We start from the raw sequence: 46,864 nt of genomic DNA, 5'->3' as shown, positions 1-46,864 counted from the left end.
GTACAAACCGGCGTCGAGAGCGTTCATGCCCACGGTTAGATACTAGGCATGACACCTGAAACGCTCGTGGATTTCTCTCAGTAGCGCCAAGTCATGTTGGCAGTCAGGGCTTGAATCCAGGCGTTGTCGAACTCGCCTGAGACACGATTGCCTGACAGCGTTTTTTGCTGATCGACGGACATGTCCCCCATCCACACCGTGACCCAACTGAAATTCACGTCTGTCTCTTTATTCAGTGAATAAGTAAAGCCTGCGGCGAAGCGCCAGGCGGCGCCCATTGGCACGGTGAGCGTACGATTTGCGTCGGACACGGCGGACGTGTCATAGGCAACGCCGAAGTCCCAGAGCCAGTCCTGGTTCATCTGGTATTGAGCGCCAAGCGCCAATTGATACGTGTCCTTGTAATGCGCATCGATCGAGGTAGACCGGGAACCGGTTCTGGAAGTGTCTATGTCAATGCCGATGTCACCGAATTTCGACCAGTCCTGCCAATTGACCGAGGCCAGGACAGCCCATTGCGTGTCCAGTTGCTGGTACAGACTGAGGGTCGCCGTTTGCGGTACTTTCAGGTCGATCTTGGTGTTGACGTTGTTGAGGCGGCTCACCAGCGGAGCACTGCTCTGCACATCCAGGCGATCCTCGAAGTCGAGGTCAACCTGACTGGTGTAGGCCAGGCCAATCCGGGTGCCTGGTTTTGGTGCATAAATGACGCCTGCGTTGGCGCCGTAACCCCATGTGCTGTCCCGGTATTTGTATTGGCCGTCGCCCCGTTGTGTCAGTCCGAGCGGCGCCTGATCGATGGCGGCTTCGCTCTTCAGCGTCCCGTACATGGCTTTCAGTCCGACGCCGACGGACCATTGATCGTTGAAGCGGTAGGCGACACTGGGTACCAGTGACAGTCCCGCAATGCTCGCGTTCTGCACGAAATAACGGCCGGACCAGTCGTTGTCGTAGTTTTCAGCGAGGCCGAAATCGCCATAGGAGCCGAAACCGACGGACCACCGATCATCCAGTTGATGGCTGATGAAGAAACTGCCGCCCGGTATGGGGTCGAGCGCGTTACCGCTGCCAGTGCCCGGTGTATTGGTTTCACTGTCTTTATCAAACGATAAGTCACCAAAAAGAACCTGGGCACCAGCGGAGATCTGTGTTCCGCTGAGGTAACTCAAGCCAGCGGGGTTGCTGGCGATGGTTGAAGGGCCTTGTGCCCGAGCCGCAGCACCGGCATTGGCCAGCCCGACGTTGTCGGTGGCGATTTCGTACAACATCAGGCCACCGGCAACACTGCGGCCACTGGTAAAGAGTGTCAGCGCACCAAGGACAGTAATCGACAACACACTTTTATTTAATGGCATGAAATCCCTCTCAGCAGATGACTCAATCGATATCCTTAGATCGCCCAAAGTCCAGGGCGTCGTCTTTTACTCGTGCGGCTTTCTTGAGTGTCTGCGCGGAACTCCGACCGCAGGTGCAACTAATCGCCAGCCCCATGAACAGCACAAAAAAACCGAAGATCAGCTTTGCAGCCAGCCTGTTGTCGCGTTCACTTTACGGCAATCATCAAAAAGGCATCTTGCATTTTCGGACACCGACGCGCGGTATCACGGGTGTGTGGAAACAGTTGGATCAACCCTCAATGGAGGAGAGCTCCAGTCCATCTCTCCAATGCTGGGGTGACGTATTTGTCCACGTTTTGAACGCGCGGGAGAAGGCGTTTGGATCCTGGTATTGAAGGGCCTGAGAGATTGTGGATATCGGCAAATCGGTATCTTTCAAGAGCTGCCGCGCGAAGTTGCTTCTGGAGTCGGTGATCAGTTCTTTGAGGTGAGAACCTTCCGCATCCAGCCGGCGTCGCAGCGTTCTTTCATTCAATGAGAATTGACTGGCGATGTGCCTGGAATTCGCCTGGCCTTTCAATAATAGAGCGTATGTCTGGCTCTTTATTTTTTCTGAAATCGTCAAATGTGACGTGGCGCTCGAAATAGCCAGTTTAAGCAGATGGTGTAAGCGTGGATTCGCCGTACATTGAATTTTTCGGAGTTGCTGATTGTTTATTACAAGTCCGGAAATGCTTGCATTGAACTGAATGTTACAGCGAAATTTCCTGACGTACGGGGTAATGTCTGATGGCTTGCGATATGAAAACTGCACGCGAACGGGCGTCCAGTTAGCGCCTAATAAGGTCCGCAGTATTTGGAAGCCAACCATGACGGCAGTGTCAACAAGTAACGATTGATTGGGCAGGTCGTGGCGATAAATAACATACCCCAACAAACTGTGTTGGCCCGCCAAGGGAAGAAGGAGTGGGGTTGCGCCACGATCATAGAGGCTTGCATGCCCGACAAGGTCGTTCAATGCGTCGCCTGGTGAAGTCGCCAGACGCATGAGCTGACCCACCGGCCCCAAGTTATCCAGCATAAAGCGCTCGCCGATCAGCAGGCCAATATGGGGGCACTGAGTGTGTTCGAATGCCGTATTGAACAGACGAGCAACGTCCATGTAGGCGAGGTGAATGTCTTCATTTGTAAACTGCTCCAAGCTGATACCCGCGCCTTTGAAAACGCTTCGCGAGGAGCCCCCTATTGCATCAACTACTTCCGGAAACCTACGGAATGGGCTAGTACTAATTTCTCCAGGCCCACCCGTTCTTAAAGATGATTTTTTTAAGGGCATATTAGCTCGCTATCATTCCTGAAACTGGCGCATTGGCCACGCTGGCGAACATCTGACACATGACGAGCAATAGAGCGTAGCGCCCATGAGCAGCGCCTGGCACCTCGCGGCCGTTCTGCGCCGCCAGTCCTTGGGCCGAATCATCGAATACACGAGTCGTGCGCATTAATTGAATCTGAAAATACATAATATTGAATACATTGGTTTTAGCACGGATGCGTTTTTTTTCAAATGGTCCAAGAGACTATGCTCCACCCTAATAGCCGCTTCCATACATCGACGAAGCTAGGTTAGAGGGCATTCTTCTGGTGTTTTCGCTCCGATATACTCAGGATAAACAGGTCTTGACTAGCGGCGTGCCATTGCCGCGTGAGGTGATCGAAGCTTCATTGGATCTCATCCGCTAAAAATATGCTTGTATTCACTCATGAAAATTGTTGGTTTTAATAACGGTGTGTAAATACAGTAGCCTGGTCGGGCGACGCGAACATGCACTTGGTCAAAAATAAAAAAAAGAAGTGAAGCCAACAGGGGGAATGGGCCAGGGAAGGGGCCTAATGCCAGTCAGTTAAGCCGTAACGCGATCTGTAGCAGCTGGCGAAGCCTGCGTTCGGCTGCGCAGCAGTCGTAAAATCAGGCGGCGCGGTGTTTCAGGAAGACCTTGCGCTCAGGTTTTACGACTGCTACGCAGCCGAACGCAGGCTTCGCCAGCTGCTACCAAGAGCGTGTTTCGCCTGAGATTTTCTTAACTGACTGGCATTAGGGAATGGGCCCCCTTTTTTCTGGATTAGCAAGGCGACTGTCCGCGCGCAAGGGTTGCAGCTTGCCGGCGCTTTGGGAACGCAGATGTGTCCGATGTCGTTATATCTGCGAAGACCGCTATTGGCCGATTCCGCCGGTCATGAAGCCGAAATCAAACTGAAGAACGTGCTCGGCGATGTTTGCGCAACTATGAGGACTCAACACTAAAGACGCCGACTTAAGAAGGCGGTGAAGAGCCTGTTGCGGTATAAGCAGGAAAAGACAGCATCGACTCGGCCGGAGAATGCTCGTAGGTCGAGGACAGCACGGCACTGAGTCGATCACCCAACAGGTTCCAGGCACACTTTTTTTCTTCGGCATAATCGTGATGCAGGTAGTGGCGTCTCACCCGCGAACCGGTCAGTACATGGTTTTGGCAGCGATCAATGACGTCCAGGCTAACCCCTAAGGCCTGCATCATGGTCGCGCCCGTGCGGCGCAGATCATGTGGCGTCCAGTCACCGTTCTGGCCGTCGGCAAGGACCGGGTGCTGGCAAAAGGTCCTTGTTAAAGCGCCGTTGCAACTCGGCATTGCCATCTTTGCGCGCTACGCCATCAACAGCCAAGCCTTGGTCAGATCCTGGACGCTCAGCGCTTTCACCTTCGCCGTTTTTACTTGTTCAGCCGCTCGCGGCCAGGACCCGCAGGCGTACTCATTGTTCTGGTCGCCCCACCGATAGCGATAGAAAAAGCTGACCGACAGGCCGTCCTTACGCAGGGAAATTCGACCGCTGAAGATTGCCATCCTCCCTGAGAATTCGGCCGGCATCTTCAGCGGTCAGCGACTCGAGTTCTTTGATGGTAATTTTGGCCATGAAATGGACTCCCCCTACTTTTACCCCCACAAAAACGTCGGCTGTTGATGGACGTTACTGGACTCTCGTAGAGCAGAACACCGCTGGAGCTCAAGCAAATACTAGCTTGGAAAAATCCAGAGTAAAACTTTGGAAGCTTTCAAGAAGTATGAAAAAGGAGATGGGGTGCTAGGGGGCGAGTGTTCGAATCACTCCGTCCCGACCATATTTCGTAAGGGGATCAAGCACTTAGTGGTTTGGTCCCCTTTCTCGTTTCAGGCTTGCGCAAAACCCGCGCAAAACTAGCCAGTGATTTCGCTGATATTCATGTCCGGAAGTGCCTCTGACCAGACGGTTTCTTCGTGGGCCCGTCGGGCGTAGATGGTTTATGCCGCACGTGACGGCATAAGGAAGGGGGCAGATGATTGCTGTCAGCGTCTGATTGCCGTCGGTATGAGTATTGGTCATATCCATCACGGATCGACCGGGGTGATCTCCGCCCCGAGGCAAACACCATGACGTCGTTCGAAGAGTTCAGGGCCACATCGCGTGATCTTCTTATAGACCTGGATGCAGCTACCATGACGATGATGGCGCTCATTTCCTCTAAACGTAACTCTGGGCCTGAATGGGACGTAGCGACGAAACAGCATCAAGAGGCCTATCAGCGTTGGAATGTATTTCTCAGTATTCCGACCGCTGTCGTAAAACCATCGACTGATGATTAACCCACTACCCGGACGCGGCTGTGTCTGCATTCATTGCCGATAGGTATATCCAGATTCTATAAGACTGAGATAAAAGGTTATTAGACATAGAGATATAACCTTGCTAAATATTTTTTGCATGGCCGCTTTTTGCGTGTCAATGCACCTCCATTTGGCTAAATGGAAATACGCCCAACATTGAGCTGGGCAACGATCAATGAGTCTGATTGCCGAATCAGGGATTGATAGCTGCGACTTGGCCAACTGCTCGCACCAGTGCATTGGGCTCATTGATCCCCTTTCTTTCCTGTAGGTTTTTCCTGTCAGAGTGCTATCGGTGCTGCTTCGACGATTCGCCGCAGTTACGTGAGCTTGTGGTTTTCCTTTTTGGTGCGGTCACTGACGGGGTAGTGCCACTCTTCGCTCGTCGACTCTATTGAACAGGCGGCGCGCGTCTTCCGCATCGAGCCTGCCTTCCTCCCAGCCCGACCACCCTGTAAGCATTCCAGCTGTTGACGCTCCTATGTCAACAAGATCGAGCCGCGGCGCGCCTGTGATGACCCGCTTTGTCATTGTCGAGCGCTCAACCTTCGGTGCGGCGATCGGTTTGTTTTCGGTGGGCATGGGGGTCCAATCCGGGTCATGCCCGGGCGGTGTAGGGGGGGTGGGATCAGCTACAGTTGAGCGATAAGCTGAAAGGAGAAAATCATGACTTGTTTCATTTGCAATGAGCCTGCTGTGGCAATTGATGCTGATGATGAATATCTGGAAAGAGCCTGCCCGAAGTGCGGACGCTATAGGATCACCGGTGCGGCGCTTGTGCTGATGAAAGCCCATGGCTGGCGATTTGACGTGACGCTGACCCGCAACTGGCTTGCGGAACAGAAGGGCTCGGGAATGATTCCAATCATCGATTCGCACCAGGCAGGTCGTCTGATTGACACTTAAGCGGAGACTGCTCGGGTCAGGTGATCATTGGCCCGGTTAGGTAGATGCGCTTCATGCTGCCACCGCAACTGGCTGGCGAAAGACAGGAAGGGCACCGGGCTGCGTATAACCCCGGAACTCCTTAACCAGATCGCGACGCGTACCGCCGTGGTTCCGCGCCCCCGGCGTCCTGCCGACCGCCGGGGGCAGAAAAAGGCTTGGTCGCCTGTATGCGGTCCCCCGATTTACTTCAAATCTCCACCCAGGCTCGGCGTGCCGAAGCCCTCCAACGATGCATTGGAGTGGCTGAAGTATCCAGCCCAGAATTCATTCAGCGCATCCATGGTCTTGCCTGAGCGATAGCTTTGTTTGATGTCATCGGTGATCAGGCCGGCGCCTGTGACGTAGATGCGAGCGCCGGACAGGTCGGCGAACAGGTTGTGGGCTTGGGCTTTTTTCAGCTCGTCGGTGACCACCAGGTTCTTGATCTGATTTTTGGCGTAAAAGCTGGTGTAGTCACTGTTTTCCAGCATGTCGCTGATCAGGAACACCACGTGGTCGTGGGTGTTCTCGGCGGTCTTGATGTCGTCGCCGATTTTGCGCAAAGCGTTCATGATTTCACTTCTCGGGATGTCTTGACGGGCGTCACGCAGGCTCTTCACGAACAGTTTGCCGAAACCGGTTTCGAAGTCTTGTGGCTGGCGGGCGAGGCACTGGTCCAGAGTGCGTAGCTTGCGTGCGCTGGCGTCGTCGCGGGCGTCTTCTCCGGCGTTTTTGTCGAGCTTGCCGGCGTAGATCAAACGCAGGTATTCGCCCGGCAGGAACGCCGAGAAGCTGTAAAGCTTGACGTTGTCACCGGGTTGCACAAAGCGGGTGATCTGACCCCAGGCCTGCTTCTGGATGTCTTCTGGAATGGGCACGGTTTCATCGACCACGACAATCAGTTCACGGCCTGACGAGGCAGGCTTGAGCTCGGACAACTGCGCGGTTTCGTAGCAGCTTTGCAGGTCATTACGCTCGTTGGCCAAGGCGATGCAAGGCATCGCGAGGGTCGCGAGCATCAGTGCCTTGAGGGCCTTCATGCGCTGACTCCACCGACCTTGAAAATGCCCAACTGCTTCAGCAATTGTTGTTGTTCGCGAACACTCTTGAGTGTGGCTTCGTCGTGCTTCAGGGCCTTTGCCAGGGTTGGCAATTGCTCATCGGTAACGCTCGTGAGGTCGTGGAAGGTGTTGGCATCGATGTCTGCCAATACCGCCACGGGTGCCAAGGCCACAGGTTCGGACACCGCAGCGATGGCTGCTTGCAAGGCCGGGACGGGTTGAGCACTGGGGACCACCCGTGCCGCTTCAACCGCTGGCGCAGGCGTCGAGTTGATGCGCTCTTGGCCATGTTTCAGTGCTTTCTCCGCGGTACGGCGCACCATCACATACGCATTGAAGTCGCGCTTTTGAATGGCTGAGCCTTTCATTGCATTGAGGTGCTCGGCATTGTTGGTCACACGGGTGGATAGCTTCTGCTGCAGCATGCTCAACTTGTGGTCGGCATGGCCGGATATTTTGGTGCGCTCGCGTTCCATCCAGCGAACCATTTCGTCCGCGCTGTTGAATTTGTGTGTGTAGTTGTAGGCGCGACGCGAGTGGACACCCGCGAAACCAAAGATGCTCGCGAGCCAGCAGGTGATGCACTGGATGGCGATGTAGATGACAGAAAGGATCAGGTAAGTGGTCAGCGATGCTTCTCGGATCGCCTGCATTTTGTCGTCAATGGTCTTGTTGTCGGCGGAGTTGTTGACCGCTTTGGATTCGTCCGGCAGTTCAAACGGGCTGGCTTTGGTTGAACCGGTGCTGTGTGCGCTTTCGGCGCGCAGCGAATTGACCATCTCGTCCTGAATGCTGTCGAGGGTCTTGGCGCGAACCACGAATGCGGCGACCGACATAATCATGATGATTCCAACAAAGGCACCGATCAGCAGGTACTTGGGCGTGACCTCGACCGAGGTGGCGATGCGCGACAGGATGCGGTTGTAGTCCTTGTCGTTGCTGTCACTGAAACTGTCTTCGATGTTGATCGAGTCGATTTGCTTGAGGTGGTTCGAGCGCGAATCGGACGCGTCGCCACGCCACCAGGCACGGGCCTTCTTGATCAGGCTGTTGTGATGGATAGCATGACCGGCCGCCTCGGCAAAACCGCAGGAAATGACGGCCAGCAGAATGGCCACGCCGATCGCCTGATAGCGTTTGTCACTGGCTGACGCGTCGAGGCTCAACCACCCCGACAGCACGTAACCAAAGCCGACTGCTTCGACCACCAACAGGACGGCGGCAAGGATAAACACCCAGGCCGGACGCGGTTTGCGGCCGGCTTCGCCGATTTTTTTCAGATAATCCTGGCACTGGCGAAAGAACTCCGGGCTCTTGTCGACCTGGCCGTACGCCTCGTAGTAGTCGTTGCACAGGTCGTACTCGGAGTTGGTCCAGCCATCTGGGCGAATGGTGGGTTCTTTGCTGGCCGAGCGCGATACCGTGCCAATCAGCGGCATGCCGTGCCAGATACGCATGGTGAAGTAGCCGACTTTATCCCAGTAATACTTCAGCAGGCATAGCAGGACGAAGAGGGCGGTGATGCTGATTATTGCCATCTCGTTTGCAGCCATAAAGGCTTTGAATGCAGCCATCGCGGATTCTTGCACGTTCGATTTCTCCGTTTATCTACTACTGAGTGCTGACAGGGGCATAGGCGACGGTGTAACTCTGCTCGCCGACGGGGTAGAACAGCGCGCCGCGCTCTGCGGTTGCATTGCCCTTGCTGAAAACAACGTCCATGCAGGCCACGGGCGCCTTGGGCTCGCTGATGAATACGCGGTACAGCACTTCTTTCTCGCCTTCGTAGGTGTTGGCGACAGCGTTCATTTTCGGCAGTGGCTTGCGGTTGCCTTCGCCATAACCCTTCACCACTTGAATGAAGGGTTGTTTGCCGACTTCGGCGCCCTCGCGAAGGATGGAAACCGGGGAGATGGTGACTAGATTTCCGTTGACGGTATTGGCCCAGACCCGGTTGTTGTAGCCCGGCAGGTAATCGTGGGTTTTCACGCCATCGAGCGGTTTATCAGTGGCCAGGCTCATGACTTCGCCGCTTTCCCGCGGCATGTCGTCCTGGCAACTGCCGACGGGAATTTCGCTGGCATTTGCCGTACTGATAAAGCTGAAGCCCCCGGTTTTCGGGGTGATATTCTGGCCCAGGTTCCAATGCATGCTGGCGGTTGGCACGCCACCAAAGTCCACCGCTGGTTTCGCGCCGTTACCGTTTTTGGTGCTGGTGTTTTCCACTGGGGTGACGGGTGCGGGGGTAGGTGATGCCGAATTTGTCGCCACCGCGGGGGCGGCGGGCTTGGTCACCGGCTTGGCTGTGGACGCGCCGTGGGCCAGGTATTTGGCGTTTGATTGCTCAGCCTTGGCGCGCATCACCAACATCTCCTGGGAGGTCAGCTCCGCGATTTCAACCCGGCGGTTCTCGGTCCGACCTTCGAAGGTGCTGTTGTCGGCAAGTGGCCGCGAAGCGCCTGCGCCCTGGTAGAAAATCGAAGTCGAAGGAATACCTGCGGCCATCAAGACTTTGCCAACGGTGCGCGCACGGCGTTCAGACAGCTTCTGATTAGTGACGCTGCTGCCTGTAGCATCGGTGTGGCCCACCACCAGTAAACGCCGAGTGTTCGCCGCTTTAGGATCGACATTGGCATAGGCCGCCGCCACTTTGGTGATGCTTCGCTGGCCACTGACGGTGAGTTGGTCGGAGCCAGTGTCAAACATGCCGGAGTCTTCGATTTGCGTCACGATACCGGCATCCACTGGCGCTGCACTGGGGGTGGCCGACGCGGTCTGAAGTTGTTCTGAGCGGATCTTCAGGTTTTCCTCTTTGGCGATGCGATCCAGCTCTTGCATCCGGCTTTGCCAGACCGACCCGGCGTAGCAACCTGCTGCTGTGCCCGCCGCCGCGCCAATGAGTGCGCCTTTCTTGCCATTGATGGCGTAACCCGCTGCGCCTCCGGCAACCAGTCCGGCACCACACAGGATCGCCGTGCCATAGTTTTTGCCCAGTTCATCGAGTTGGGCAGTAGAGCACCCGGCAGCCAGGAGCAATGCACTGGCAAGCGTCGTGAAACGAAATGCGTTGGTCATCTCAAGTCCATTTCAATGCTGTTGTACAAAACGCTGTTACACCGCAATGCTGATAAAAAACTCAGCAGCCTGGCAAAACGAAATGCGTTCGGGAAGTCCGTATTGGGGAGGAGGTCACGTGGAAACCGCGGTTAAAGGTCTCCAGCGTTTATCAATGGGTGAGTGCTGCAGGGAAGGGTATAAATGAACAAGTTTTGGCGAATCTTTTTAATCCGCGTGCAGCATTTGGCGGGCCAGAGGGAAGAGTGGCCGGTACAAAGAGGGTGATCTTGTTCAAGTGAAGTCCTTTTCCACGGAATGCAGGATTGAGTCCTGATTGATGGCTAAAGGACACCATCACTTTTTTGATACTAAATGCAACAAAGAGGGATGTCACGAAAAAGTTCGGACTAGAGCGGTTTGTACATAAGAACGGCGGCTGGATTTTTTCCCCTTTCTCGTTTCAGGTCTGCGCAAAACTACCCGGTAATTTCGCTGATGCTCAGGCCCGGACTCGCCTCAGACCAGGCGATTCCCTCGTGGTCCCGCTGGTGGTTTTCGATCATGCCCTCGCTCGCATTACCCGCAATTTTTTGTCCATCCTTTCCGGCTGTTTGTACAAGTTGGCGACAACGCTCGTACCTCTCTAGCTTGCCTTATTTCACCAATGAATCATTGATCGAACTCGCGGTCATAGGCCTGACCCTTTCGATCAGGATTTTCAAATGAAGCGTGCAGTATTAATGCTCTTGGCCATTTCAAGTTCTTTCCTGCTGGGAGGCTGCATGCCTATCTGGGACGACGGAGACGGGTACGGTCGAGGCCATGATCACGGTCGTGGATACGACCGAGGGTATGACGATGATCGAGGGCATGATCGCGGATATCATCGTCGTGACTATGATCAGCGATATGATCGCAATCACGGTCGCGATCGTGACGATAGAGACGACTGATCCTTTCTTGCCTGTCCCAAAACGAAAAAGCCCGGCGCTAGGCCGCAATGCCGTTCAGTTAAGCGAATGTCGCCCACTGTAGGAGCGAGCTTGCTCGCGATGGTCGTTAACGATAACGCGTGTTTATTAGCTAAACGCGGCGCTCTTAAGTCCATCGCGAGCAAGCTCGCTCCTACAATTTCCTTAACTGAACAGCATTACGGCGCTAGGCCGGGCTTTCTGTAGACGGGGCCAAATCCTTTTGGCTGACTGCAGTATGCGTGTGGGAGGTTACAAACATGTGACTGGACAGCCTGACCATCCGCTAGAGGGGGCAGCGTAGCGGCGACAAAAAAATGGCCCGTATGCGGACGGGCCTAATGGGAATTCTTCAAGGGAGCGGGGTCAGACTGCGCTCTGCCCTGTCAGTGTTTGGTGAAAAGGATGTCGCAGAGACGAAAAAGACCGGCACTTGGCCGGGCTCTAACGGGTTCAGCTACGAGCAACGACAAGCGTCTGACTCTAGACCACCGCGCCAAACAGGTGCCCCACCAATGCAGTGATCCCCATGGCCAGAGCGCCCCAGAATGTCACTCGCCAGGCACCGGTGATGACCTTGGCCCCGCCGGCCCTGGCGGCAATGGCGCCCAGTGTCCCGAGAAACACCAACGACATGCCCGATATCCAGGGCGCCACGCTGTGCTCCGGTGCGACAAACGTCACTGCCAGAGGCAACGCGGCCCCCACCACAAAACTGGCGGCCGAGGCCAGCGCGGCCTGCAAGGGTTTGGCGCTGAGGGTGTCGCTGATACCCAGTTCGTCCCGGGCGTGAGAGCCCAGCGCGTCATGGGCCATTAATTGATCGGCCACCTGGTGGGCCAGTTCGGCTGATACGCCTCGATGCATGTAGATGTTGGCGAGTTCGAGGTGTTCGGCTTTCGGGTCGCTCGCCAGTTCTGCCCGTTCGCGGGACAGGTCTGCCTGTTCGGTATCGGCCTGGGAGTGTACGGAGATGTATTCGCCGGCGGCCATGGACATGGCGCCGGCCATCAGCCCGGCCATTCCTGTGACCAGGAGGGTCGCGTGGCTGGCGTTGGCGGCGGCGACGCCGATCAGCAGGCTGGCGGTGGAGACGATCCCGTCATTGGCCCCCAGGACGGCGGCACGCAGCCAGCCAATACGATCGTTTCGGTGGGACTCGGTGTGCCTGTGCATGAATTTCATTGTTTAACGGGACTCACTGTCATTAGGCGCTTCAACGTTTCATGTTGCCTGGCAATCGGCATCAGCGCGTTTCAATCTGCGCCTGCAATTGGCCGCCGACAATGGATATTTCATTGAACTGTTCACCGTCGCGCAGCACGAACAATGCATCCATCCCACGTTCCTGTGCCAGGCGTGGGCCTTCGGTTTCGCCCAATACCATCAGTGCCGTGGCCCAGGCATCGGCGAGCATGCACGAGGCCGCGACCACAGTGACGGCTGCCAGCGGGTTGCACAGCGGGGCAGCGGTGGCCGGGTTCATGGTGTGGGCATAGGACTGCCCCCTCACATCGACCCAGTGCCGGTAGTCGCCGGACGTGGCGATGGCGGCATCTTCGAGTTCCATCACGCCCATGACTTCACGTGCACCCCTACAGGGTTTTTCAATGGCCACGACCCAGGGTTGAGCATCCGGTTTGACGCCACGGGCGCGCATCTCGCCGTCGATGCCGACCAGGTAGCGGGTGATGCCAAAACCGTCCAGGCATCGGGCCAGCTCGTCGACGCCAAAACCCTTGGCGATACCATTCAGATTGAGGTTCAGCGGCGCGCGTTTGCGCACTTGATCGTGTTGCGGGTCCACCATCAACGCCGCGCTGGCGGACAATCGGTCTCGCGGCGGCAGGGTGCCGAGTGCCTGTTCGGTGATCGTCTGTTCGCCGGGGCCGAAACCCCAGGCGTCCACCAGGTCGCCGATGGCGATGTCGAAGGCGCCGCTGGATTGCTGACTGACCCGTAATGCGGCGGACAACACCGTGGTCAATTCCTTGGGCACTGACAGCCATTCCTGCTCCGGGGCGGCATTGAGGCGGTTGAGGTCAGAGTCGGGTTTCCATGTCGACATTTGCTGGTCCACCCGACCCACTGCGCGTGCCAGGCTGTGGCTGATTTCGTCGGTATCGATCCCGGCCCCGGCATAGAACAGGGCGGTGTAACGGGTGCCCATGGTCTCGCCATTCAAGCTGTAGCGTTGCAGGTCAGTAGACATCTTCACGGTAGCGTCCTTGTGTCTTGAGCATCAGCACACTCAGGTTGAGAGGGGCGAGTACTTCATCCAGGGCCTGCATCACGCCTTTGGCCATTTCCCGGCTGCCACACACCAGCACCTGAGCGCCTTTTTCAATCAAGCGACGCAAGGCCAGGGCATCGTGGATCAGCCGGTCCTGGACGTAGCTGCGATCCTGAACCTGGGAGAACGCGGCGCGCAACGCGGTGAGGCGCCGGTCCGCCAGGTAACGGTTGAGCTCCGGTTCATAGAGAAAATCAGAGGCCGGATGGCGCCCGCCCCAATACAGGTGCATCGGGTGCCGGGCCTTGTTGTTGCGGATAAACCCGGCCAGAGGGCCAATGCCGGTACCGGCGCCGATCAGGATCACCGGGTGTGTGCCCGACGCCGGACGAAATTGCGGGTTGGGCTGGATAAAGGCTTCGATCGGCGCGCCGATGTCCAGGCCATGCAGGAATTGTGAGCACACACCACCGTCGTGTTTACGTACACAGATCTCCAACACGCCGTCCTCCGAACGGCTGGCCAGCGAGTAGAAACGTGGGACCGTACTGCCCGGGGGCAGAATCCCGAGCAGGTCTCCGGCCTCAAATCCCGGCAGCGCGCCCGGCGCTTCGAAGCGCAGGACGCGGGTTGGCGCATTGACCTGTTCACCGTAGACGATGCATTCGGTCAACGCCACTTGATGAGTCTGTGGTCGCTGCGGAGTATGGGCCAGCATCAATTCTTGCCCCAGCACGTCGCCCAATGCATGGCCCCAGCGCGCAAATTCCTGAGAGGACTGTCGGTTGATGGTTTCCAGCCCCAGTAACGCTGTGCCACCGGCCTGCGACAGAGTGTCCTGCACCTGATGGGCGAACTGACAGAACTGCGGGAACTGCCGGTCACCGAAGCCCAGTACGGCGAACGACTGGCCGGGTTTCAGGCCTTCTTTTGTCACTCGTGCCAGGAACTGCGAAGCCGAAGCCGGTGCATCGCCGTCACCGTGAGTCGCGGTCAGGATGAGCACGCGCTCGGCGTTGCGGTAATCGCCCGACCACTCATTCATTGAAGCGCTGTGCACCTGATGGCCGGCCTGGTGCAAGGCGTCATGCAAGGTTCTCGCAAAGCCCCAAGTGCTGTTGTTTTCACTGCCCACCAGAATCACGCTGTTGGCAGATCGGGCGGGGCTGTTGTGGCGGATGTTCGGGCCGGCCTTGCGGCGGCGCCACCACAGCAGGATGCCGGTCACGCTCATCAATGGCACGCACAGGGCGCAGAGCCCGAGCGGCAGACCCAGCCACCAGAGGCCTTCACCGGTGTGCAACTGGTAGATACATTCGTAGAGGTTGCGCATCGAGTCATGGGGCTGAAAGGACAGCAAGGCGCCGCTGACCGGGTCCACGTAGCCGTCGCCTTGGGCCGTGCGCAGGGAAAACACGTCTTGCGGGTTGCCTGGGCTTGGGTAAACCAGCTCGCGCAGGTTATTGAGGTCGGTGGCCTGCAAGGCGTGCAGGTTTGCCACCGGGGAGGCCGGACCGGCGCTGACATGAGTAGGGAAGGCCGGTTCACTCTGGCTACCGTCGGCGATAAAACCGAAGGTGGTGGCGGACATATAGAGTCCGGTCAATGCCGACAGCAACAGCCCGAGCAATGCCAGTCGCCCGACTTGCGCATGCCAGCGCTGGCTGAAGGTGCCGCGCAGTGGCCGCAGCAGGTTGCGCCAGCCGCCCAGGCGCCGGGCCAGCAACAGCGCGCCGGACACCGACAGCAACAGCATAAACAGTGCGCCAACGCCCGACACGCCGTGGCCCGGTGTGCCAAGGAACAGCGAGCGGTGCAGGTCTTTCATCCAGCGCGAGAACGCGGACGGCTCGTAAGGCGCGAGGCCCTGGCCGGTCTGAGGGTCGACCTTTTCGGCACCGGCCTGACCGTTCTGGTTGTAGTAGACGATGACCGTCCCGGATGCTGTGCGCTGGATCTGCTCCACGCCCGGGAATTGATTGGCAACGCGCCCGGCCAACTGGCCGACGTTGAGTTGTCCGGCCGCGATGGGGGTGCTGTGCAAGCGTTCCAGAGCCGGACCAGTGGACAAAACCGCGCCGCTGATGGACAAGAGCATGACCAACAGGGCAGCGATCAGGCCGGGCAGTGAATGGAACTGACGAAGCATGTTCAGCCTCCAGAAAATGGCGGGTGCTACAGATCGTAAGTAAAGGATTCGACGTAAGAACTGCCGGTGGCCGGCTTGCCTGCGCCTTTGGACGTCAGGGGGACATTCACATCGGCGCGAGCGTCACGTTTGTCCTCGACGGCGCTGTCGATGCGGATCTGATACCCGGCATCGATCAGCGTGTCTGCCAGCTCGACACTGACTTTGAGTGTGCGTCCGCTACCGACACTGGCACCGCTGACCCCGTCAAACTCGCTCGGATTCATCCCGCTGCCGCGGGCCCAGTCGGCCAGGTGTTTGTAGTACTTGGCCTTCTTGCCAGCCACCCAGAGGGTTTTCTGGTATTGGCCGGAGGCGTCGGTGACGTAGATCGCCAGGTAGGCATCGTTGCCGCTGTAGTCCTTGAGCTGGGTGGTCAAGGTCACTTCACGGGCCTGGGCCAGCCCCGGCAGGGCAATGGCGCCGACGAGGCAGCTTGCTGCGATGATCTTTTTCATGTGGGGTGTCCTTTTGATCGTTAGGTCGAGAGCCTGGACCTGCTTGCTGACAGCAACCTGAAACGCAGGAAAAAACATCAACGTTGGCCGGTGTCATTCGGTGAGCGGGCTGCCGAGGTAGTCCCTGGCATCGCCATCGCCATCGCCATCGCCATCGTCCCGGAAACGGATCTGCAGTGTGTGCAGATGCAGCGATGCCGGCGAGTAACTGGCTTCGATGGCATTGCCTTTACGGTCCAATCCCTTGAGCTCGTAGCAGCCGTCATCGACCTTGATGCGTTGCACGCTCCAGCCGTATTGCTGCTCCACCCGCTGACGCAAGGTTTCGCGCGGTTGCCAGTCGCTGACCGGCTCGCTGCAGTGGTTTTCGGCCAAGGCATAACCGCTGAGTAACAGGCTCAACAGCGTGGTACTGGCAATAAAACCTGATTTCATGATCTGTCTCCTGCCGGGGCGGCATCTGTGGCATACCCTAAGGTGCATTCCTGACAACCAGCTGAATCTTCAGATTCATGTCAGGTAAGACGATTAAGGTGCTGCACGACAACCATCACAGGAGGTACCCGATGCGGGTTTTATTGGTCGAGGATGCGCCAGGTTTGGGGGAGGCGGTGCGCGAGCAGATCGCCGAGGACGGCCATGCCGTGGATTGGGTGCAGCGCCTGGATCATGCGCGCAACAGCGTACGCACCACGCCTTACGACCTGATCCTGCTTGACCTGATGCTGCCGGACGGTCGCGGGCTGGATTTTTTGCGTCAGCTGCGTGCCGCCGCAGATGTAACCCCGGTGATCATCCTGACCGCTCAGGATCAGATCTCCGATCGCATCGCCGGCCTCAATGCCGGGGCTGACGACTACCTGGTCAAACCGTTCGACCTGTTCGAGCTCTCGGCCCGTGTGGCGGCGGTGGCCCGGCGCTACAGTGGCAACCCCAACCCGCAAATCAGACTTGGCGAATTGCAGGTCGACATGAACGCTCGCACGGTGCAGCGTGCCGGCACCACCGTGGACCTGACGGCCCGCGAGTGGGCACTGTTCGAAGCATTTGTTCAGCGCCCCAGCGCGCTACTGTCGAAGTCGCAGCTTGAAGAGCGGTTATACGCCTTCGGCGCCGAAATCGAGAGCAACACCATCGAGGTCTACATCAGTCGCCTGCGTAAAAAACTGGGGCGTGACCTGATTGAAACCGTGCGCGGCATGGGCTACCGGTTGATGTCCGTATGAAGCTGTCTTTCAGCCTGCAACAACGTCTGGGCGTGGGGTTAACCCTGGGCATGACCTTACTGTGGCTGGGCGCGACCGTCGGTGCCTGGCTGGTGGTGCAACATGAGTTGAACGAGGCGTTCGACAGCGCGCTGGAAGAGACTGCGCAACGCATCCTGCCTCTGGCCGTGCTGGAAATCAGCAACCGGGAAGAACCCCGTGAGGCACAACACGTCGCTACCCTGAAAGTGCACAAGGAATACCTGACGTACCTGGTGCGCGATGCCAAGGGCAAGATCCTGATGCAGTCCCACGACGCCAACCCGAATATCTTCAATCAACAACCGACTGAAGGTTTTTCCACCTCCGAAAAATACCGTCTATATGGCGCCAGTGCGTTGCGTGAGACGCTGTTCATCGAGATCGCCGAGCCGCTTGCCCATCGCCGTGAGGCGGCGCGGGAAGCCTTGTTTGCTTTGTTGTTGCCGTTGTTGGCGCTGATTCCCATCAGCCTGGTGGGAACCTGGCTGTTCGTACGTATCAGCCTGCGCAGCGTTTTGGCTTATCGTCGTGCTGTTGAGGCGCGTGGTGTGGGTGATCTGTCGCCGATCAAGGTGACGCGCCTGCCGGCAGAAATCGATCCGTTGGCCGAGGCGGTCAACCACCTGCTGGAGCGCTTGCGCAAGGCCCTTGAGGCGGAGCGCAGCTTTACCGCCAACTGCGCACATGAACTGCGCACCCCACTGGCCGCGACCCTGGCGCAAATCCAGCGGTTGCACCACGAGGCGCCCGAAGGCCCGTTGCGAGTGCGTGCGGTGAAGATCGAAAACGCATTGCGCGAGCTGGCACGGCTTTCGGAAAAGCTCATGCAGCTGGCCAAGGCCGAGGGCGGCGGGCTGCTGTCCGAAACGCCTCAGGACCTGATTCCGTTGCTGGCCCATGGGGTCAATGAGTGGAACCAACGCAGCGGGCAGCGCATTGAGTTGCAGCTGCCACGCCAGGCCAGCGTGTACTCGACCATTGACCCGGACGCCTTCGGCATCTTGTTGCGGAACCTGATTGAGAATGCGTTGAAGTACGGCACAACGGATCAACCGATCGAAGTCAGCCTCACCGAACAGGCACAGCTGCGGGTCGTCAATGGCGGCCCGGCGGTGCCGGAGTCGGTATTGCAGCACCTGACCGAGCGCTTTGTGCGAGGTCACAGTGAAGTCAGCGGTTCAGGATTGGGGTTGGCGATTGCCAAAACCATTGTGCAGGGGGTCAACGCGAGAATGAAATTGGTTTCCCCTGCGACAGGTCGGCGGGAGGGATTTGAAGTGTGCGTCTGGTTACCGCTAGCGTCGGTTATCGAAGGCTGAGGGCTGCCTGGTAGACGCTCGCGTTATCGACGTGAATCGGCTTGCCCTTACTTTCGATTAGCCCCCTGTGGTTTCAAGAATCCGATTACAGCAGGCCGGAGTTCGAGTCACTCCGTTGGATCACTGATACTTGATCACAATACCTTTGAGTTTGCGGCCCTGAATGGTTTCGATGTCGCGATTCCATAGCGGCCCGCTGACATAAGCGGCCACCGGTTGGATATGGTCGTAGACCACCACCACGGCATCGCCGCCGAGTTTGGCTGACTCTTCCCGCAGTTTTTCTTCCACCTTGGTGATGGGCGGGGCGGGGTCGACGCTGGCGTCGATCAGCACTTCACCCAAGCGCACATGGGGGCGGGTGGGCTCGGTGCGTAGCACAACCACCTCGCTTGCCAGCGTCGGCGCGGGATGCTCGACGCCAACATAGGCGGTGGTCTGCGCATCGACAGTCGCGCAACCACTGAGTGCGAGCAAGGCGGCAGTGAGCCCCCCCGCCAGCACTGACAGTTTGAAACGGGTGGACCAAGACACGTCATGGGCAGGCATGGTGCGCTTCCTCCTGAACATCCGCTGCTCTACGGACTGGTTTGATGACGTTAGCAGACGGTCCGGGAGTTGCCAGAAAGCCCAACCTGTCGGGGTTGGGCTTTTTAATGCGTGGAAATAGTCAGTTTCACTGATCTTTCTCGCAATTGACCATCCACGACACACCAAACCGATCGACCAGCATGCCGAAGCGCGCGGCCCAAAAGGTCGCTTCCAGGGGCATTTTCACGCTGCCGTCCTCCGACAATGCCGCGAAGACTCGTTCAGCCTCGGCAATGCTGTCGACATTCAGCGAAATCGAACAGCCGCTCATCTCGTCCGTGGGACGGTCGGGTGTGGTGTCCGAGCCCATGATCGCCTGGTCGCCCACCAGCAGGCGGGTGTGGATGATCAGGTTGTGGAGGTCCGCCGGAACGTGCTCGCGAGCAGGGCTTTCGCCGAAGGTCATCATGACTTCGATCTGGCCTGGCAGGCTTTGGGCGTAGAACGTGAAGGCGGTTTTGCAGTCGCCGTTGAAGATGAGGTAGGGATTGATTTTCATGGTTGCGCTCCCGGTCATTGAGGGTACACACCGGTTTGACGTCGGGTTCGTCAGTGAATTCCGATGAGTGTTGACCCGGGTAGCAAAGCGCTAAATCGCGGTAGGTGTCGGCGTATTTTTAGATGATTTTCCTATAGGGTGGGCAAGGCTTATTGCTTCCAGCGCGCGCCGCGGCGCCAGCAAGCGCTCGATGGCGCCACTCACCAGATTTTCCAGCAGTTCATCGTGCTCGTGTTCATCCAGCGAATGTTGCGCCAACCAACCGGGAGCGCTGTTGAGCAGGGAGGCAATGGCGTGGCCAGTGGCCAACAAACGCTGCTCACTGACGCGGGGGCGCACGCCCAGTATCTGTAGCACCTTGCGTTCGTACTGCTCGCGCAACTGCTGGACCCGTTCCTGTTGCTCTTCATTCAGGCAGCCGCTGTCACGTTCCACCAGACGGAAATGCCAGGGCATTTCCTGATGCAAATTCAAATGCGCGCGGATCAGGCTGTTGAGTCTGTCGCGTTTCGCCGGAGCTTTTTGTTCGATGCGTCCGAGGGTTGCCAGCAGCTCTTCGTAGAACTCCTCGATCAGGTCGAGCAGCAAGTGCTGCTTGCTGGGGTAATGGTGATACAGCGAGCCCGGGGAGAGCCCCAGGCACGTCGCGAGCTCACGCATGCCGACCTGCCCGAAGCCCTTGCTGGCGAACAATTCCAGCACTTTGTCCCGGTATTCGGCGAAACGTGAGCAACGCTCAGGCATAGGCATGGAAGCCGCGCCCCGTTTTGCGTCCCAGGTAACCGGCGGCGACCATTTCCTTGAGCAGTGGCGCGGGGCGGTATTTGCTGTCGTTGAAGCCGTCATGGAAGGCTTCCATAATCGACAGCAAGGTGTCCAGACCGATCAGGTCTGCCAGGGCCAACGGGCCGATAGGCTGGTTGCAGCCCAGGCGCATGCCGGCGTCGATGTCTTCGGCGCTGGCCAGGCCTTCCTGAAACACAAGGATCGCTTCGTTGATCATCGGCACCAGAATCCTGTTCACCACAAAACCCGGGCGGTTGCCGGCGGTGATGGCGGTTTTGCCGAGTGTGGTTGCCATCTCCCGCGCCAGCGCGTGGGTGGCATCGCTGGTTTGCAGGCCGCGAATCACTTCGATCAGTCCCATCACCGGTACCGGGTTGAAGAAGTGCAGGCCGATGAAACGCTCAGGCTGGCTGACACTGGCAGCAAGCCGGGTGATCGACAGCGATGACGTGTTGGAGGCGATCACGCACTCAGCGCTGACCTGCGCGGCGATCTGTTGCAGCACCCGCAGTTTCAAGTCGAGGTTTTCGGTGGCGGCTTCGATCACCAGTTGCACGCTCTGCAGGCTGCTGTAGTCCGTGCTGGTGCGAATCTTGTCCAGGGCCGCGAGCTTTTGCTCTTGCGTCAGTGTTTCCTTGGCGACCTGCCGATCGAGGTTTTTGCTGACGGTCGCGACCGCTTTTTGCAAGGCGCTCTCGGAGATGTCGAGCAGGGTCACGTTGAAGCCGGCCAGGGCGCACACTTGCGCAATGCCATTACCCATGGTGCCCGCGCCGATCACGCCAATGTTTTGCAGCTTCATGTTCCCGTCCTTCCGGTCAAACCCTGCGATACCTTGGCCGCCGCAACGGTCGAAGGCGTACTATTGGCCGTGAGTCTAGAGCCGGCCGGAAGGTTGTCCTATGCCGAAACTGTTCAACGGCACTGGTGTTTTTTGCCAGTTCAGGTGATGAGGAGAGCAACGTTCACATGCGGGAAAAGGACTCGGTGGCCGCCTACTTCGTGCAGGCAATGATCCATGGGCAGGGGGGAAATCCTCAGCGTCTGCGGGCTGCGCTTGAGCAGGCAGGCATCGACCCGGCGTTGATCGCGCAGCCCACCGCGCGCATACCGGCCAGCGCATTTGCCGCGCTGTGGTTGATTCAGATCCGCGAACTGAACGACGAGTTTTTCGGGCTCGACTCCCATGGCATGCTGCCCGGCAGTTTCGCCCTGATCTGCCGGGCGTTGATTCAGGAGCCTGATCTGCACAAAGCCATGCGCCAATGCCTGGCCAACTTTGCCCTGTTCCTGCGGGATTTTCGCGGCACGCTGGCCGTGCGCGGCAAACGAGCGGTCATCAGCCTGGAAACCCACGCGCAGAACAGCGACGCCAGTCGGTTTGGCGAAGAGACGTTTCTGGTGTTGATGATCAGTTTGCTGTGCTGGCTGGGCGGGCGGCGAATCCCCATCGACCGTGCGCATTTTCGCCATGAGCGCGTGTCTCTCAGCGATGACCGTTTGCTCTGGGGACCCAACCTGACCTTTGGCGCCGAGCGCACCGAAATCGAATTCGCCAGTCATTACCTGCGCCTGCCGGTGGTTCAGGACCTGGCATCGCTGAAAGTGTTTTTGCGCACCGCCCCGCAGTGGCTGGTGATCCGCTTCCGCAACCAGCATGGCCTGGCCTCGCAAGTCCATCAGCGCCTGCGTCGCAGCCACTACAGCGAATGGCCGACCCTGCAGGCCTTCGCCCTGGAACAACATCTGAGCCCCAGCACCTTTCGCCGAAAACTGGAACGTGAGGGGTGTTCGTATCAGGAGATCAAGGACGAAGTACGGCGGGGCGTTGCATTCGAGCAACTGCGCGAGAGTCGGGCGAGCATCAGCGACATTGCCGAGCAGCTGGGTTTTCAGGAGCCCAGTGCATTTCATCGGGCGTTCAAGAAGTGGACGGGGGAGAGCCCGGGGCGGTATCGGGCGCGGTTTCAGGAGTAAACAGCGTGGGATTCTAGTCGAGTGTTTGTCCGATTATTCTCTGTCGCTTGCACGAAAAATCCCTGCGTTTAACCCTGAAATCTCTTGTGACGACAGCAACGCATCAGCGGATGACATAAGGCGTTGTGATGAGGTATTTGTTTGTTCCAGATTGAAGCGTTCAACGGATTGAAACTGCATGGATGATTTGGTTAAGGAAGTGATTCCGTTGCTTCAGTATTTGATCCCGGGGTTTTTAGCTGCCTGGATTTTTTATTCCCTTACAGCATTCAAGCGGCCAGACACATTTGGACAGATCGTTCAGGCGCTTATTTTTACTTTTGTGATTCAGTCGCTTGTAGTCGGTTTGGGGGCGTTGTTGCTTTTGACGGGAGAGCGCTTTTTTTCGGTCGGCTTGTGGGACAAGAAATCGGAGGCTTTGTGGTCTGCGGTGATTGCGGTGATTGCGGTGATTGCGGTGGTTCTGGGTTTTCTCTCCTGTCACGTCGCGAGTAATGACAAGCTTCACTCCTTGCTCAGGAGGCTGGAAATCACCAGGCAAAACTCATTCCCCTGTGAGTGGTACGGTGCTTTTTCATCGAGACGTGGATTTGTCATCTTGAATTTAATTGATGGAAAGCGACTGTTTGGTTGGCCGACCGCATGGCCATCGGAGCCTGAAAAAAAGGGCAATTTGTACTTGAATTCCCTAGTTGGATTGATAGCGAAGGTAAACTGCTACCCAGCAGGGCTGGGGTTGTTGTCATTGATGTTTCAAAAGTTCAGTTGGTCGAATTCGCAAAAACGATAGGGTGATCCCATGACATGCAAAGCTCCGAACGAAATGCCACCTGAGCTGAGGCGATTAATGGAGGACTGGGAGAATGGTGGTCCTCCACCCCCCGGGCTGGTGATTCCAATCGGTCCCCCGCCTTCAAGAAGAGAGTCTGAGAGACCGCGTCGGCGCAACAAATAAATATGCCCGCTGTCCTTACCCGCTTCTCGTCATTGCTCGATCAGGCCAGACGCGCCTTGCTGCTGGTCTGGGGAACCTCTCGCGGGCTGTTTTTGGGATTGGTGCTGGCGACGCTGATCGCCGGTGTCCTCCCTGCGTTGGCGGCGTGGTTGGGGCAACGCATCGTCGATGCGGTGGTCTTCGCCATGCAGTTGCACGCGCAGCAGGGCAGTGCGCCGTTGTGGCCGGTTGTGCGTTACGTGTTATTCGAGGCGGGCGTGTTTGCCATGCTGTCCGGGACCCAGCGTGCGTTGTCGGTTCAGCAATCGCTGTTGCGGGTGCAGTTGGGGCAGCAGGTCAACACGATGATTCTGGAGAAAGCCCAGACCTTGTCGCTGGTGCAGTTCGAGAATTCCGAGTTCTACGACAAGCTGGTCCGGGTACGGCGCGAGGCGTCGACCCGGCCGTTGGCGCTGGTGATGAAGTCGCTGGGACTGATTCAGAACCTGATTGTGTTGATCAGCTTCGGCGTGTTGCTGGTGCATTTTTCGCCTTGGGCCCTGGTGCTGTTGGTGGTTGGCGCGTTGCCGGTGTTTTTCGCCGAAGCGCATTTTTCCGGGGATGCCTTTCGTCTGTTCACCCGGCGCGCGCCGGAGAGTCGGCAGCAGAATTACATCGAGACGCTGCTGTCCCATGAGGGTTACATCAAAGAGGTCAAGCTGTTCGGCTTCGCGCCGCTGCTGTTGAGGCGCTATCGCGAGATCTTCGACCGTCTTTACGCTGAAGATCGCCGGCTGACGTTGCGTCGGGATGGCTGGGGATTTGCTCTCGGTCTGTTGGGTACGGGGGCGTTCTATCTGGCCTATGCCTGGGTCGTGGTTGATACCGTTCACGGCAACATCAGCCTGGGCCAGATGACCATGTATCTGGTGCTGTTCAAGCAGGGGCAGACGGCAGTGAGCAGCAGCCTGAGCGCAATCAGCGGTCTCTATGAGGATGGTCTCTATCTGTCCAGCCTCTATGAATACCTGGCCGAACCGGTGGTCGCCAACAGTGGGCATCTGACCGTGGGCGCGGTACCTGGCGACGGTTTGCGTTTTGAAAACGTCGGTTTCAGTTATCCGGGCGCGAGCCGCGCCGCGCTGGAGGGTATCGATCTGCACCTTGTGCCGGGCCACAGTGTGGCGTTGGTGGGGGAGAACGGCTCGGGCAAGACCACACTCATCAAGTTGCTGACTCGGCTGTATCGCCCCGATCAGGGCCGCATCCTGCTGGATGGCAGCGATTTGCAGGCGTGGCAGGAAGATGCTTTACGGCAGCGCATTGGCGTGATTTTTCAGGATTACATCCGCTACCAATTCTCGGTCGGCGAGAACATTGGCGTGGGCGACACCCTGGCGTTCAACGATGAACAGCGCTGGCAGGAAGCCGCGGTAGAGGGCATGGCCGCGCCGTTCATCGAGCGTCTGGATCGAGGTTATGCCACGCAGTTGGGACGCTGGTTCGCCGGTGGGCAGGAGCTGTCCGGCGGGCAATGGCAGAAAATCGCCTTGTCCCGCGCCTACATGCGCCGCAACGCCGATATTCTGATTCTCGATGAACCGACCTCGGCGCTCGACCCGGCGGCGGAAGCGGCGGTGTTCGAGCATTTCAGCCAGCACACTGAAGGCCGGATGACGTTACTGATTTCCCACCGGTTTTCCAGCGTGCGTAATGCCGATCACATCATCGTGCTGGATCAGGGGGCGATTCTGGAGCGCGGTGACCACGACAGTCTGGTCGCCGCGGGCGGGCGCTATGCGCAGTTGTTCAACCTGCAAGCCCGGGGTTACCGCTAGGCCCGGCCATCTGCGTTGGTTTTGCCTTCATCAAGCTTTCGATTGCCTGGCGATACTGGTTTCCACCCTGGCTCATGGTGTTGTTGTGCGTACCGCCAGGCACCAGTAACAGGCGTTTGGGTTCGCTGGCGGCATTGAACAGCTGCTGGCTGAACCGCGAGGGTATGAACGGGTCTGCCAGGCCATGGACCACCAGCAGCGGCATGTCGATGCCGACGATTTTGTCGATGGAGTCGAATTTTTGCGACAGCAGCCAGCGCAGCGGCAGCCATTTAACGGGCAGGTTGTTGTCGGCCACTTGGGCCACGGCATCACCCAGCGAAGTGAAGGTGGACTCGATCACCAAACCGCGCACCGGCACCGCGACATGGTCCTTTTTCGCCTGTGCGGCCAGGTCAGCCGCCAGATCGATGGCCACCGCACCGCCCAAGGAGTGGCCGTAAATCAGACGCTTGTTGGCGTCCGGTTGCATGGCTGTGAAGCGATCCCATGCGGCATGAGCGTCTTCGTAAACACTGGCTTCCGAAGGCAGATCTCCCTTGCTCTGGCCAAACCCGCGGTAGTCGATGGCCAGCACCGAATAACCCATGGCGCGCAATTGCTCGATGCGAAACGCCTGGCCGGTCAGGTTCCAGCGCACGCCGTGCAGGTAAAGGATCGACGGCGCATCGCGGCGCGCGGCCGGCCACCACCAGGCGTGCAGGTTTTGCCCTGCTTTGAAGCCGACGGGCTTGATGTCGAATTCCTCAACGTCCTGTGGCAAGCCCTGATACCAGCCAGCCGTACCCGGCTCGATGCGAAACAGCCACTCGCGCTCTTTTTGCTTGAGCACCCCACAACTCACGGGCAGGCCGACGATCAGCGCGGTCATGCACAGTAGCGGCAGCCAGCGTCGGCGCAGACGGGTGAGAAGGCGTGCGGGCATTGGGTGGTCCACCGGTGCAGACAGAAAGAACGGGTTTTAACAGAAGCGCGCAGGGTGCAGGAATTATTTCGACAGCCGTTCACCCGCCCTTTGTAGGAGCGAGCTTGCTCCTACAAGGGGTCAGCGTTACTTCAAATCACCTGCAACACTATCTTGCCGATGTGATCTCCTGCCTCCATCCGCGCATGAGCCTGCGCCGCGTCGGTGTACGGATAGACCTTGTCGATCATCGGCCGGCAACGCCCGGCAGCGAGTACAGGCCAGACATACTCGCGCAGCTGTTCGGCGATCGAGGCTTTTTCTTCGAGGGTGCGTGGGCGCAACAACGAGCCGGTAATAACGGCGCGTTTGCTCATGATTGCCAGCAGGTCGACGTCTTTAGCGTGAGCGCCGCCGAGAAAGCCCAGCATCACCAGTCGGCCTTCCATGCCCAACGCCGCGATATTCTGATTCAGGTACGAGCCGCCCATGATGTCGAGGATGACATTGACACCCTTGCCGGCGGTTTTTTCCTGGATGACCTGAACGAAGTCCTGATCGCGATAGTTGATCGCCTCGGCGCCCAATTTGCGGATCGCACCACACTTTTCCTCACTGCCTGCCGTGGCAAATGCCTTGACCCCGAATTCGCGGCACAACATCAATGCGGTGGTGCCGATGCCGCTGGTGCCGCCGTGGATCAGCGCACGCTGGCCTTTGCTCGCACCGCCCATGTCGAACAGATTGGCCCAGACAGTGAAGAAGGTTTCCGGGATCGCCGCCGCATGCACCCAGTCCATCCCCTCAGGAACCGACAGCGTCTGGCTGGCCGGGGCGACGCAATATTGTGCGTAACCGCCGCCGTTGGTCAGCGCACAGACGTGATCGCCAATGATGAACTCAGTGACACCGGCACCGATGGCCACTACTTCACCGGCCACTTCCAGTCCCGGAATAGGGCTCATGCCCGGTTTCATCGGGTACTTGCCGGCGCGTTGAATCACATCGGGGCGATTGACCCCGGCGGCATGCACGCGGATCAGCACTTCGCCAGCTCCAGCGCTGGGCACCGGCTCCTGGCGCGGCTTTAAAACTTCTGGGCCGCCGGGATGGGTGATTTCAATCAGGGTCATGGTTTGGGGTAGGGTCATATTGGCTACCTGTAGTGAAAGTGTTCAGTAAATGGGACCGCGTATTGATGGGGAAAATCAAAAGAATTCCAGCGACAGCACAACCACAATGGCAGCCGCCGCAATGATGAACAACACTGCTAGATGCTAGCGTTGAATAGCACCGAATACCCAAACCCCATACCGGAGCGTTGCGTTATGCCTGAATCCAACCGTTTCGAGGAAGTCGTGACCCTGGTCATCAAGCATCGGGTCAGGGCGGGTTTTGAAGTGCCCTACGAAGCCTGGTTGCGCAACATTGTCAGGATCGCAGGACAACAGGAAGGGCACTTGGGTGTGGACGTGATGCGCGGTAAAAACGCCGGGCTCGACATGTACACCTGCGTGCTGCGTTTTTGCTCGGCCGAGGCAATGCAGCGCTGGCTCGACTCACCGCAGCGGCAGGAGCTGGTCAACCAAGCCGTGCCGATGCTCGCAGACGGCGATCAGACCGAGGTCAACCCGGTCAAGGAATTCTGGTTCGCTCCACCGACCGACGCTGCCACGCCACCCCCTCGCTGGAAGCAGGCCGTGGTGACGCTCCTGGTGATTCTGCCGCACACCCTGCTGGTGCCGCTGATTTGGGGCCCGTTGCTGAAGCTCAACGCCTTCCTGTCCAGCTACGTGGTCGCCACGTTCTTGATCACGCTGACCATCGTCGTCTCGGTGGTGTACCTGTTCATGCCGATGGCGACGCGCGTGTTCGCGCCTTGGCTGTCCCGTTCCACTTCAGCCAAGGAACCGCGATGACGGACGGAATGGGGCGATGCGATCAGCGCCTGACCTGTTTTAACGTCTCAGCTATCAAAAACGCCAATTCCAGCGACTGGTCGGCATTCATCCGCGGGTCGCAATGGGTGTGATAGCGGTCAGACAACCCGTCTTCAGTAATCGGTCGCGCGCCACCAATGCACTCGGTGACATTCTGCCCGGTCATTTCGATGTGGATCCCGCCGGCGTAGCTGCCTTCCGCTTCATGAACCTGGAAGAATTGCTTCACCTCGCCAAGGATCTGTGCGAAGTCGCGGGTCTTGTAGCCGCTGCTGGCCTTGATGGTATTGCCATGCATCGGATCGGAGCTCCAGAGCACCTGCTTGCCTTCACGCTGCACCGCGCGGATCAGCGCCGGCAAATGATCGCCGACCTTGTTCGCGCCCATCCGCGCAATCAGGTTCAGACGGCCCGGATCGTTGTCCGGGTTGAGCACGTCGATCAGGCGAATCAGATCCTCGGGGTTCATGCTCGGGCCGACCTTGACGCCGATTGGATTATTCACGCCACGCAAGAATTCTACGTGAGCGCCGTCGAGCTGACGGGTGCGGTCGCCGATCCACAGCATGTGCGCTGAGCAGTCATAGTAATCGTTGGTCAGGCTGTCGCGACGTACAAAGGCTTCTTCGTAATTCAACAGCAACGCTTCGTGGGCGGTGAAGAAGCTGGTCTCGCGCAGTTGCGGCGAGGTGTCCATGCCGCAGGCGCGCATGAAAGCCAGGGTTTCATCAATGCGGTCGGCGAGGTGGCTGTACTTTTCCGCCAGTGCCGAGTTGGCGATGAAGTCCAGGTTCCACTTGTGCACCTGATGCAGGTCGGCAAAGCCGCCTTGGGCAAAAGCGCGCAACAGGTTCAGGGTGGCGGTGGACTGGTGATAGGACTGGAGTAGACGCTCCGGGTCCGGCACGCGGCTTTTTTCGTCGAAACCGATGCCATTGACGATGTCGCCACGGTAGGCCGGCAGGGTCACGCCGTCGATGGTTTCGTCATTGGCCGAACGCGGTTTGGCGAACTGCCCGGCCATGCGCCCGACCTTGACCACCGGGCACCCGGCGGCGAAGGTCATGACGATCGCCATTTGCAGCAGGACTTTAAAGGTGTCGCGGATTTTCGCGGCAGAAAATTCGGCAAAGCTTTCGGCGCAGTCGCCGCCCTGCAACAGAAATGCGCGGCCCTGGGTCACTTCGGCAAACTGACGACGCAATTCCCGTGCTTCACCGGCAAACACCAGCGGCGGATAGCTGGCCAGGGTTTGTTCAACCTGCAGCAAATGCGCCGCATCGGGGTAGTGGGGTTGCTGCTGGATCGGCAGGGCGCGCCAGCTGTCAGGACTCCAGGGTTGGCTCATCACGGTCTCGGTTGTTTTACGCTCGGACGCTCATGTTATCAGCAAATTAGTGCGTGACCTGCTCCCGTCGCTTCGCCGACAATCGCGCCTTTGCAGCGGCATCAGTTGTTTTAGTGCGCTGCCGTTTATTACGTTGTTGGCCCGGTAACGATCAGGAGATGAAATGACTGAGGAGCGCGTCGAGCATCTGCTCGCCGAGGTACAGGATGAGTTCGGCGTGATTCGCGTGCTGGAAGTGGCCGATTACCGGTTTCTCGAGTTTGGTGACGCCATCGAACAGAGCTGCGTGTTCACCGCTGACCCCAGCTGGCTCGAATACGATTACACCCGGGCGATGCTGATCGGCGCGTTGTGCCACGAGCAGCCGGAAAGCGCGCTGTTCCTCGGCCTCGGTGCCGGTACGCTGACCCAGGCGTGCCTCAAGTTCCTGCCGCTGGAGGACGTCGAGGCCATCGAATTGCGCCCCGACGTACCGCGCCTGGCCATTGAATACCTGGGGCTGGATGACGATCCGCGGCTGTATATCCGTGTCGGCGATGCGCTTGAGCTGCTTGACACCGCCGAGCCGGCCGACCTGATTTTTGTCGACCTCTATACCGACGTCGGACCGGGCGTCGGGCATTTGGCCTGGAGCTTTCTGGAAAACTGTCAGAAACGCTTGAATCCGGGTGGCTGGCTGGTGATCAATCAGTGGGCGACGGATGATGGCAAACCCTTGGGCGCGGCGCTGTTGCGCGGGCTTTATCACCGGCACTATTGGGAACTGCCGGTGAAGGAGGGCAACGTGATTCTGATCGTGCCCTCGGAGCTGGATCAGGAGCTGGACATGAACGGCCTGATCGCCCGGGCTGAAGGGTTGGCGCCGCAATTGGGGTATTCGCTGCAGTCGTTGATCAAGGCGATTCGCCCGGCGACCTGATGTGGTGTCTGGGCGGGCCCCTTCGCGGGCAAGCCTCGCTCCTACAGGGGCGGTTTCGCTCTTGTAGGAGCGAGGCTTGCCCGCGAAGACATTATTCGCCTCAACACAAACCTCAAACCCCTTTGAAGACGCCCGGCCGTTTCTCCACCATCGACCGCACACCTTCCTTGGCATCTTCACTCGCCAACACCTTCTTCACCAGCGCTGGTAACCCCCGCGCCGCCGCTGTTTCCCCTTCATACCGAGCCTGCCGCGCCGACATCAACGTCGCCTGAACCCCCAACGGTGCCTGGCGGGCGATCCGCTCGGCCAATTCTATCGCCCGGGGCAGCAAATCCTCGCTGGCCATGACTTCCTGCACCAATCCCAGATGCAACGCGTCATGGGCGTCAAACTCATCTCCGGTCAGCAGCCAGCGCATGGCATTGCCCCAACCGGCAACTTGATGAAAGCGCAACGTGGCGCCGCCAAAGGGGAAGATGCCGCGCTGCACTTCCTTCTGGGCGAATCGAGTGTTGCTGGCGCACAGGTTGATATCCGCCGCCAGCATCAATTCGATCCCGATGGTCAGGCAGTAGCCTTGCGCGGCCACAATCACCGGTTTGCTGACCCTGGGACCGGCAAATACCCCCCATGGATCACAGCCGCCGGGCGGTACCTGCCAACCTTCGGTCAGGGTCGCACTGGCGTTGACCAGATCGAGCCCGGCGGTGAAATGCTCGCCATGGCCAAAAACCACCGCGATGCGTGCCTCATTGTCCGCCTCGAACTCGCCGTAGGCCAGGCTGAGTTCGTTGAGCAGGTCGAGATCGAAGGCGTTGCGTTTGGCCACCCGATCCAGGCCGATCAACAGGACATGACCGTGCCGTTTGCGGCTGACTCGACTGGTGCAGGGCTGATTCATGGAGCAATTCCTCGGGCGGGAAGAGGCGGGGAAGGGGCAGGTGAGACTGCAAGTCTGCGTCACAAGGGTGAACCGTTTTAGCGCTATCGCCAGCAGGGCCGGGCCTTTGAAAAATAGACCGTTGCACGATTATCCGCAAAGCGTGTGACACAACGGCGTATCCGTCAGTTTTCCGACAAATAATGCTCCCTTTTTGGGCAAATTCCGGTATAGTGCGCGCCGGCCTTTAACCGGGCCGCGTTTAGGTAGCGCAATTCCCCGAAGTCAGCTTCGGCTGCACGTCCGCACAGCGGACTCTCCCTTGACGAATCTTTTTCATTCATTCGTTTTCGCAAATCCCCGCCGACAAAGCAGCCAGGGCGACTCTTGAGTCTTACACGGCATGCGCAGCTTTGGAGCATGGGTCTTTGCGGATGCACTTAGAGGCAGACCCATGACCCAGGAAACCGGCGGCTTCGCCGCTTTTAACCTTCATCCGAATATTCTTGCAGCCGTCATTGCGACTGGCTACGAAGAGCCTTCGGCTATTCAGCAGCAATCGATCCCGATCATCATGGCCGGCCACGACATGATTGGTCAGGCGCAAACCGGTACGGGTAAAACCGCCGCGTTCGCCCTGCCGATCCTGCATCGCATCGATCCTGCAAAGCGCGAGCCGCAAGCCCTGATCCTGGCGCCAACCCGTGAGTTGGCGCTGCAAGTAGCAACCGCTTTCGAAACCTACGCCAAGCAAATGCCGGGCGTTACCGTTGTGGCCGTTTACGGCGGCGCCCCTATGGGTCCACAACTGAAAGCAATCCGTAATGGCGCACAGATCGTTGTCGCCACGCCGGGCCGTCTGTGCGACCACTTGCGCCGTGACGAAAAAGTGTTGGCCACCGTGAACCATCTGGTTCTCGACGAAGCCGATGAAATGCTCAAGCTGGGTTTCATGGACGACCTCGAAGTTATCTTCAAGGCCTTGCCTCCAACCCGTCAGACCGTATTGTTCTCGGCCACCCTGCCGCAGTCGATCCGTGCTATCGCTGAGCGTCACCTGCGTGATCCGCAGCACGTGAAGATCCAGACCAAGACTCAGACCGTTACCGCGATCGAGCAGGCTCACCTGTTGGTTCACGCTGACCAGAAAACCTCGGCTGTATTGAGCCTGCTGGAAGTCGAAGATTTCGACGCCCTGATCATGTTCGTGCGCACCAAGCAAGCGACCCTGGACCTGGCCAGTGCCCTGGAAGCCAAAGGCTACAAAGCCGCTGCGCTGAACGGTGACATTGCTCAGAACCAACGCGAACGCGTCATCGAATCCCTCAAGGATGGCCGTCTGGACATCGTTGTGGCGACCGACGTTGCTGCTCGTGGTCTGGACGTTCCACGCATCACTCACGTTTTCAACGTTGACATGCCGTACGACCCAGAGTCCTACGTTCACCGTATCGGCCGTACCGGCCGTGCGGGTCGCGAAGGTCGTGCACTGTTGCTGGTGACTCCGCGTGAGCGCCGCATGCTGCAAGTGATCGAGCGTGTAACCGGTCAGAAAGTTGCCGAAGTTCGCCTGCCGGACGCTCAGGCTGTTCTCGATGCCCGCATCAAGAAACTGACCAACAGCCTGTCGCCACTGGTGGCTGATGCCGAATCGACCCACGGTGATCTGCTCGATCGCCTGACCGCCGACATCGGTTGCACTCCACGTGCACTGGCTGCTGCGCTGCTGCGCAAGGCGACCAACGCCCAGGCATTGACCCTGGCCGCAATCGAAAAAGAACGTCCACTGGTGCCGAACAATGCACCGCGTGGCGATCGTCCAGAGCGTACCGGTGATCGTCCGGACCGTGGTGATCGTGAGCGTCGTGCTCCGGTTCCATTGGCTGAAGGTCGTGCTCGTTGCCGTACCGCGCTGGGTGCGCGTGACGGTATCGCGGCTAAAAACCTGCTGGGCGCCATCCTCAACGAAGGTGGTTTGGCTCGTGAAGCTATCGGTCGCATCCAGGTGCGTGACAGCTTCAGCCTCGTCGAGCTGCCGGAAGATGGTCTGGAGCGTCTGCTGACCAAGCTGAAGGACACTCGCGTTGCCGGTAAGCAGTTGAAGCTGCGTCGCTACCGCGAAGATTAATCCGCCCCCGGGCTGATTGATCGAACATAAAAAATCCCCGACTGGTTCGGGGATTTTTTTTGCCTGTCTGTAGCAGCTGCCGAGCCTGCGAGGCTGTGTTCGGCGGCGTAGCCTGTGGGAGCGAGCTTGCTCGCGATGGACGTCAACGATTACGCTTGCGGTCTGAATAAGCGCGTCGCCTTTGCGTTTATCGCGAGCAAGCTCGCTCCCACAAATTCCAGCTTCTACAGGGTTATTCCGTTACCGGTCCGCCACCCGCCGTAACCACGTGCACGCTCATGCGCGGTGTCGCCAGGTCGAGTCCAGCTTCATCCAGATGCCGTTTGAGCGACAGGTTAAACGCCCGGGAAACCTCCCATTGCTTGATCGGCGCGGTCTTGAAGCGTGCGCGAAGAATCGCATTACCCGACTCGAAACTTTCCACACCCTGAATCTCCAGCGGCGACCAGATGTTGCGACGTTGCAGCGGGTCGGTGCGCATCTTCTGCCCGACGTCGCGCATCAGTTTGATCGCGTTGTCGATGTCCATGTTGGAGGGTACGGCTACCCGGAAGATGGCGTAGCCAAATTCGCGGGAGTAGTTCTTGATGCTTTTGATTTCACTGAACGGGATGGTGTGGACGATGCCATCGATGTCCCGCAGGCGCACGGTACGAATGGTCAGGCCTTCGACAGTGCCCAGATGACCGCCGACATCCACGTAATCGTCGATGGCCAGAGAATCTTCGATGATGATGAACAGCCCGGTAATCAGGTCGGCAACCAGTGACTGCGCGCCGAAACCGATGGCCAGGCCGATCACGCCGGCACCTGCCAGCAGTGGCGTAACGTTCATGCCCATGTTCGCCAGGGCGACGATCAGCGCAATGATGAAAATGGCCACGAACAACACGTTGCGAATCAGCGGCATCATCGTCTGTGCGCGAGCATTGGCCAGGCCTTTGCGCGAGCGGGTGAGCGCGTGGTGCACGGCGGTGTCGCTGAGAATCCAGATCAGCCAGGCAAATATCAGCGTTCCGCCAAGGCTGAACAGTTTGACGCTGACTTCATGGCCGTCGCCTTCGGTAAAGCGAATCAGCGACATGCCCCAGACCCGCAGGCCGAGTTCGATGAACGCCAGCCAGACAAGCAGATGGGCAAGGGTATAGAAGAAGCTTTTCAGGCGATCCGAATACAACGCATGGCGCTTCGCGCCGCGTTGCGGTTTGAGGGCGTGGCGGCGGACCAGGCCGTTGATGACCATGCACAACACCAGCAACACGGTGCAGATCAGCGACTGACGCAGTGCGGTGCTGGTGTCGCCGGCAGAGACGAAGGTGGCGAATAGTGAAATGCCCACCAGTACCAGCGCCGGCAAATACCAGAAGGTCCCGAGAATTTCGATAGTGTCGCTCAACGCCCGGCGAGTGAGGCGGCGCGACAACGGCTGATTGCGGATCAGGTGGGCAATGGGGCGGCGGAACCGCAGGATGAAAAACCCGGTCGAGAACGCCGCCAGCACGTTGGCGAGCGTCGACGCGGTGTGCGCCAGGTGAGAGCCAAGGCTGTCGACCAGTTTCGGATCGCTCAGGGCTTCACCGAAGGCGGCGAAGCTGCCGATCAACCACAGCGGCCGAAAAGCCTGGTGCCGCAGGATATACAGGGCGCGGTGGCGGTGTGGACCGTCGAGCAAGGAAAAGGCAATCACGCAGATCGCTGAAAAACAGGTGCCGACCACCAGTGCGTAGGCCAGTACCATGGCCAGGCTTTTGCCCAAAGATGAGGGTAGGGCGTAGCTCATATAAACCGTTATCACCAAGGCAATCAGCCATGGCCCGAGTTTGCGCAGGGCGAAGCGCAACATGTCGAGGGCCTTGGGGTGCTGCGGCAGTTCTTCGGTCAGGCCGAAGCGCATGCGCACCCGGTGGCCGAGCCAGATCAGCGCAGCGGCCAGCAGACTCCAAACCATCAAAATCACGGCGAAGGCAAATATGATCGGCAGCCATTCATTGGCAGGCAGCGCCAGTTCCTTCAGTTCATCCTGGGCCAGGTTGAGCTCTTCGGACCAGCGACTGAGCGGGCTGTCGGCCCCGGAAAACTGCTTTTCGAAACTGGCCAGGGTGCCACCGATCAAGCCCAGCACACCTTCTTCGGCGGTCGGCTGGGCCTTGTTAGTGGCGTCGCGTAACTTCTTCAGGTCCGCCAGCAACTTGGTGCGTTGCTGATCGTTCTCCAGCGACTTGATCACTTCGTCCAGCGATTGCCCCAAGGGCGCTTGTGCCTCTGGCTGGGTTTTCGCCGGGCTGTTGAGCAGGCTCGGCAAACCGATGGCCTGGGCCGGCGCCATCGGCAGCAGCGTCATGAGGCAGGCAAGGAGAAAACACGGCAGGGTAAAAAGACGAGCGAACACTAGGCGGTCAACCTTGGATGGGCAGATCGACCGAGTGTACGAGCCCGCCAAAATCAATGCGAGCCGGGGGTGAGGATTTATTCGTTGAGTTTGGCGAGAATCTTGAAAACCACAGTGGCGAGGATCGTCAGCATGCCGATCCACATCGCGAACACGCCCGCGTTTTTGTCGCGAAAATTGAAGCCGACCGCCAGCATGATCATTCCGGCAAGAATCGGGACCAGCATGGCGTGAAAAGAAGACAACGAGATCATGGCGACTACCTTGTCGAAAGAGATAATTGCAGTCTAGGTGGCTTTTGGGCCGACGGGGTGTTGTCTGTAGGAGCGAGCTTGCTCGCGAGGGGCGTGAACGATGGCGCGTGCTGCCTGGAAAAATGCGTCGTCTTCAATTTCATCGCGAGCAAGCTCGCTCCTACAGGTAATGCAGTCCCATGTGCGGATGGGGTTACGGTAATTCGCGGCAGCTGTAAAACGCGCTCAACACTTTGACCAGGTGTGCCAGGTCATGGCTGCCGCACAGCTCGCGGATCGAGTGCATGGCGAACGTCGGCAGGCCGATGTCCACGGTGCGCACGCCCAGATGGCTGGCGGTGATCGGGCCGATCGTCGAGCCACAGCCCATGTCGCTACGCACCACGAAGCTCTGCACCGGTACTTCTTCGGCCATGCACAGATGGCGGAAGAAGCCGGCGGTTTCGCTGTTGGTCGCGTAGCGCTGGTTGCTGTTGACCTTGATCACCGGGCCTGCGTTGAGTTTCGGGCCGTGGTTGGCATCGTGTTTGTCCGCGTAGTTCGGGTGCACGCCGTGGGCGTTGTCGGCCGAGACCAGCAGGGATTTCTGAATGGTCCGTACGAATTCATCACCTTCGGGCAGCAGGCGACGCAGTGTCTGCTCCAGCATCGGGCCATCGGCGCCGCAAGCGGAGCAGGAGCCGACTTCTTCGTGGTCGTTGGCGACCAGCACGCAGGTTTCGTCGGTTTCGGTGGTCAGCAAGGCTTGCAGGCCGGCGTAGCACGACAGCAGGTTGTCCAGGCGCGCGCCCGCAATGAAATCGCCATGCAGGCCGATGACTGCGGCGCTTTGGGTGTCGTAGAAGCTCAGCTCGTAGTCGAGCACGACGTCGGCGTTCAGGCCGTGTTCGCGGGCGAGTTGGTCGGTGAGGACGGCGCGGAAGTCCACGCGCTCGTCACCGGCAAATTGCGCAAGAATGGGTGGCAATTCGGTCTGGGCGTTGATCGCCCACCCCATGTTGGCTTCACGATTGAGGTGAATGGCCAGGTTCGGGATGGTGGCAATCGGTGCCTTGAAGTCGATCAGCTGGCTCTCGACCTTACCGTCTCGGCGGAAGGTTACGCGGCCAGCCAGGGACAGGTCGCGGTCGAACCACGGCGCGAGGAGTGCGCCGCCATAGACTTCGACGCCCAGCTGCCAAAAGCCCTGGCGTTGCAGTTCCGGCTGGGGTTTGACTCGCAGGCACGGGCTGTCGGTGTGGGCGCCAACCAGGCGAATACCGCCGTGCAGTGGTGAATGACGGCCCATCTTGAACGCGACAATCGACGAATCGTTACGGGTGACGTAGTAACGACCGTTGGCTTCGGTAGTCCACGGCTCGCGCTCGTCGAGCCGCTGATAGCCGGCCGCTTCCAGGCGCTGGACAAGGCTGGCAGTGGCATGGAACGGGGTAGGGGAGGCCTTGAGGAAGTCGATCAGGCCTTGGTTCAACTCTTCGCGCATAAGTAGCTCCAGACAGCAATGGCGCCAGTTTACCGTATTGAAAGCGCTAAGTGCGGCGGCACAGAACTTGTGGGAGCGAGCCTGCTCGCGAAATCGTTGTCACGGTCAACATTAATGTCGACCGTCACGCAGTCTTCGCGAGCAGGCTCGCTCCCACAGGGTTTAACAGGTGTGCGCCTAGAACGGGGCAGGGCACTCGAAGCGCAGGCGCTCACCGCTCTGGGGGTGAGTGAAGCTGAGCATGCTTGCGTGCAGGCACAGCCTTGGCCAGGCAGCCAGCGCTTGCTCATGGGCGTACAGCCCGTCACCCAGCAGTGGGTGGCCGATGGAAAGCATGTGCACGCGCAACTGATGGGAGCGGCCGGTGATCGGCGTCAGTTCGACGCGGCACCATTCGCCGCAACGCTCCAGCACGCGCCAGAACGTCAGGGCATGTTTGCCAAACTCATGGTCCACCACATGGCGCGGCTTGGTCGGCGGGTCGTAGCGCAACGGCAGATCGATGCTGCCACTGTCCAGTTCCGGTTGGCCCCAGCAGAGTGCGGTGTAGGCTTTTTCGGTTTCGCGGTCGTGAAATTGCCGAGACAACTCGCGATGAGTGTCCGGGTCACGGGCCAACAGAATGATGCCGGAAGTTTCCCAATCAAGCCGATGGACGATTCGCGCTTCCGGATAGCCATTTTCTTGCAGGCGGGTAATCAGGCAGTCCTTGTTGTCATCGGCCCGACCGGGCACAGAGAGCAACAGGGTGGGTTTGTTGACCACCAGTACAGCGGCGTCCTGATGGATGATGCGGATGTTGGACAGCGGCATTAAAACAGCCTCGTAACAAACGCCAACGGCGGCTCAGGCCCACAGCACCCCGTAGGAGCGAAGCTTGCTCGCGAAGGCGTCACCTCGGTCTATAAAATACACCGAGTTGCCTGCTTCGCGAGCAAGCTTCGCTCCTACGGAATGCGGAACCTGAACCGCCGTGGCTCCCGCCGGATCGACTCAGCGATCTGGCAGGGTGATATTGAGTTCCAGAATCGAGCAGCTGCCCTGGTTTTCCAGAGCGACGTGCACGTCATCGGACCCGATATTGACGTACTTGCGGATCACCTCGACCAGTTCCTTCTGCAAGGCTGGCAGGTAGTCCGGGGTACTGCGTTGGCCGCGTTCATGCGCCACGATAATCTGTAGACGCTCCTTCGCTACCGATGCGGTACTTGGCTTCTTGTTAGCACGAAAGAAGTCAAAAATGTTCATTACCGGCCTCCAAACAGACGCTCAAAGAATCCTTTCTTCGTTACATCGAGAAACCGATGCTCCACGGTTTTGCCCAGCAGGCGCTCGACCGCATCGCTGTACGCCTGACCGGCGTCGCTCTGATCGTCGAGAATCACCGGCACGCCGGAGTTGGAAGCCTTGAGTACCGCTTGGGACTCCGGAATCACACCCAGCAGGGTAACGGCCAGAATTTCCTTGACGTCTTCGACGCCGAGCATTTCACCGTCACTGACGCGTTGCGGGTTGTAGCGGGTCAGCAGCAGGTGTTCCTTGATCGGTTCTTCGCCGTTTTCAGCGCGACGCGACTTGCTGGCCAGCAGGCCCAGCATGCGGTCCGAGTCACGAACCGAGGACACTTCCGGGTTGGTCACGACAATCGCTTCGTCCGCGAAGTACATGGCCAGATGGGCGCCTTTCTCGATGCCCGCTGGTGAGTCGCACACCACGAATTCGAAATCTTCTTTGAGTGCCATCAGCACTTTTTCTACGCCTTCCACAGTCAGCGCGTCTTTATCGCGAGTCTGACTGGCGGCCAGTACGTAGAGGTTTTCCAGGCGTTTGTCTTTGATCAGGGCTTGCTGCAGGTTGGCTTCGCCGTTCACAACGTTGACGAAGTCATATACCACGCGACGCTCGCAACCCATGATCAGGTCGAGGTTACGCAAACCGACGTCGAAGTCGACGATAACTGTTTTGTGACCGCGCAGTGCGAGGCCGGTACCGATAGCGGCGCTGGTGGTGGTCTTACCCACACCACCCTTGCCGGATGTAACCACGAGAATCTTGGCCAAGGTGTTTCACCCCTAAGGAAAAAGGACTTTTAGCCCCTGAAAAACATCTCTTGAAAAACTACTGCAGTCGGACAGCCTTGGCTGGAATCCGGTCTCGGGCGGTGCTTACCTCCGGTAAACACTGCTTTTGGCCTTTTTCCTACTTCGTTTGAGCCGTTTTCGCTACGTTTTAGAGATGCTTGGAAAATGCGGCAGTATCCGTTAAAGCCGAATGATGTTCAACACATCGCCCGACAGACTGACTTGCACGCCGGCGCCCCATAAAGGGTCACGACGCAAATCTTCAGAAACCTTGTAGTGGCCTGCAATGGAGACCAGTTCAGCGCTCATTTGCTGACAGAAAATCCTGGCTTTCGTGTCGCCTTTGACCCCGGCCAATACGCGACCGCGCATAGGGCCGTATACATGGATGTTGCCATCGGCGAGAAGTTCCGCCCCCGGGCTGACGGACGATATTACGACCAAATCGCAACCCTGGGCATAAATCTGCTGGCCGCCACGGACGGGCGACGTGATGATTTTCGTCGGTTTGACGGTGGGCTCCGGTGGTTTTTCCGGCTTTTTCTTCACTTGGCCTTCGAGCGGGTCAAGCGGGCGTTCCCGGGCGCCGGATGGCGGTAGCACGGGCAGGTCGACTGCAATGGCGGCGGCAATGTCTTCAATGCGGCTGGCGCGGATCGCCAGGGTGCGCAAGCCATGCTGGCGACAGACGCGCATCAGGCCCGGCAGATCGATGGCGCCTTCACTGGCCGGGAGTTTGTCCAGTGCCAGCACCAGCGGTGCGTTACTGAAGAAGTTAGGCGCCTGGGCGACTTTGGCGGCCAGCTGCCGATCGAGGCTCTCGAGGTCGTTGCGGGTCAGCTCCAGCACCGTAATGGCGAGCATGCTGCCCTTCAACTGGAACACGGGATCTTGGTCTAGCGGTTCGGTTTGGCTCATGGTCGGCATACAACGGCTTGTCACTAAAAGTGTCGAGACTTATAACGATAACGCCCGCGAGCCGCAAGCCGGGTCGAACGATGTAGAATGCGCGGCCATTGTCTTGACGGAAGCTTTAATGGATCGCCCGCGTTTTCGAACAGCATTTCTTTCTCCACGTTTCTGGCCTTTGTGGTGTGGCTTGGGGCTGTTGTGGCTGATTGTTCAGTTGCCGTATCCGGCGTTGCTGTTTATCGGTCGCGGCCTCGGTGCATTAATGTATCGAGTGGCCGGCGACCGACGGCGCATTGCCAAGCGCAATCTGGAACTGTGTTTCCCGGAAAAATCCGCGGCCGAGCGCAAACACCTGCTCAAGGAAAACTTTGCGTCCACCGGCATTGCATTCTTTGAAATGGCGATGAGCTGGTGGTGGTCACGTCGGCGTCTGGCGAAGCTGGCCCATGTCGAAGGGTTGGAGCATTTGAAAAAAGCCCAGCGCGACGGCAAGGGCGTGATTCTGATGGCGGTGCACTTCACCACGCTGGAAATTGGTGCGGCGTTACTCGGCCAGCAGCACACCATCGACGGCATGTACCGCGAGCACAAGAATCCGCTGTTCGACTACATTCAGCGAAGCGGCCGCGAGCGGCATAACCTCGACTCGTTGGCCGTGGAGCGCGATGACGTGCGCGGCATGCTCAAACTGCTGCGGGCCGGCCGGGCGATCTGGTACGCACCGGATCAGGACTACGGCGCCAAGCAGAGTATTTTCGTGCCGTTGTTCGGGATTCAGGCCGCAACAGTTACCGCCACCAGCAAGTTTGCGCGACTGGGCAAGGCGCTGGTGGTGCCGTTTACCCAGGAGCGACTGGCTGATGGCAGTGGTTATCGTCTGGTGATCCATGCACCGCTCGATCATTTCCCCGGCGAGACCGAAGAAGCCGATTGCCTGCGGATCAATCAGTGGGTCGAGGGCGTCTTGCGTGAGTGTCCGGAGCAATACCTCTGGGCCCATCGTCGCTTCAAGAGCCGTCCGCCGGGCGAGCCGAAGCTGTACAAAAAACGCGGTTGAGTAGTTGATCCCCTTGAGCACCATGGAGTGTTGCGATGAGTCCTGCTGAACCGGTAACAGGGTTGATTCTTTCCGGCGGCGGGGCCCGGGCGGCCTATCAGGTGGGTGTGCTGGCGGCGATTGCCGAGCTGTTGCCGGTCGGTGCCAGTAATCCGTTTCCAGTGATCGTCGGCACGTCTGCCGGCGCGATCAACGCTGTCAGCCTTGCCAGTGGGGCGATGGACTTCCGTGGCGCTGTCGAGCGCCTGACAGCCTTTTGGCAGGGCTTTCGCAGTCATCTGGTGTTGCGCAGTGACTGGCCGGGAGTGATCCATCAGGCCAGCCGCTTTGTCGGGCACAGCCTGCTCGGTATCGGCGCGCAGGTTCCGGTGGCCTTGGTCAACAGCTCGCCGCTGCGCACGTTGCTCAATGACAAGCTGCACATGAGCGGCATCGCCGACGCCATCGCGCAAAAGCAGTTGCAGGCGGTAGCGGTCACGGCATTCGGCTATGAGTCCGGTCAGGCCGTCACGTTTTATCAGGGGGGTGGCACCATTGATGCCTGGTTGCGCCATCGGCGTGTTGGTATCCCGGCCCAATTGTCCGTCGATCACCTGCTCGCCAGTTCTGCCATTCCACTGTTATTCGCGCCGGTAAAGATCGGCGAAGAGTATTTCGGTGACGGCGCGGTGCGCCAGTCGGCACCCATCAGCCCAGCCCTGCACCTGGGCGCCAGCCGAGTGCTGGTGGTCGGTGTCAGCGGCAACCCTCGCGGGGTCGACCCACAACAGCCGCTGCAACGCGCCTACACCGGTCAACAGCCAACCCTGGCGCAGATCGGCGGGCACATGCTCAACAGTACATTCATCGACAGCCTGGAAAGTGACATCGAGCTCCTGCAACGTCTGAATCAGTTCAGTCATCTACTTCCCGACGGCACGCCGACCCGTGCGCTGGGTGTGGCGCCGGTGGACGTGCTGGTGATTTCACCGAGTCAGCCGATTGATGAGATTGCGGCGCGACATCGGCAGGAATTGCCAGCGGCACTGCGCCTGTTTTTGCGCGGGCCGGGGGCGACAAAGACGAGCGGGGCGGGGGTACTGAGTTATCTGCTGTTCGAGTCGGGGTATTGCAGCGAATTGATCGATCTTGGGCGGCGGGATGCGCTGGCCAAGAAGGATGAGCTGTGTCGGTTTCTCGGGTTGGCGGAGCCCGTAATACCTGCCTGATATTTGCGGTGCGGCCATCGCGAGCAAGCTCGCTCCCACCGTTGATCTTTGTCGTGCTGAAGATCCCTGTGGGGGCGAGCTTGCTCGCGATGGCGTCCTTCCAGACGCCCGCTAAATCAACTGATCAGAAGTGGTACTTCACCAGCAAGCTCGTGGCGCTCTGATCGGTCTTGAAGGACTGGCTGTCTTCGATGCCGTACTTGTCTTTCCAGTAGTCGTACTCCACACCGACATACAGCTGTTTCTCGCCGATGTGCAGCGCTTTGCCCAAGTCGTATTTGATCTGAGGATTGAAGTGCAGGTTGGCGTGGTAAGTGCCTTTGGAATTCTTGTCATTGTCGACCACCCAGTCCATGTAGCCATCGATCAGGATGCTCGAATTACCCACCGGAATGGTGTAGGACCAGACCGGCGTGATCTGCCAGATGTTGCTCCCCGGACGGGCGCCTTCGGTGTGACGCTGGTAGAAGTTCAGCTGGAAGTAGTCGAAGCCCGGAACCGCCAGGTCGAAACCAGGACCGATCAGGTAGGACTCGGTATCACCTTCACCGAACTCGTAAGTCATGGCCAGCAATACGTCTTTGATCGGGCCAAACTCGAGTTTCTGGTCGAAGATCTTGCCGAACGACAAACGCGGGCTGATCTCGCCATAGTAGGTGTTCGAACCGACGTAGCTGTCAGCCTTGCCGTTGTAGAAGATCTTGTCGACAAACATGAAGTTATCCCCATATTTCCAGGCGTCGGCATGTTCGAAGGTGACGGTCTGCTGAATGGTCGGATTGACCTGGAAGTCCTTGCCATAGAGGTAGCTCAGGCTGTTGTTCTGCCATTGCAGCAAGTCGCCGGCCATCGCCTGGCCGCCGGCCAGTAAAGATCCCGCGAGCATCAGGCTGGTGCACGTACGTTTCATTCGGTTGCTCCCAAAAAGTAGGTGGTTCCACGTTATTTTTCTAAGGTCGGCGCTCTGGTGTGGCGCCGTTATCTGTAGCGGTAATAAATCATCCATTCGGTCAGCGTCGGTGCGGTTGGCAAACGCTGGGCCAAGGCTTTCAAAAAGCAAAAAAACTCCCGCTCGGCTGCTCAAGAACAGTCGATTGAGAGGGGGGGTTGGAATGCCTTGATACTGTCCAGAGCCGGGATAAGTTGGCTAACTGGTCAGAAAATAAATCCGGACTTTTTTTTAAAGCGGATTCAGGCGGCCGCGGAGAATACTGACTACTTGGCCAGGTCTCAAGTGCCCCGCAACAGCACACCGACGACAGGTTTGCGGCACGGTTGGCGGCGGATGGCCGATCGTTGCAAAACGACAGGCTTGAGTCGGTAAAAGCCATCGGTTGCTCCCTCTTGTTTTTATTGTTGAGGCGCAGGTAGTCCCACTGCGGGAGTGAGCCTGCTCGCGATTGCGTCGGGTCAGTCAACACATAGGTTGAATGTCATGCCGTCATCGCGAGCAGGCTCGCTCCCACAGGTGTGTGTTTGTCTGAGTCAATGCGGGTGGGCGTGGCAGTCGTTCATGGCCGCGCGTTCGGCGCCGCCGAGGATGTTGAACAACAGGTTCAGCGACAACGCACTCAACGTCGCCATCGCAATTCCGCTGTGGGTGATCGGACTCATCCACAGTGGCAAGTGTGCGAAAAACTCCGGGCGAACCACGGGAATCAGCCCCATGCCGATGCTGACCGCCACCAGCAACTGGTTGCGCCGGTCACCGATGTCGGCTTCCTGAAGAATCTTGATGCCGGTGGCGGCCACCATGCCGAACATCGCAATCGCCGCGCCGCCCAGTACGGCGGGCGGTATCGAGGCGACCAGGAATGCCGCTTTCGGCAGCAGGCTCAGCACCACCAACAAGCCGCCGGCGACGATGGTCACCGAGCGGCAACGCACGCCGGTCATCTGCACCAGGCCGATGTTCTGCGCGAAAGAGGAGTGAGTGAACGTGTTGAAAAAACCGGCGAAGAACGAAGCGCCGGCATCACACAGCAAACCGCGACGCAGCATCCGTGGGCAGACTTCCTGACCGGTGATTTTGCCCAGCGCGAGGAACATCCCGGTGGACTCGACAAAGATGATCACCACCACCAGGCACATCGACAGAATCGGTGCGAGTTCAAACTTCGGCAGGCCGAAATGCAGCGGGGTGACGACTTGCACCCAGGGCGCCTGAGCCATGCCGCTGAGGTCGACCATGCCGATCAAGCCACAGATCACATAGCCGAGGCACATGCCGATCAACACTGAAATGTTGACCCAGAAACCGCGCATGAAGCGATGGACCAACAGAATGGTGGCCAGCACCAGCGCGGCGATGGCCAGGTAAATGGGCGAGCCGAATTGAGCAACACCCGCACCGCCACCCGCCCAGTTAACGGCCACCGGGAACAGCGACAAACCGATCGAAGTGATGACGGTGCCGGTGACCAGCGGTGGGAAGAAGCGGACGACTTTGGACATGAACGGCGCAATGAGCATGCCGAAAAAACCAGCGGCGATGGTGGCGCCGAAGATCCCTTGCAGACCGATGCCTGGCATGCCGGCCATGGCCACCATGCTGCCAACGGCGGCGAAACTGGCGCCCATCATCACCGGCATGCGGATACCCATCGGGCCGATGCCCAGCGACTGCACGACGGTAGCGATCCCGGCCACCAGCAGGTCGGCGTTGATCAGGAAGGCGATTTCTTCACGACTCAGGCCCGCGGCCTGTCCGATGATCAGCGGCACCGCGATGGCACCGCCGTACATCAGCAAAACATGTTGCAGACCGACCAGGATCAATTGCAAAAGGGGCAAACGCTGAATGGCGGGTGCGTCGGGGATGCGCGCTGCGGATAGCTCGGACATGCAACACCTCGGATCTTTTTTATTCTTGTGATTTTGTGCATCAGGTTGACCGCGGCACGGCCATTCGCGGGCAAGTCGGATCGCCGCACCGCTCGCTCCTACAGGGACACCTATCCGTAGGAGCGAGGCTTGCCCGCGAAGCTCTTCAACGATTAATTGGTCTGGGCTCCCTGAACAATCCACGCGCCGATCAGGTCACGTTCCTGCTGGGTCATCTGGGTGATGTTGCCCAGAGGCATGATCTGGCTGGTAACAGCCTGAGCCTGAATGCGCGGGGCGTTCTGGCGGATCTGCTCGGGGGTGTCAAACATCACGCCGGCCGGTGCAGCACTGAACAGCGGGCTGGTCGGTTTGGCCGAATGGCACACCGCGCAGCGTTCCTGAATCACGCTGTGCACCTTGTTGAACGCCGGGCCCTGATTCGAAGCCTGGTCCGGTGCGGCGGCCGGTGCAGCAGGTTTCGCCACTTCAGGCTTGGCACCACCACCGAGGGCCGTTTCCGGCAGTGGCTGGTACTCGATGGTGCCTGGCGCCTTGACCACTTCAGGCGCGCTGTTCATCGGCGCCGGGCCAGTCACGTAAGCCAGGCTGATCATGCCGACGGCTGCCACGGGCAGGGTCCAGGCAAACTTGTGGCTGTCGTGACGGGTGTTGAAGTAGTGACGCACCAACACCGCCAGTACCGCGATCCCGGCCAGGATCAGCCAGTTGTATTGGCTGCCATAGGTGCTCGGGAAGTGGTTGCTGATCATGATGAACAGCACGGGCAAGGTGAAGTAGTTGTTGTGACGCGAACGCAGCAAACCTTTGGCCGGCAGGGCCGGGTCCGGCGTGCGGTTCTCGGCAATCGCCGCCACCAGCGCGCGCTGTGCGGGCATGATGATGCGGAACACGTTGCCGACCATGATGGTGCCGATGATCGCGCCGACGTGCAGGTACGCACCGCGACCACTGAACACTTTGCTGAAGCCATACGCTGCGCCAATGATCAACACGAACAGGATTGCGCCTAGCAGGGCAGGGCGTTTTCCAAGGGCCGAGTCGCAGAGGAAAGAGTAGACGAACCAGCCGACGAACAGCGAGCCGATGCCCAGCAGAACGCCTTCTGGGCCGGTCAGGCTGCTGCCAGGAGCCAGCAAGTACAGCGTCGGGTTGGAGTAGAACACCACGCACAGCAGCGCGACCCCCGACATCCAGGTGAAATAGGCTTCCCATTTGAACCAGTGCAGGTTGTCCGGCATGGTCGGTGGGGCCAGTTTGTATTTTTCCAGGTGGTAGATACCGCCGCCGTGGATCGCCCACAAATCGCCCGCCAGACCATTTTTCGGGTTGACCCGATTGAGGTTGTTTTCCAGCCAGACGAAATAGAACGACGCGCCGATCCAGGCCACGCCAGTAATCATGTGAACCC

General features: G+C 58.8%; 39 protein-coding genes and 2 pseudogenes (1 of these 41 running past the window's edge). 12 read left to right on the top strand and 29 right to left on the bottom strand.

What is annotated here, in order from left to right; genetic code table 11:
- Window positions 1–77: 77 nt before the first annotated feature.
- The 3 genes and pseudogenes from ACM6IR_RS00720 to ACM6IR_RS00710 form a co-directional block, all read right to left on the bottom strand.
- On the bottom strand, window positions 78–1,355 hold the full coding sequence (locus ACM6IR_RS00720; protein WP_414905916.1) for an OmpP1/FadL family transporter: 1,278 nt from the start codon (window positions 1,353–1,355) through the stop codon (window positions 78–80).
- 271 nt (window positions 1,356–1,626) lie between these two features.
- Window positions 1,627–2,673: an AraC family transcriptional regulator gene (locus ACM6IR_RS00715; protein ID WP_414905915.1), complete on the bottom strand. Its 1,047-nt coding sequence runs from the start codon at window positions 2,671–2,673 to the stop codon at window positions 1,627–1,629.
- 979 nt (window positions 2,674–3,652) lie between these two features.
- Window positions 3,653–4,289 (bottom strand): annotated as a pseudogene (locus ACM6IR_RS00710) (hypothetical protein).
- A 1,394-nt stretch (window positions 4,290–5,683) separates the two neighbouring features.
- Here ACM6IR_RS00710 and ACM6IR_RS00705 point away from each other — a divergent pair.
- A complete protein-coding gene (locus tag ACM6IR_RS00705; protein ID WP_414905914.1) occupies window positions 5,684–5,923 on the top strand; it encodes a hypothetical protein in 240 nt (79 codons plus the stop codon).
- 224 nt (window positions 5,924–6,147) lie between these two features.
- Here the strand turns inward: ACM6IR_RS00705 and ACM6IR_RS00700 are convergent, their stop codons facing one another.
- The 3 genes from ACM6IR_RS00700 to ACM6IR_RS00690 are packed head-to-tail and all read right to left on the bottom strand — an operon-like array spanning window position 6,148 to window position 10,080.
- Window positions 6,148–6,984, bottom strand: coding sequence for a hypothetical protein (locus ACM6IR_RS00700; protein WP_414905913.1), 837 nt, complete (start codon window positions 6,982–6,984; stop codon window positions 6,148–6,150).
- A complete protein-coding gene (locus tag ACM6IR_RS00695; protein WP_414905912.1) occupies window positions 6,981–8,579 on the bottom strand; it encodes a hypothetical protein in 1,599 nt (532 codons plus the stop codon). The genes ACM6IR_RS00700 and ACM6IR_RS00695 overlap by 4 nt, the downstream gene beginning before the upstream one ends.
- A gap of 37 nt (window positions 8,580–8,616) precedes the next feature.
- On the bottom strand, window positions 8,617–10,080 hold the full coding sequence (locus ACM6IR_RS00690) for an OmpA family protein (protein WP_414905911.1): 1,464 nt from the start codon (window positions 10,078–10,080) through the stop codon (window positions 8,617–8,619).
- An 804-nt stretch (window positions 10,081–10,884) separates the two neighbouring features.
- Here ACM6IR_RS00690 and ACM6IR_RS00685 point away from each other — a divergent pair.
- Window positions 10,885–11,097: a hypothetical protein gene (locus ACM6IR_RS00685; protein ID WP_414905910.1), complete on the top strand. Its 213-nt coding sequence runs from the start codon at window positions 10,885–10,887 to the stop codon at window positions 11,095–11,097.
- Between the two features lie 419 nt (window positions 11,098–11,516).
- Here ACM6IR_RS00685 and ACM6IR_RS00680 read toward each other — a convergent pair whose 3' ends face one another.
- The 5 genes from ACM6IR_RS00680 to ACM6IR_RS00660 all read right to left on the bottom strand — a co-directional run bounded on the left by ACM6IR_RS00680 (window position 11,517) and on the right by ACM6IR_RS00660 (window position 16,347).
- The gene (locus ACM6IR_RS00680) at window positions 11,517–12,218 is read right to left on the bottom strand and encodes a VIT family protein (RefSeq protein ID WP_414905909.1); all 702 of its coding nucleotides are present in this window, start codon (window positions 12,216–12,218) and stop codon (window positions 11,517–11,519) included.
- Window positions 12,219–12,279: 61 nt separating this feature from the next.
- Entirely contained in the window at window positions 12,280–13,245 is a 966-nt protein-coding gene (locus ACM6IR_RS00675; RefSeq protein ID WP_414905918.1) for an FAD:protein FMN transferase, read from the bottom strand.
- Complete coding sequence (locus ACM6IR_RS00670) at window positions 13,235–15,415, bottom strand: PepSY domain-containing protein (RefSeq protein ID WP_414905908.1); 2,181 nt, start codon at window positions 15,413–15,415, stop codon at window positions 13,235–13,237. The genes ACM6IR_RS00675 and ACM6IR_RS00670 overlap by 11 nt, the downstream gene beginning before the upstream one ends.
- Window positions 15,416–15,441: 26 nt before the next feature.
- Window positions 15,442–15,912, bottom strand: a complete 471-nt coding sequence (locus tag ACM6IR_RS00665; RefSeq protein WP_414905907.1) for a DUF2271 domain-containing protein — start codon at window positions 15,910–15,912, stop codon at window positions 15,442–15,444.
- A gap of 93 nt (window positions 15,913–16,005) precedes the next feature.
- Window positions 16,006–16,347 (bottom strand): PepSY domain-containing protein, encoded by a 342-nt coding sequence (locus ACM6IR_RS00660; protein WP_414905906.1) that lies wholly within the window; start codon window positions 16,345–16,347, stop codon window positions 16,006–16,008.
- A 131-nt stretch (window positions 16,348–16,478) separates the two neighbouring features.
- Here ACM6IR_RS00660 and ACM6IR_RS00655 point away from each other — a divergent pair, with 131 nt between their 5' ends.
- Together ACM6IR_RS00655 and ACM6IR_RS00650 are read left to right on the top strand one after the other, a co-directional pair.
- The gene (locus ACM6IR_RS00655) at window positions 16,479–17,138 is read left to right on the top strand and encodes a response regulator transcription factor (protein WP_414905905.1); all 660 of its coding nucleotides are present in this window, start codon (window positions 16,479–16,481) and stop codon (window positions 17,136–17,138) included.
- Window positions 17,135–18,478: an ATP-binding protein gene (locus tag ACM6IR_RS00650; RefSeq protein WP_414905904.1), complete on the top strand. Its 1,344-nt coding sequence runs from the start codon at window positions 17,135–17,137 to the stop codon at window positions 18,476–18,478. The genes ACM6IR_RS00655 and ACM6IR_RS00650 overlap by 4 nt, the downstream gene beginning before the upstream one ends.
- A gap of 120 nt (window positions 18,479–18,598) precedes the next feature.
- On the opposite strand, the gene ACM6IR_RS00645 is transcribed toward ACM6IR_RS00650, so the two are convergent.
- The 4 genes from ACM6IR_RS00645 to ACM6IR_RS00630 form a co-directional block, all read right to left on the bottom strand.
- Window positions 18,599–19,027, bottom strand: coding sequence for a hypothetical protein (locus ACM6IR_RS00645; protein WP_414905903.1), 429 nt, complete (start codon window positions 19,025–19,027; stop codon window positions 18,599–18,601).
- A gap of 127 nt (window positions 19,028–19,154) precedes the next feature.
- Window positions 19,155–19,568, bottom strand: a complete 414-nt coding sequence (locus tag ACM6IR_RS00640; RefSeq protein ID WP_414905902.1) for a VOC family protein — start codon at window positions 19,566–19,568, stop codon at window positions 19,155–19,157.
- 90 nt (window positions 19,569–19,658) lie between these two features.
- The gene (locus ACM6IR_RS00635) at window positions 19,659–20,318 is read right to left on the bottom strand and encodes a TetR/AcrR family transcriptional regulator (protein WP_414905901.1); all 660 of its coding nucleotides are present in this window, start codon (window positions 20,316–20,318) and stop codon (window positions 19,659–19,661) included.
- Entirely contained in the window at window positions 20,305–21,156 is an 852-nt protein-coding gene (locus ACM6IR_RS00630) for a 3-hydroxybutyryl-CoA dehydrogenase (protein ID WP_414905900.1), read from the bottom strand. The genes ACM6IR_RS00635 and ACM6IR_RS00630 overlap by 14 nt, the downstream gene beginning before the upstream one ends.
- A 167-nt stretch (window positions 21,157–21,323) precedes the next feature.
- On the opposite strand from ACM6IR_RS00630, the gene ACM6IR_RS00625 reads away from it, so the two are divergent.
- The 3 genes and pseudogenes from ACM6IR_RS00625 (at window position 21,324) to ACM6IR_RS00615 (ending at window position 25,103) form a co-directional block, all read left to right on the top strand.
- Window positions 21,324–22,331, top strand: a complete 1,008-nt coding sequence (locus ACM6IR_RS00625) for an AraC family transcriptional regulator (RefSeq protein WP_414905899.1) — start codon at window positions 21,324–21,326, stop codon at window positions 22,329–22,331.
- A 178-nt stretch (window positions 22,332–22,509) separates the two neighbouring features.
- Window positions 22,510–23,126: pseudogene (locus ACM6IR_RS00620) on the top strand (DUF6338 family protein).
- A 162-nt stretch (window positions 23,127–23,288) separates the two neighbouring features.
- Window positions 23,289–25,103, top strand: a complete 1,815-nt coding sequence (locus ACM6IR_RS00615) for an ABC transporter ATP-binding protein (RefSeq protein ID WP_414905898.1) — start codon at window positions 23,289–23,291, stop codon at window positions 25,101–25,103.
- Here the strand turns inward: ACM6IR_RS00615 and ACM6IR_RS00610 are convergent.
- Window positions 25,075–26,028 (bottom strand): alpha/beta hydrolase, encoded by a 954-nt coding sequence (locus ACM6IR_RS00610; RefSeq protein WP_414905897.1) that lies wholly within the window; start codon window positions 26,026–26,028, stop codon window positions 25,075–25,077. The two genes, ACM6IR_RS00615 and ACM6IR_RS00610, sit on opposite strands and share 29 nt — an antisense overlap.
- 131 nt (window positions 26,029–26,159) lie before the next feature.
- Window positions 26,160–27,158, bottom strand: coding sequence for an NAD(P)H-quinone oxidoreductase (locus ACM6IR_RS00605; protein WP_414905896.1), 999 nt, complete (start codon window positions 27,156–27,158; stop codon window positions 26,160–26,162).
- A gap of 177 nt (window positions 27,159–27,335) precedes the next feature.
- Here ACM6IR_RS00605 and ACM6IR_RS00600 point away from each other — a divergent pair, with 177 nt between their 5' ends.
- The gene (locus ACM6IR_RS00600; RefSeq protein ID WP_414905895.1) at window positions 27,336–27,926 is read left to right on the top strand and encodes an antibiotic biosynthesis monooxygenase; all 591 of its coding nucleotides are present in this window, start codon (window positions 27,336–27,338) and stop codon (window positions 27,924–27,926) included.
- 22 nt (window positions 27,927–27,948) lie between these two features.
- On the opposite strand, the gene ACM6IR_RS00595 is transcribed toward ACM6IR_RS00600, so the two are convergent.
- The gene (locus tag ACM6IR_RS00595) at window positions 27,949–29,295 is read right to left on the bottom strand and encodes a class II 3-deoxy-7-phosphoheptulonate synthase (RefSeq protein ID WP_414905894.1); all 1,347 of its coding nucleotides are present in this window, start codon (window positions 29,293–29,295) and stop codon (window positions 27,949–27,951) included.
- A 163-nt stretch (window positions 29,296–29,458) separates the two neighbouring features.
- On the opposite strand from ACM6IR_RS00595, the gene ACM6IR_RS00590 reads away from it, so the two are divergent.
- Window positions 29,459–30,214: a spermidine synthase gene (locus tag ACM6IR_RS00590; protein WP_414905893.1), complete on the top strand. Its 756-nt coding sequence runs from the start codon at window positions 29,459–29,461 to the stop codon at window positions 30,212–30,214.
- A 112-nt stretch (window positions 30,215–30,326) separates the two neighbouring features.
- Here ACM6IR_RS00590 and ACM6IR_RS00585 read toward each other — a convergent pair whose 3' ends face one another.
- Window positions 30,327–31,118, bottom strand: coding sequence for a crotonase/enoyl-CoA hydratase family protein (locus ACM6IR_RS00585; RefSeq protein WP_414905892.1), 792 nt, complete (start codon window positions 31,116–31,118; stop codon window positions 30,327–30,329).
- Between the two features lie 433 nt (window positions 31,119–31,551).
- On the opposite strand from ACM6IR_RS00585, the gene ACM6IR_RS00580 reads away from it, so the two are divergent.
- Window positions 31,552–33,225, top strand: a complete 1,674-nt coding sequence (locus ACM6IR_RS00580) for a DEAD/DEAH box helicase (protein ID WP_414905891.1) — start codon at window positions 31,552–31,554, stop codon at window positions 33,223–33,225.
- 232 nt (window positions 33,226–33,457) lie between these two features.
- Here ACM6IR_RS00580 and ACM6IR_RS00575 read toward each other — a convergent pair whose 3' ends face one another.
- The 7 genes from ACM6IR_RS00575 to minC form a co-directional block, all read right to left on the bottom strand.
- Window positions 33,458–35,614 (bottom strand): mechanosensitive ion channel family protein, encoded by a 2,157-nt coding sequence (locus ACM6IR_RS00575; RefSeq protein ID WP_414905890.1) that lies wholly within the window; start codon window positions 35,612–35,614, stop codon window positions 33,458–33,460.
- Window positions 35,615–35,691: 77 nt separating this feature from the next.
- Entirely contained in the window at window positions 35,692–35,868 is a 177-nt protein-coding gene (locus ACM6IR_RS00570) for a hypothetical protein (RefSeq protein ID WP_414905889.1), read from the bottom strand.
- Between the two features lie 193 nt (window positions 35,869–36,061).
- Window positions 36,062–37,351, bottom strand: coding sequence for a M18 family aminopeptidase (locus ACM6IR_RS00565; protein ID WP_414905888.1), 1,290 nt, complete (start codon window positions 37,349–37,351; stop codon window positions 36,062–36,064).
- 177 nt (window positions 37,352–37,528) lie between these two features.
- Entirely contained in the window at window positions 37,529–38,164 is a 636-nt protein-coding gene (locus ACM6IR_RS00560) for an RluA family pseudouridine synthase (protein ID WP_414905887.1), read from the bottom strand.
- A gap of 180 nt (window positions 38,165–38,344) precedes the next feature.
- Entirely contained in the window at window positions 38,345–38,599 is a 255-nt protein-coding gene (gene minE / locus ACM6IR_RS00555; RefSeq protein ID WP_007944431.1) for a cell division topological specificity factor MinE, read from the bottom strand.
- Window positions 38,599–39,411, bottom strand: a complete 813-nt coding sequence (minD, locus tag ACM6IR_RS00550) for a septum site-determining protein MinD (RefSeq protein ID WP_017339785.1) — start codon at window positions 39,409–39,411, stop codon at window positions 38,599–38,601. Before minD ends, minE begins: the two co-directional genes overlap by 1 nt.
- A gap of 201 nt (window positions 39,412–39,612) precedes the next feature.
- Entirely contained in the window at window positions 39,613–40,350 is a 738-nt protein-coding gene (gene minC / locus ACM6IR_RS00545; protein ID WP_414905886.1) for a septum site-determining protein MinC, read from the bottom strand.
- Between the two features lie 118 nt (window positions 40,351–40,468).
- Here minC and ACM6IR_RS00540 point away from each other — a divergent pair, with 118 nt between their 5' ends.
- Window positions 40,469–41,401: a lipid A biosynthesis lauroyl acyltransferase gene (locus ACM6IR_RS00540; RefSeq protein WP_414905885.1), complete on the top strand. Its 933-nt coding sequence runs from the start codon at window positions 40,469–40,471 to the stop codon at window positions 41,399–41,401.
- A gap of 35 nt (window positions 41,402–41,436) precedes the next feature.
- Window positions 41,437–42,609 carry a patatin-like phospholipase family protein gene (locus ACM6IR_RS00535; RefSeq protein ID WP_414905884.1) on the top strand — a complete coding sequence of 391 codons (1,173 nt, stop codon included), beginning with the start codon at window positions 41,437–41,439 and terminating at the stop codon, window positions 42,607–42,609.
- 124 nt (window positions 42,610–42,733) lie between these two features.
- Here ACM6IR_RS00535 and ACM6IR_RS00530 read toward each other — a convergent pair whose 3' ends face one another.
- From ACM6IR_RS00530 to ACM6IR_RS00520, 3 genes are all read right to left on the bottom strand, one after another.
- Window positions 42,734–43,519 carry an outer membrane protein OmpK gene (locus ACM6IR_RS00530; protein WP_414905883.1) on the bottom strand — a complete coding sequence of 262 codons (786 nt, stop codon included), beginning with the start codon at window positions 43,517–43,519 and terminating at the stop codon, window positions 42,734–42,736.
- Between the two features lie 575 nt (window positions 43,520–44,094).
- Window positions 44,095–45,453 carry a nucleobase:cation symporter-2 family protein gene (locus ACM6IR_RS00525; RefSeq protein ID WP_414905882.1) on the bottom strand — a complete coding sequence of 453 codons (1,359 nt, stop codon included), beginning with the start codon at window positions 45,451–45,453 and terminating at the stop codon, window positions 44,095–44,097.
- Between the two features lie 152 nt (window positions 45,454–45,605).
- Window positions 45,606–46,864: the 3' portion of a urate hydroxylase PuuD gene (locus ACM6IR_RS00520; RefSeq protein WP_414905881.1), read on the bottom strand. It continues 43 nt past the right edge of the window; the window shows 1,259 of its 1,302 coding nt (coding positions 44–1,302); its start codon lies beyond the right edge, outside the window; the stop codon is at window positions 45,606–45,608.

This window comes from Pseudomonas sp. IT-P253 (genome assembly GCF_949768125.1).
Classification (GTDB): Bacteria; Pseudomonadota; Gammaproteobacteria; order Pseudomonadales; family Pseudomonadaceae; genus Aquipseudomonas.
This window is presented reverse-complemented; position numbering and strand designations above follow the sequence as displayed.

Bases quoted from the DNA above. Each gene is read 5' to 3' on its own strand.
- ACM6IR_RS00720 (WP_414905916.1), bottom strand. From the start codon at position 1,355: ATGCCATTAAATAAAAGTGTGTTGTCGATTACTGTCCTTGGTGCGCTG.
- ACM6IR_RS00715 (WP_414905915.1), bottom strand. From the start codon at position 2,673: ATGCCCTTAAAAAAATCATCTTTAAGAACGGGTGGGCCTGGAGAAATT.
- ACM6IR_RS00705 (WP_414905914.1), top strand. From the start codon at position 5,684: ATGACTTGTTTCATTTGCAATGAGCCTGCTGTGGCAATTGATGCTGAT.
- ACM6IR_RS00700 (WP_414905913.1), bottom strand. From the start codon at position 6,984: ATGAAGGCCCTCAAGGCACTGATGCTCGCGACCCTCGCGATGCCTTGC.
- ACM6IR_RS00695 (WP_414905912.1), bottom strand. From the start codon at position 8,579: ATGGCTGCATTCAAAGCCTTTATGGCTGCAAACGAGATGGCAATAATC.
- ACM6IR_RS00690 (WP_414905911.1), bottom strand. From the start codon at position 10,080: ATGACCAACGCATTTCGTTTCACGACGCTTGCCAGTGCATTGCTCCTG.
- ACM6IR_RS00685 (WP_414905910.1), top strand. From the start codon at position 10,885: ATGATCACGGTCGTGGATACGACCGAGGGTATGACGATGATCGAGGGC.
- ACM6IR_RS00680 (WP_414905909.1), bottom strand. From the start codon at position 12,218: ATGAAATTCATGCACAGGCACACCGAGTCCCACCGAAACGATCGTATT.
- ACM6IR_RS00675 (WP_414905918.1), bottom strand. From the start codon at position 13,245: ATGTCTACTGACCTGCAACGCTACAGCTTGAATGGCGAGACCATGGGC.
- ACM6IR_RS00670 (WP_414905908.1), bottom strand. From the start codon at position 15,415: ATGCTTCGTCAGTTCCATTCACTGCCCGGCCTGATCGCTGCCCTGTTG.
- ACM6IR_RS00665 (WP_414905907.1), bottom strand. From the start codon at position 15,912: ATGAAAAAGATCATCGCAGCAAGCTGCCTCGTCGGCGCCATTGCCCTG.
- ACM6IR_RS00660 (WP_414905906.1), bottom strand. From the start codon at position 16,347: ATGAAATCAGGTTTTATTGCCAGTACCACGCTGTTGAGCCTGTTACTC.
- ACM6IR_RS00655 (WP_414905905.1), top strand. From the start codon at position 16,479: ATGCGGGTTTTATTGGTCGAGGATGCGCCAGGTTTGGGGGAGGCGGTG.
- ACM6IR_RS00650 (WP_414905904.1), top strand. From the start codon at position 17,135: ATGAAGCTGTCTTTCAGCCTGCAACAACGTCTGGGCGTGGGGTTAACC.
- ACM6IR_RS00645 (WP_414905903.1), bottom strand. From the start codon at position 19,027: ATGCCTGCCCATGACGTGTCTTGGTCCACCCGTTTCAAACTGTCAGTG.
- ACM6IR_RS00640 (WP_414905902.1), bottom strand. From the start codon at position 19,568: ATGAAAATCAATCCCTACCTCATCTTCAACGGCGACTGCAAAACCGCC.
- ACM6IR_RS00635 (WP_414905901.1), bottom strand. From the start codon at position 20,318: ATGCCTATGCCTGAGCGTTGCTCACGTTTCGCCGAATACCGGGACAAA.
- ACM6IR_RS00630 (WP_414905900.1), bottom strand. From the start codon at position 21,156: ATGAAGCTGCAAAACATTGGCGTGATCGGCGCGGGCACCATGGGTAAT.
- ACM6IR_RS00625 (WP_414905899.1), top strand. From the start codon at position 21,324: ATGCGGGAAAAGGACTCGGTGGCCGCCTACTTCGTGCAGGCAATGATC.
- ACM6IR_RS00615 (WP_414905898.1), top strand. From the start codon at position 23,289: ATGCCCGCTGTCCTTACCCGCTTCTCGTCATTGCTCGATCAGGCCAGA.
- ACM6IR_RS00610 (WP_414905897.1), bottom strand. From the start codon at position 26,028: ATGCCCGCACGCCTTCTCACCCGTCTGCGCCGACGCTGGCTGCCGCTA.
- ACM6IR_RS00605 (WP_414905896.1), bottom strand. From the start codon at position 27,158: ATGACCCTACCCCAAACCATGACCCTGATTGAAATCACCCATCCCGGC.
- ACM6IR_RS00600 (WP_414905895.1), top strand. From the start codon at position 27,336: ATGCCTGAATCCAACCGTTTCGAGGAAGTCGTGACCCTGGTCATCAAG.
- ACM6IR_RS00595 (WP_414905894.1), bottom strand. From the start codon at position 29,295: ATGAGCCAACCCTGGAGTCCTGACAGCTGGCGCGCCCTGCCGATCCAG.
- ACM6IR_RS00590 (WP_414905893.1), top strand. From the start codon at position 29,459: ATGACTGAGGAGCGCGTCGAGCATCTGCTCGCCGAGGTACAGGATGAG.
- ACM6IR_RS00585 (WP_414905892.1), bottom strand. From the start codon at position 31,118: ATGAATCAGCCCTGCACCAGTCGAGTCAGCCGCAAACGGCACGGTCAT.
- ACM6IR_RS00580 (WP_414905891.1), top strand. From the start codon at position 31,552: ATGACCCAGGAAACCGGCGGCTTCGCCGCTTTTAACCTTCATCCGAAT.
- ACM6IR_RS00570 (WP_414905889.1), bottom strand. From the start codon at position 35,868: ATGATCTCGTTGTCTTCTTTTCACGCCATGCTGGTCCCGATTCTTGCC.
- ACM6IR_RS00565 (WP_414905888.1), bottom strand. From the start codon at position 37,351: ATGCGCGAAGAGTTGAACCAAGGCCTGATCGACTTCCTCAAGGCCTCC.
- ACM6IR_RS00560 (WP_414905887.1), bottom strand. From the start codon at position 38,164: ATGCCGCTGTCCAACATCCGCATCATCCATCAGGACGCCGCTGTACTG.
- minE (WP_007944431.1), bottom strand. From the start codon at position 38,599: ATGAACATTTTTGACTTCTTTCGTGCTAACAAGAAGCCAAGTACCGCA.
- minC (WP_414905886.1), bottom strand. From the start codon at position 40,350: ATGAGCCAAACCGAACCGCTAGACCAAGATCCCGTGTTCCAGTTGAAG.
- ACM6IR_RS00540 (WP_414905885.1), top strand. From the start codon at position 40,469: ATGGATCGCCCGCGTTTTCGAACAGCATTTCTTTCTCCACGTTTCTGG.
- ACM6IR_RS00535 (WP_414905884.1), top strand. From the start codon at position 41,437: ATGAGTCCTGCTGAACCGGTAACAGGGTTGATTCTTTCCGGCGGCGGG.
- ACM6IR_RS00530 (WP_414905883.1), bottom strand. From the start codon at position 43,519: ATGAAACGTACGTGCACCAGCCTGATGCTCGCGGGATCTTTACTGGCC.
- ACM6IR_RS00525 (WP_414905882.1), bottom strand. From the start codon at position 45,453: ATGTCCGAGCTATCCGCAGCGCGCATCCCCGACGCACCCGCCATTCAG.